The organism is Otoolea muris (assembly GCF_943193115.1).
Taxonomy (GTDB): domain Bacteria; phylum Bacillota; class Clostridia; order Lachnospirales; family Lachnospiraceae; genus Otoolea; species Otoolea muris.
Genome location: NZ_CALPCY010000032.1, coordinates 1 through 56905 on the forward strand (window position 1 = coordinate 1; position 56905 = coordinate 56905).

Here is a 56905-nt window from a genome sequence, read left to right on the forward strand (position 1 = left end):
CGGATATCCTGCGCATCAGGATCGGATGAACCGGGGACGGCGAAACACTCGCCAGCGAATCCCACTGGTTGTCTGCGATCTCCTCGATGCTTTCTGTCAGGTGGAATGCCTCCCGGTACGGCTGGGTCGGCTGTAAAAGCATGAGATAATCATAGGTATGTCCCATCTCCTTCAGCCGTCCCACCGTATAAACCAGGCTGTCAATCGTCCGGGAGGTATCCCGGGCCAGGCCATCCGGGCGCAGGAAAGGAATCCACGCGCCGTACGCCTCTGCGATCTCTGCGATCCGGGGCGAATCGGTCGATACCACAGTATCATCGATGTAGGCACAATTCCTGGCCGCTAAAACGGAATGCGCGACGAGCGGAATCCCGCATAACGGCAGAATATTTTTGTCCGGGAGCCCCTTGCTTCCCCCTCTGGCCGGAATGACCGCCAGAATGCGTTTATCCTGATACATATGCTTTTCATCCTCCTGAATTTGCTCTCCTTACTGCGCTGATTTCTTTGCAGCATATTTTAAAATATAAAACTCCTCTGTATTTTATAGCTTATAAAAAACAGAATTGTATCGATCATCATTTTAACCATAACTTCTGAAATGAACGGTAAAACCTTAACTCCCCACATGACCAACAGCGCGCTTGCAATCATTTGAAAAAACACCAGAACAAAATATTTTCCTGAAGATACCTTTATTCTCTTCTTACTGGCAAAGACAAATTTATAATTAATTAAATAATTATATACAGCGGAAAATATCCTTGCCATAACGGTTGAAACACCAATATGGAGCATCCCTTTTTCAGAATGAAACAAGTTACAAAACCATACAAACAACAATAAATCCAACACACTTGATGAAAGCGATGAGATAATATATCTGGTAAAAATTCTTCCAAAAATTCTGTATATCTTTATGGAATCCCTGATCGGGTCAAAATGCGTCTTATGATTTTCTTTTGAATCATAAATTGTCTGTATTGGTATTTCATCTATCTTCACTATGCCCTGTGTCTCAATCAACATATTCGTTTCAAATTCAAACCGCTCTCCCGGCACATTCATCAATTTCTCCATAAATTGTTTTGGAATGCCTCTCAGCCCTGTCTGTGTATCAGATACCTTTACATTGCATAAAAAACCGCACACCTTTCTTGTCAGTTCATTTCCAAATCTGCTTTTCCATGGAATATCCCTGTTAAGGAATTTACGGCAGCCAAGAATTAATCTTTCCGGCGCATTGTATAAAGCATCCATGCATCTTTGAATATCTTCCCATGTATGCTGGCCATCTGAATCAGCAGTTATAACTCCGATTGCTTCCGGATAATAATGCAATACGAAATTAAACGCATTTTTTAGCGCTCTCCCCTTTCCAAGATTTACTGCATGTGTTAAAATCGTGCAATCCAATTTATGTACAATATCGAATAAATGTTTATATTTCTCTCCGCTTCCATCGTCTACTATAATGATGATCCCGCTAAAGCTTTTCCGAATCTTTTCAATTAATAATATCAGGCGTTCATCCGGCTCATATGATGGTATTACAATGGGGATTATCTTTTCATTCATAGCCCTGTCCCCCATCAATGACATAATTCCATTATTCCGGTCGCCTTGTCAATTCTATATAGGCATCCCTCCTGAATATCGCCTTTGTTCTCAAACAGATCCGCATACGTTTCTATAAAATACTCATTTAAATGATACAGCGCCAGATAATCATAGTTTTCCAATAAAATCCTCTTAAAATCCGAAACACTAATATCCTTTGACCAAATATCTCCTTCATAAAATGGAGGGCCAAAGCTCCATGTGCGATCCTCAACAAAAACATTCGCAGGTCGTGCATTAAACTTGGTGATCCACCACTGCATCCCATTGGTTTCCTGCGCAACAAAATATATAGTATCACTTCCATCGCAGGTCTTCCGAATCAGATCAGAGAATGGCTGCCAGTTTGCCCTCCATTCAATAGAGCGTTTTACTCTTTTTCGAGCCAGCAAATCACCCGTATAGTTCATTGGTGTAATCAGCAGCACAATTGCAACAATACTAATTGATGAATATAAAAATATCTTTCCATCTTCATTGTGAATTATATATAGCATCCCCCATATAATAACAATCCAAAGAGTATTATATGGCATTGAGATATAACGTTCATAAGAAGCAAGGCCAACGGCCTGCCCTTCCGGGAAATTAGTAATATAGGCAATGCCCATTCCATAGATATAAGTCAATACCTGAATCATTAAAACGATTATGGCATATTTCCTGGCTTTCACATTCCTGACATTTCCTTTATCCGGCGACTGTTTTTTCAAGTAAAAATATATCCATATACATATAATCAGCGCTATACAAAAAAGAACAAAATATGATGTCTCCGTATTGCCTAAAGGGATTCTGTTTTCAAAAAATGCATTTTTAAAATTATCTACGGACTCCTGTCTGTATGTATTATCCCCTCCAGAAAAGAACAGTTTTGTATAATTCGCAAGATCCATTTTTGCGGCAAAAACTCTGCCTGTACCGTCCTTTTTAAGTTTATAATTCCATAATTGTTTTGAAATCAGCGTGCAAAAAAGCGGAACAAATATATAGTAAAATTGTGAAACAGGCACTCTTTTCCGTCTATTTTCACAGATGCCTTGATTATCTCCGAGAAAGATATCATACTTTATAATAATCTCATCAAAAATATAAGCAATTGAAATAAATACTGCAAATAATAATCCTGCATCTTTGGCTAAGACCAAAGAAATACAATCCAATACAATATATGCGTGATAAAGGAAGCCTTTATTTCTGCGGAATAGAATATTGGCAAACCCACAGCCCGAAAGGATTCCAACAAATGGATCGATATATGTTATGGAATAAAACTCGCTGCAGAAAAAAAGTGGCGTAAGCCATACAATTATAGTTATGACTATCATTTCCCGCCATTGTTTTAGAGTCACTTCAGAAAATAATGGCAGAAACATTGCTAATGCAAATATCTGGTACGAAAAATAGTTTCTCCATTCACTAAAGGGCCTGGCAGGGTATATAAGTAAATGGAGCTTCTGGAACAAATATTGCATCAGAGCCATAATTGGGGGATACGATCGAAATTGCGAATGTGATTCTGCATTTGTCACAAAGGTATCCAAATATGTCATTGCTTTCACACAATCCATCCAATGTGTAAATTCATCCCATGAATCGGCCATCTTTCCATAATCAATATAAACCAGTAATGGAATTAAAAATAAAAGGATAATTGTTCCAGGCGTGAATAATTGCCTAATACCCCCCCCCGGCTTCTGAGTATATAAAGCAAAGAATACAAATACATACAAAATGCGATCATAATAATAGCAATCATTCCAGTCTTTAATCTGTCAAAAAGCCCGAATGCGAATAAAAGCAGCGGGATTGACATACAGGCTACAGGAAAGCTGTCCTCAATTTTTTTGTTAAATACAACCTTTCCCCAAACTGCCCCCGAAAACAATATTGCAATAAATAGAATCGTAGATATCATCTCGTCACCTCTCTTTTGCATCATCACAATTGCTCAGGCAAAACCCCTTCTATCCGCATATTTCATCAATTAAATCTACATATTCTTTCAGCATTTGATCAAGGCAGAATTTTTGAAGAAATACTTTCCTTGATCTCATGCCCATTATTTTCAATTCATCTTTTCTTCTATTCAGTTCCTCTATCGCCTTTATAAGTTTTTTCATTCCCGGCTGTATGAGGAGCCCATTTTCCTCTATTAATTCTGAACACCCGCCAACATCTGTAGTCAATATCGGAAGCCCGCATTCAAGAGCTTCCTGAGCGGCTATGGGCAGTCCTTCATCATAACTGTTTGACACATATAAATTACAATTTTTCATATATTCCTTCACATTCTCTTTACTACCTGCCAAAGTCACCTGAGCCTCCAGCTTTTTTTCCCTGATAAATTTTTGGCACTCATTAAAGCCATCTCCCCCTCCAATTACCGTATAGTGGATAGATGAATCCTTAATCTTTGCCAGTGCTTTAATAACACCAATCTGATTTTTTCTTTTTGATACAGTGCCAACGGTAAGCATCTCCAGATGTTTTCCATCACATTCTGACACGATCTTCTCATCCTTGTGACCAATATAAATCGTTCTTGTTTTATCTTTTAATGATGGATGTTTCTTCAGAAATTCCTTTTCTGCAACATGAGAAACAAAAATAATACGTTTCACTTTATTAAGCAATCTCTGTTCTGATCTTATCATTTTTATGGCTTCAGGGCTTCTTCTGAATTTCGGATACCGCTCAAACAACATTTTGAGTGTTTCCCCATTATTATGCATCATAAATACGGTATTTTGTTCTAATGGAAACCTTTCAAAAAAATAAGACATCGTAAAAAAATCGTTAAATAAAAATACGGTTCTGCTGCAATCTGTATCAGAATGCGATGCTGTATATTGATCTACGGTTCTCTTTGCATGATTCAAAATTGACAGTTTAATTAAAAGAGCCGTTCCAGGAACCGTAAACAGCAAGAGCTTCTTAATTAATCGTTTTACCGCAAAAATGATACTCTTTCGATACACGATCTCCTCTTTAAATGCAGCACTGTTTGAATAAATATCAAGATCCACCTGATTCTTATTAAAAAATACTTTATTATCCTCAAACTGTTTTATAAACTTTGCAGAACCATTTAATCCATGAATGTTCTGAAATGAAAAAACTACTAATTTTTTCAACATCCTTTTCTCATATCCTTTTTAAAAAATTTGTCCTGGATAAAATATTTTTGAATTCCTCTCTCTTCCGATAAAGCAAATAATAATTAAGGCTTACAGCAACCAAAATGAACATGCCCTTTAAAATCCAGTTAAACCAATTATCTGCATTAATCACGAGTGAAAGCAAATATATTTCACACATTATTATAATGTTAAATATTATATTTTTAAAATAACTAATAAAATAGTATATAGATGATCTTCCGAAATAGTTGCTGTATAATAGCTTGGGCTCATACCAAAAATATGTAAATAAACGACATAGAATTGATGCAATAATAACCCCGGACACTCCCATCATCTTACCCAGGATAATTGACAATATTACATTAAGGCCTGCTGCAATCAGCATTATATACTTCGTTTTCATATACAATCCACTCGCCTCCCGAAATGTCCATAGAGGCTGAAATGATGTGCCCAGATACAGATCCCATGCTACAGCCGACATTACTAAACCCTCTAATACATACTGCTCTCCCAGCCAAAGTTTGATAAAATCCTGGGCAAGGAATAAAAAGCCGATCAATGTCACAGAAGATAAATAATAGCTGATCACCTGTATCTCCCTGAAAACCTCATATCTTCGCTCATATGATCCATTCACAATCAGATTTCCAATCCCGGCAGTAAATGAGCCAAAAACAATTGATATAATAACGCTTATATTGGTACTGATAATTAAATAATTCGTATAATAGGCAAGAATTACTGTCCCGCATATACTGGATATACATATACTGTCTATGGAATTCATAAACGTTCCTGATATCTTGTATAAAAATACGGATTTAAAATTGTTATATATCTCTTTTTTATACTCGCCCTTTATCCTGCTCTTTGTTTTGATAAAAGGATATATTTCATCGGCCTTTCTGGAAATCCATATATTATTTACCAATACAAATATTAATTGAATAATAAGATAAACCGTATAGTTTTTAGTCATAATCACCAAAAGAATCTGTAATAAAGTCTTAATGATATTGGTAATCAGAGCGACATTATTTACAATATGATTTTTTTGATCCGCTGTTATAATCGTTGCTTTATAGACAAACAAATAAGATACCGTTGTCTGCAAAAGAAACAGAATATAATAGATTTCCAGGTGTCGTATATCGTGATCCAAATGGACGATATCATTAAGAAACGGGATAAGGCTTAACCCAATGACAAAAATCACTGCTGCAACTATATTATAAATTTTCTTATAAATGTGAATCAGCGCTGAAATTTCCTCACAATTGTTTTCTGCCAGCGGCCTGTACAGACTATATCCCATTGCAATTCCAAACCCAAGATCTGCCAGCGATAATATGGACAGGATATTAGAAAATAAGCTGCTGATTCCCAGATATTCAATACCGATATAAGTAATAAAAATTTTGCGGCTGATAAAAACAAGGATCAGTGAAATCAGTTTGTTTCCCATCCCGCTAAAAAGGTTCTTAATTGAATTTAATGTGCGGCTATTATCCATTTTGTATCACTGCCTGAATTTCTTTCACAAGTTTCTCTTTTTGCTTTTGTAAAAAAATGTTGCTTATCTTTAATTCTCTTCCATTTTTTTCCAGATGGCTTAGGTTTTTAAATAGAAATGCCCTCTTATCTACAGGATAAAATTCCACGGGTATCCCAAATTGGAGCGCTATTACCGTCGCGTGTACCAAATCTGTATAAACTTTACGCGCGTTCGCGTATAATGATATATAATCATAAGGTGAATCCGAAATCATCAGATGGTTTCTCATCTTTCCCAGATGAAAATCATATTGAAAGTGATCCGGGCGAATGATCGTTGTATCCCAATTTGCATCCTTATAGCCTGCAGGTTCTTTTGAGCGGTTAAACGTTACAATATCATAATCCTTCTTCGCCATCCCCTTTAAATTTCCAACTGCATCTGTTACCCAAAAACCACAATCCAGTCCGTTAATACAGTTAAAATTGTCCTTATAAGAATGGAATGTCTCTTCATCTCTCGTCATGATCAAATAAGGTTTTACCTGTTTTAAATATTTTGTAAAAATTTCAACCTCTTTCCTGTCATAATGAAGGCCGCCCAGTCCCAAAAAAATCACTTTCATTCCCTGCTTTGCAAGCTCCATGACGGCATTGGAAGCGCTCGTTTTTAAAAAAGCTTCACAGGCAAACATGCCGGACAGGATAAGGTATTCGGTATCATACAAACTAAATAAATCCATTGCTTTACAACTGTATTTATTTTTAAACCATCCTGGAAAAAACTGTTTTACATACAAGCCTTTTATGCTCTTTATATTCTTATTTTTTTCAATATACCACTCAGTCATATCAGTCGCAAAGACCATCCTGACAGGGCTTCCAAATATCTGTTTAATAAGTACATGCGAGCCCAAATCAATAAAAGCTTCCCCAACATTCGTAAACCAGCAATTATTGAAATACATGACCGTAGCTGTCTTCTGACTTAAATCCGCAGGCATCTCCATCTCCCCTAAGATAATCCACTTTATAGTAACAACATGATATTCAATCTATTTAAGATTCTCCATCTTTCGTTTCCAATCATACGCATCAAGAAAATATTTGACAGCCCAGCTAATTTCCTCGTCCGGGAAATAGTACGGGCGATATCGCCCCGGGAGATATTTCTGTATTTTATTTGTCGGATAGCTGCCGTACCAGCCTCCCGATTCATTTTGAAGAGCGCATGCATAGCCAAATGTCTTATCACCGCGCTCCTTGTCTCCCAGCTTGTACCATACAAGCGCTAACTGAAAACAGCCTGTTGAGCATGTCCAGGGCACATTATTTAAACCAGTTATCATTCCGTCCGTATGCTGTTCCTGTTCCATCTTTTTCATGGATTCTTTTACAATATCTATTTCTCCGACATCCCACAACCCCTCCATAACATAGGCATAGAAATGTGACAGCATATTAAAATTCACAATCCGTTCTCTATGATGTGTGATATAATATCGGATGATCTTCCTGGATTTTTCGATGTAATCTTCTCTCTCAAAGAGCTTCCCTGCGTCCAATAACGGTGAAATACAGTATAAATGGATCATTTCAGAGCAAAAGGAATCACGTCCCCATGAACTTTTATCCGGTGTTGTTAATTGCCCCGTCTCTATCACATTGCCCAAAATCCAATCGCAGCCTTTTATTATATTCTCCTCCACTGACGGCATATATCTGTAAATCGCGATAAGCCCCTTAAGAATCTGCGCGCTGTCAAATACATATGGAGCTTTATCATCAGAATCATACCACGAACCATCCTCTTTTTGAATTGACACAAGCCATTTGGCATATTGGCTGGCCAAATCTTCTTTTTTCCAATTTAAAAGAGTAGGAATGTAATATCCTGTCACTTCCGGATATGATATGGTCTTTTTCGATGTTACGCATATCCCGGCTCCACTGTTTGTATGTGAATCGATCCATTTAAAAGCTAATTCTAGTGTTTTCTGATAATCCATCATTTTTCCTCTTCCTGGTTAATCCATTTCATTTAGTGAACAAACCCCATTTTTCCGTTTACTAAACGTTTTTTCATATCTTCCTTTTTTTCTGTCCGGACACCTTCTCTTATGGTATATTCATCCCCAAAAATCACATCGCCGGAAATCTTTGACCTCATCTCATTTATGTAGACATCTGTCTGCTTAAGCAGCCTTGCAGGATTTCCGGCTGCTACCATGTTATCCGGTATACTTTTTGTCACCACAGAACCGGCTCCAACAATAACATTGTTCCCGATATGCACTCCGGGCAGTATGACTGATCTTGCGCCAATAAAAACATTGTCGCCTATCATAACCTTTGAAATTTTCGTATAATCTAAATATCTCTTTGTACTTGCATCATGAGCCAGGACATACACCCCCCCCCGCAAGAGTTACATCATTCCCAATTTCAATCAGCCAACAATGTGGAGGATCCAGAAACACTCCCGGCTGTATATTACAATTCTCTCCTATCTTTAAACCAGAATTAATAAGCCCCATCCATTCCCTTTCTCTGATTCTATTTATAAAAAATCGATATATTTTTCCTGAAAAGCTCATATCATTCCTCCACAAACTATATCTTCCTACTTCGTAAATATCCATGCTGAAAACAGGCCATCTCTTTTATGATCCATTTCATATTCAATATTTTCCTTTATTTCTAAATCACATCCCATTTCCTCCGACAAGCGTATCATCTGAGTATCTTCAAACCACTGTTCTCCATCTGCCAGCCGTAGTTTTCCTAATAACTTTACATTTTTATCAATTACAATAAGTTTACCACCTTTTTTCACAATTCTAATCAGCTCATTTAACGCGTTACTTACATGATAGCAATGCTCAAGTGTTTCACATGTATAAACACAATCAAACATATTATCTGGATATGGCATATCTGTCAGCGATCCATATTTCCATTTAATACCCTCAAAATTTTTATGTTTCCGATTTACATCCGATATGTCACAAGCATTTAGATCAACAGTCGGAAACGCATGCTTTAAGTGAAAAAGGTATCGTCCCTTTCCAGCTCCGGCATCCAAAATTCTGATACCGCCCTCTGCAGAATTGCAGATTCTATGAATGATTTCTTTTATCACAAGAAGCCTTCCATCATCCTCTCCCATAGAATCAAGAAACGTTGGAGAAAACCTTTTCATATCTGTTCTGTTTTTATATGTCAGAGCGTCCAGAAACTCTTTCACACTCTCTTTTTGCTCTGTTCTGGGTGCAAAAAGGAAACGTAAGCCCTGCGTTTCCCGGTTTGAAATATTCCATAAGCCATTTTTATTTTGTAATCCACATACAAAACAAAATATTTCTTTCCCTTTCTCATATTCTTCACATAAATATAATAGCCTGAACAAAATAAACATTTCTGAAGGCAGCAATTTGTTCTTTGAAAACCGTATTTTCAACAGCTTTTTCCTAAAACCCTTTACAAAAGTATTACTTTCTTCCCCACTTTGCAACAGAACATTCCCCAAACGTAAAAGCAAATATATGTCATCCGGATATGTTTCAATACAATCCAATATTTTTTTCTTTATACTTTCATAGCCTTCCTCTATTTTTTCTTCTGTTTTTTTATCAATAATATCCATTTTTCTCAAATACATGTATGTTTCCAGTACATCTATTAACTCTTTTCCATCTATATCCTCTGATTTAATTTCATTTATTAACTTAGACAGTTCTCTGACAACTACTTCTATAGCATAATTGTATTTTCCAGAACATACATTTAAACGTTTTACCCCCCCCCTAGCTTAGCCATCATTTCAATACGATTAACTGTATTATTCACACTCCGGAAAAAATCCTGTTTTTCTAATAAACGGTCTATTATCTGGCCCGCCTCTCTCTTATATCCCCAGTCAAGTAATACCGAAAGCATCGAACACCAAAATGGTAAATCATCAACACCATTAAATTCCTTGATTTTATTTTGCAGCCAGCTATCACATTTTATAAAAACATTCAAATAATTAAACTTTTTCATATTCTTTTCCTTTTAAGCATTTCTATTATTTTTTTATCTATATAACAGTTTAGTCTTGCAGCTTTTCCCACTCTGTTATATTCCTCACGATCCCTTTCCTTCAGTAATTTCAAAGTCTCCTTTAATTTTTGACGTTCTCCATTCAAGTAATATTGTTCCGCAAGTTGTACCCTGATTTTATTTTTATCCGCATCTTTCACATTATAGTTCGCCAGGTATGACTCTAATAGTCTGATTCTTCTTAACCTTATATCCTCCTGCCTTGTCCCGGTCAGGCTATTATTATGTACCCTGTATTGATAAAGCTTATCCGGTATAAATTTCATTTTATATTGAACAGCAATTCTCATCCAATATTCATAGTCTTCAACTAAAAAAAAGGATGTATCATATCCCCCTAATACATCATATATTTCTCTTTTATACAGAAAGCAGGCGCCAATGGAATTTGAATACCAAATATCTTCGCCCAGATGATCGGTTATATCAATCATTTCTCCATTTTCATCAATATATTCCATACCAGAATAAACAAAATCCGCTCCATCTGATATATTTTTCATCAAAATGGCAAGAGCATCTCTCTTCAATATGTTATCATCAGAAGTCCATGTTAAAAACTGGCCTGTGCTGTTTTTAAAGCCCTCATTCAGAGATGCAGGAAGTTTCATGTTTACTTCATTATTAATTATACGGATCCTGGAATCCTGATGTGAATATCCCCGAACAATTTCAGAAGTTTGATCCGTTGAGCAATCATTCACAACAATCAATTCTAAATCCTGATAAGATTGTCCTAAAATACTTTCGATCGCTTTTGACAAAAATTTCTCACCGTTATAAACTGGCAAAATAACCGATACCATTGTTTCAACACCGCCTAACTTTCATATATCTTTAACAACCTCTTAATACATTGCTGTAAGTCATATCTTTTATAGTCAATATCAGCAATGCGTCTATGTATGCTGATAATTTTTCTTGCCCAATATACAGCATCCCTATCAAGACTAATTTTTTCTGTTTTATTACTAATGATCGCATCATCTGTAATATTGTCTGATATGACGCAATCCAATCCGGCCGCCTGAGCCTCTATTAATGCTACAGGTATGCCTTCAAATAAAGATGGCATTAAAAATACATTTATTACTTTTAACAGCTCTGGAATATCACTTCTCACTCCTGCAAATATTACTTTTTCCTGTATGTTATATTTTTCTGCCTTGCGCCGTATATCGCCCTCTAAGGAGCCTGTTCCTATCAGAAGCAGAACCGCGTCATCCTTTTTTTTCACAACCTCCCTAAAAATATCCAGCATAAATACATGATTTTTAGCAGATTCAAATCTACCAATATTCCCAATGACAAACTTATCTTTAATTTGCAGCTCTTTTTTTACTTCTCCTGGTTTTGCATCCTTAAATTTATCTATATCAATTCCATTGCGAACTATATAAATGTTTTTCTTACCAAATATCGTCGCAAGATTCTTATAATGTTTTTCACTCAGGGCAATGATTCTCATATTATGCTTATCATGAAGCCATCGGGCAAATAATAAATTAACCTTAGAATGAAACACAATTTTACTTTCATTATGCGCCGTAAAAATCAGTTTTGTATCCCATCTTCTCCAGGGCATCCATACAAATGCTCTGAATAACTCCGAATGAATATGAAAAATATCAGGGCGCAATTTATCTAAAACTTTATACAAAACTATCATAGACTTTATCTGGCGTTCAAAACGCAGAGCCATACCATTCCGTTTATTGCGTAATTGGTACAGCTCTCCTATATAAATTGTTTTTATATGGTTCTCCTTAAGTTCTTTCTCAAAAATGGAATTTGTTTTTGGCGTATAAACAATTACTATTACCTCATGGCCTGACTTTTGGAGAGCATAAGCATACTTCTTTACTATATCCTGCGCTCCGCCTATTTCCATTCTTAAAATAAACTCCGCTATTTTCATTAATACCCTCCAAAGTATATATTGATGATCGGACAATCTCTGATTCTACAAAAATATTTCATATGGAAGATACATATTTCCGGCTGAATGGTAAACGGAATTATACAGGGTTGCCAATGATAATGCCGAAAAAATAATATAATAGATTATATTTAACACCCTTTTTCTCTTTCCACTAACCATCTCACAGAAAACAAACATCTGGCATGAATACAGATAAGCAGAGCCTCTGGTACTCATAATTGGCATAAAAGAAAAAATAATCATCTCTATAAGAGATATATAATATGCGTTTATATATAACCATGTATTTTCTGAAATCTCTCTAGCCCCAGCAATTATTCCCGCATCTCCAAAACAAAGCTTTGGATGTTTAAACGCTTCTAAAAACAGCAACAGAATTAAAATCCGTTTTATATATGGGGCTAATCTCAAAACAAAGCCTTCACTTTGTGAAAAATACACATCAAGCTTATGTGAAATATACGCATTATTTAAAATATCTGATATTATCTTTAACAATGTCGGTATATTTCCCAAAAGCGCAACCATAAAGCTGAATAGTAATACCATATAATATGTTCTTCGTGTAAACTCTCTGTTCCCTACAAAATATAATGGTATCGCCATTACCGCGGTGATATGGAACATCATCGCAATCCCCATATACATCATAAATTTTAATAAGTTCCGCTTTCTGATGGACGGAAAAGAAAGATAAATAATTGCGATCGCCAGCCCTTCTCTCATGATCCCCATATCATAAAATACAAAAACAGAGGAAAAATAAAACAGCAATAAAGCATATTTGTTTTTTATACCAAGTTCATTTGAACTGTACACTTTAATGCCGGCTCCGGCAATTGCTGTAAGCATCAGCAGGCACTGAAAGTTCGGAGCCAGAAGATTTAACAAGGCATATCCATATTCGACATTATAAAGCCCAAAGCTGTCTAATACCGAAATCAGGTTTTCCCATATTTGCCCATGGATTCTCTCATATACCAGCGTATCCAAACCGATAGCGCTGTCGCGGGCGCCGGCAAAAAGAATGATTCCCATTAATAAAATTGCAAAGGGCAGATATCCCCGTTTTACCTGACAGCGCTCATTACATAAAACCTCTGCCAGCCCAAAAAGAAATAGTATAAAAAAAATTATTAAATAGATCATTTTCTTTCCTAAAGCTTAAAAGCCTAATTGCCTTATAATATCGTAACGGTTTTGTTCATATATCTTCCTGATATAAGCAGGTTTCCTGATTTCAGATAATCCCCAGTATCGATCAATATATCTGTATTGCTGTTCATAGCTGCATTGTGTTTCCATTGAAAAATATTTCATCAATTCTTTTTCATACCGGGCAATATAGGAAGTCTTTCCTGTTACCTCTTCAGGGATATCAACAATGATGTCTTTTTTCAGGTAAAAAGAGTATCCTATCGAAGATGAAAGGGATGTATATATTATCTTATCTGACAATTGAAGAATCGATTTCAGCCTTTTCACAAACAACGGATCCAATTTAAATCCGGCTGTAACGAGCTTAAACCGCGCCCTGTCAACTGACTTAATCAGCTCTTTCGTTAAATCCTTCCAAAACACACATACCATAACTGTATCAACGGAATCCCCTGATCTCTTTAAATACTTCTCCAAAATACATTCCATATCAAAATTTACATTAGCGTATTCTGTAGAATGCGGCAAAAACAGCAATACGGTTTTACCAAGCTTCTTTTTTATTTCATCCTCCTCGGTTTTAGAATATATGGGATCTGCATAGTGGATATACGGACCAATATAATAAGCCTTTTTATGGTTCTTAATACGCTTCCATCCCTGTGCCTTATACCTTCCCTGAAAGATATAAGAATGTCTTATATTATAGCGTTCCCTGTCATATCGCTGCCCATAAGAAATGCCATGCTCCAGCAGTGGAAAATAAAACATTTGTCCTGCCGGAATTCCTGCATATGCCATGATCTGTTCAGCATACCCGTACAACGTATTTTCACTGAATGCACGTTTAAATGTATAGGAGGTTCCGTATAAGCCCGCTGGCACCCCTTTCATCTTTTCTACAAATTCATCTACAGCAAAAACAGATTTGATATTACCTAATTCTGATACAAACTGCTGCATTTCCCTATTGTAAGTTCTGCCAATCATCTTTCTTATAAAATCATCCACATACCAGTTTGTCTGAAGGATATTCCTCATTTGTGTATATCCAATCATATTAATACCTTTCCAATCCAGTTCACGCGATTCTCTGCAGTTCTTATATCATGGTTCCCATAGAAGAAAACATCCCGCTGAAAATGTTCATCGCCTTTTCTTTAAAAACTCCTTCTGTCAATTTATCTTCAAAAAATGCCCTTGCATTTCTTCTATAGGCTGCATTCTCCGTCAATACATAATAGCTGCCATTTTCTTTTCCTAATATCTGGTCATTATAATTTATTCCTATTCTATATTTTTTCACGGCCTCCCATGTATCTCCCCGGATATTATTAATAACAGGGAGGCCAAATTCCAAATAATCTACGCTCTTCATTGTCAGACCCACGCAAACCGACGCCTTCATAATATTCAATCCATAATGGCAGGAATCAAAAATCTTCTGTTTTTGGTGCCGATCATATAATTTTCCATGAAAGAAAACCTCCGCACCGGCGGCTATGGCCTCTCGTATAAGAATTTCTCTTCTTTCCCCATCTCCAATTATATGGAGAATAACAGGCCGTATAATCGCGCATTTTTTTACTATATCTGCAATTGTTTTAATATCAATAATGTTATTAATTGAACCTAAATAACATAAAGCAAATCTATCCTCGGGTAAATGCAATTCGGAGATATAGGGGATTAACGGCCTTGCCAGATACAATGTCTGAACGGTTCTTTCTTTCAATACATGTCTAAGTACATGCTTATATAAATTGCATTCTGTCACAATGCAATCAGCATTGCCCAAGTTTTTGTCTCTCAGAAACTTCCAGCAGTTAAGCGGCCACCATCTCTCTGCATTTTTTACCGGCAATGTTTCCGGCCAGAGATCGATTATATCAAATACCATTTTAATATCCGGATGCCGCCTTTTTAACTTAGATGCATCCTTCACAAGTGTATTCGGAGGAATAAACACCCATAGCAAATCAATCTGTTCTGCATGAATCTCTATAAACTGAAATAAATCCGTACTTAGCTGTATATGACTGTGCAGTCTTTTTAGAGATACATTTTTCACATATGGCTCAGCAGAGAAAAATATATACCCGGCCTTTTGCTCGATCCTTCTGCTCTTTTCTATATGACGATAATCAGACGTTAAAATCCTGACATTATTTCCACTCTCTGAAAATACTTTATACAGCAACTCAGCCCTATGCTCATATGTGTCAAAGCAGTTTATAATACATACATTCATTTTGCTTATCCCTCTGTCTCTATAATAGATTCTCTAAGATCATAAAGCTGATATTCCAAACCCGTATATGCAGAAAGCTTGTGACTGTAGACACAGTTTCCAAACGCCTTATTGATTAAGAGCCCCACCCTTCCGGGAAGATAAGAACCCATTATTACCGCCGGAGTAAGAAGTTTTGATGTATAAACGGGCTTGTGAACCGTAATGCCGATTTCCCTGACGAGCTGGCCTGTGTTGGCATATTCTCTGTTTTGTGGAAAAAATATACCGCCATCACCCGATAAAATAAGCTGGCACAAAAATTCACTAAGGTTATCTATATAAAGAATTGACCGATTGTTGTTTACCACGGGAAAGATTGATATTCTTTTCGCTATTCTCGCCAACGCCGGATAATTCCCCTTACTTCCCTTTCCATAAATCATCGGCGCGCGCAGGACCGCAACATGAAACACATTGCTTCCCAATTCCCTCACCCCTTTATCCGCCCGCCATTTGGAATCTCCGTAAAAATTAGCTGGCCCCGGAACCGTATGCTCATCAATCACCCTTTTCTTCCCGTACCGTCCCGCTTCCCCGTACACGATCATCGAGCTCATAAACACAAACTGCTTAACGCCCGATTCCTTTGCTTTCCTCGCCGCTTCAACAGCCAGGTCTGTATTTACCGCATAATACCTCCTCTTTACCTCTTCCGAAACCCGGCCGACATCCGCGTGTGCGATCCCCGCCACATGGAACACTGTGTCATACGAAGAAAAATCAAACTTCCTCCAGTCATCCCCCGTAACATCGAGTGCGTCGATCTGAAAATTTCCGCCGTAATGTTCCCTGGCATACGCTTCAAAGCGATTCCCGATATAGCTGTCCGCTCCCGTAATCAAAACGCGGCGAAACTCATGTCCGTCTATATGAAAGCTCTTCAAATACCCATAATCGTCAAATCCCGCTTCCTCTGCTGTGACAGTCGAAATCATCATATCCGCTGCCTTATCTAACCTTCCCGTCCCCCCTTCCACCACGCCGTCGCCCCTCAGCACGCCTGCAATAGTGCCAAAAAAACACCGCGCATCCACACAGATTCCGCTTATGCTGCCCCCATGCAGCCGCTTCGTATATTCCCCGTCCAGCCGCGCCTTCTCCGCAATCTCCAGCTCATCCCGCCCATTGATCTGCGCCAGCCCCGTAAGCCCCGGCATGATATCATTCGCCCCATACCGCTCCCTCTCTTCCACCAGATCCTCCTGATTCCACAGCGCCGGCCTAGGGCCAATGATGCTCATCCGCCCCCTGAAAATATCCCAGATCTGCGGCAGCTCATCCAGCGAATACTTTCTCAGAACCTTCCCGACTCTAGTAATATACTTCTCAGGATGCTCCAACTGATGGGTCGGGACATCATGCGGCGCGGACATTTTCATCGTCCTGAATTTATGGATCGTAATGATTGTCTTCCCTTTTCCGATGCGCCTCTGTGTAAACATCACGCTTCCCGGATCATCTATCACGATGGCAAGGGAAATCAGCCCGAAAAGCGGGGCCAGCGCGATCAGTCCCAGAAAGGACAGCGCCGTGTCGATTCCCCGCTTCCCTATCCGCTCATAAAAGGACGCCTTTCTCCCCATATTGTTTCTCCCGCCACGTCTTTTGCCGATCGCACACAGGATAGCAACCCCTGCGGCAAGCAGCCCCGCGCCGATCCATCGTTTCCCGTGTCCCAACGTATTTTTACACATATTTCCCATATTCTGATCCGCTCTGAACATACACCCCAACACCTCTCTGCAGCCCATTTCCTGCCAAAATCCAACAAAAAAGAGCCCGATTCCTCAGACTCCTATTACGATCCGGCTTTCCGCCCTCTCTCCCCCACCATCTCAATCCCCAGCCGCAGCTCCACATCATTCCCCATAAACGGAATCCGCACCGTGACCTCGCGCTTGTGAAGGTTATACCGCACAATCCGCCCCTCCTGGTTTTTCAGCGGCCCGTCGAGAATGACGACCTCCCGATCCCGGCCCGCCTCCGGTCCCACAACGATCCTGGAGATCCGCGTCACATGGCGCTTATCCCCAATCCCCTGGATCATCTCCTCCTCCTCAGAGGAAAGCGGATAGAAAAACGTCTCCTCCCGCAGAAGCTTCGTCATCCTCTCCACGGCCTTAAGCCGGAGAAACAGTTCCCCCGGCGCCTCCGTCACGGCAAAGACATAGCCCGGAAACAGGATCTCCTCCACCTGGCGCCATATGCCTTTGAACTTTTTTTTTCTCTCTTTCCGGGGAATAAAGCATTCCGTCAAAATGTCCCGCGGAATCCGTTTCTGCATCAGGCGCGCCGTCCCTTCCTCCTGCCCGCCCGACACCTGTATGACATACCACATGAAGCCCGCCTCCTGCCTGCCGCTGCATTTTTCATCCATCCGCGACTCCCGCGGAAATAAAAAAAGCCGCTCCCACACAGCAGGCATACCGGAGTCCGGCTTATCCCAATTTTGGGTAAGCTTCGCCATCACACAGAAAAACGGGTAAAAAACCTCTTTCTGTGAAATACGGTTCCGATATGACCATATAAGCGCGACTCCATGTGCCAATGCTTCATCTCATCCACTTATAATATTGTGCGGGAACAGCCTCTCTGTCTGAAACTGTCCGTTATATTTTGTCTTTTTCCTTAATGAACGTTTTTGATTATAACATCATTTTATACCTCCGTCAACTCATCGGGGCGAAATCTTCTGGGAATAAATGTGAAAGACTTTCTTAATCTTCGGATCATGCGCTGCCGCTCTCCTGTTTCCCGGCTGCTTTTTCAGGAATATGTTCTCTGGATTGGATCGGATGTTTACCCATTATCGGCCGCCCTGTGCTTTTTCATCGCGCCCGCGCGTTAAAGCGCTCCCCTCTCTGGCGCAAATTCCGGCGTAAATGTAATAATGCATCATTAAGAAATAATAAAATCTGTCGAAATATTTCACAATATTTATTTGTCAAAATCCGCAGAATAATTATTTTTTTGTCGCCTGAACGTTATATTTAAATTGTTACAATCATTTTTATACTCGTTTTTTCATCATGAATCACATTTAGGTGTATTTCATGATGCCAGCGGCTAAAGATCTTTTGAGCCTGGTATCATTTCATTTTCTGCTAAAGGGGGTATCTTCATGGATTATTTTAACGACTGGAACTCACAGTACAACATTAATGCCAGGAATGACAAAGAACAATGGCTTCATTTACAGCACCTGTTTAAAAAGGCAGACAATCAGTTTTCAGACAGGTTTGGCCAGCCGGACGAGCCGGACCCGCTGTCTGACAAAAACAATTCCTCTTCAAATAGCAGTGATAAAAAACCTGCCGACAGGATATTTCTTAACATTCTTGAAGATCTGGAACAAAACTGGAACTCGTATCAGAAATCAGAGGATTTGAGGAAGCTGGCCCATCTGGTAAAGGGCAACATTCTTTTACGCAGAGGACAGGTTCTCGGAGAATATTTTTTTAATCCCCTGGGCTGTTATCAGCAGGCGCTTATACTGCTGGAACAGAGCTTTGAACCTGAAAAACGCGATTTCCTGAATCTGATGGTACAGCTTAACCTTGGAAAATATTTCCGCAATATCGGAAAATATGGCCAGAGGAGCGATTACAGGAGGGCAAAAGACGAATTTAAATCGGTTAAGGCAAAACTGTGCGCCCGGGAAACAGGAAAGGAAACCTTTGCCCTGTGGGAAACGCATCTGTGGCTCGAAGCCTCCGTCAATATCGGCAGGGCAGAGCGCTATTTATACCAGTTGAAGAAAGCAAAAATCACCTTCTGGACGATCGTAAAAATATTGACGTCGGTTTACGAGGATCCGGACCATGCCTGGGAGTATCAGCTTAAAAAACATAAACATGTGTTAGCGCAGATGGAATCCGTGCATTTTGATCCGGGCACAATTCCGGAACTGACGGTAGATTCCGGCCTTTACACAGAATACATGACCCAGGCCCTGGTACAGTTGGGAATCGCATATCAGAAAAGCCGCGATTATGAATTGGCGCAGGAGCTCAGCAAAGTTGTTTTGAATATAGACAGTGCAAATATTGATGCGGCCAATAATTTAGGCGTCTGCCTGCGCAAGATAGCCATGCAGGCCGACGCAGATATTCGTATTCCGGAAAAATTTACAACGTCAGAAAATGGACTATGCTTCCTTGATATGTCGTATGGGGAGATATTTGTCAAATTGAAAGAGGGGCACAACCGTTTTGCTACGCTGCATACGCTGAAATGCAGCCTCCACGAACCCCTGCTGGACGGGAGAAAAATTGAGGAGGAATTTAAAAAGCTTCTTAAGAATAACCCTTATGATCAGGAGGTGCGCCTGCTGCAGGGCCTGTTCTATCAACGGTGTGGGAAATGGGACGAATCGCATGAAATATTCCGCGGTCTTTATAAGCAGTCCCCGTACATATTAAAGGGAACCATCGGCCTGAAAGCCTATTATAACATGGCGTTGAACCTGATTTGTCAGGAACAGTTTTATGAGGCGAAGAACTATCTGGAAAAAATACTGGCTGAATATACGGAGCCCAATACCGAACCGGACGCGCCCTCTGATACCATGCCGGCACAGCCGGACATATGGCTGGAGGATCTGCCGGAAGGCGATTTGCTGTCGGAAATTGATTTGGGCTGGTGCCTGCTGAATCTTGGCTACTATAAGGAGGCGCAGGCCTGCTATGAAACAATCCTCCGTAAGTATGAGCGGATGCTTTCCCGGCTGGGAAGGGATAATATAAAGAAAATCAGAAATAATCTTGGCGAATGCTACCTGCGCACAAATAATATCGAACAGGCAAAGGAGCAGTTTAAGCTGGTTCTCTGCTTAAATGAAGCCGACGCTGTCGCCAACCGCTATCTGGCATACTGCCACATGGCCGGGGGGAAGGCCCAGCAGTCCGCTGGGGCTCTGACAGAGGCCCGGAAATATTTTGAGAAATCCGACGCTGCGTCTCCCTATAATGTCCACACCTACTCCGGATGGCTTGCGGCTATGATTTCGCTTTTGGAGCTGAAAAACTGGAACGATAAAGAACTGATTTCCAACATCGAAAATAAGCTGAGATATTCCACCGGCGTCTGTTCCATAAAGGCATGCGCTAATCTGGCCCGCTTTATTAAAGAAGTGGATAAAAGAGAGCGCGCCTGCGCTTCCTTCCGGAATGAAACGCTGACGGCGGATACAGACGAACGGATCAAAATGCTCTACCGCTCTTTTGCCAGGATCCGGCTGGGTGAGCGCGAGGAAGGCTACAGCCTCTTCCGCCATTTTTTAGACACGGATATATTCCGCTGGCTCAGCGCGGAGGACAGAGGAAAAATACTCGCGGTTTTATTCCCTGTCTACGAAACGATCATGCAGATAAAAGAATTATGCCGCTATGTTTCCGGGGATGACAGTGAAGCGGCGGTATCCCCTGTCCATTACACAAAAATACACACATTGAAAAAGCTGCTGGAAACGACCGGCGCCGGCACGCCCAAGCTGCGTCTGTGGAACACGGTTTACATGAACGACTCCTTTGAGGGGGAGTGTTTTATAGAAATGATGAAGGCTCTGCGCAAGGGCGACGATGCCGCCAAACAGCTCCGGACTTATTTCCCCTATCTGGAAAATTCCTCCAAAAAGGATTCGATGGAGTCGATCAATGAAAATATCTATGTTGGCAGTTTTTCCGGGCAGGCGGATCAGATACATATGTGGATTCCGTATGCCGATGACGCAAAGGGCTGCTCTGTCATATTCGGGGATGATTTTTTTGACGTCCGAAAAGGCGGCGGAACCCTGACCGAGGTTTCCGATTACTCTGATAACGACTATCCGCTGTACCGGATCCAGTATGTAAATACAGACCTCTGGAAGATGAAGGAGACGGCTGGCAGCAGCGAAACGCTTCCATCCGGGATCGGAGAAATTTTAGAGCATATGAAAGGCATATGGCGCTTTCTGGACGAAATGGACTGCTGTCTGTCCGAGACCGGCCAAAAATATATACACAAAAATATTCAATGGGATAAGGCGGCCAAAACCGTCCGGAGCTTTGTAGCGGACTGCCTGAATGAAATCCGTTTCCTGTTTAAAAGTGACGAATACAGCTACGAGGATGAGGTGCGCATGATCCGAAGCTCCTATACACCCAAAATTGAAGAACAGATTTTCCAGATTCCGAGGCTTTATGTCGAAGTGGAGCGCGATATACAGATCAAAGAGGTAAAACTCGGCTCCAAGATCAGTCCGTCCGATGCCAACGAAATCTCTTCCTGGCTGAAAAAAACAGGAAGAGTAGATGTCGTCAGCCGGTCCAATAAGCATTATAAATAACTCCCGGCAACGCATGCAAAGCATGAACCGCTGCCCGCCGCCACAGGAAAATATCCGGTTTCTCTCAAAAATTCCGTGACTTTACATATTTATTATGCTATAATACACGTATCAAATAAAGGAGGTATACCAAACATTGAGCAACAATGATAACGAACTGCTGCTTGCCATATCCGGCATGATGGAGCAAATGCTGGATCAAAAGCTAAAGGCGGCGCTGCAGCCCGTTCACGAAGACATAGGGCAGTTAAAGGAGGATGTCCGGCAGTTAAAGACGGAAAACCGTCAGTCTGGTGAACAGTTGCTGCAGCTCAGAGGAGATGTAACACAACTAAATCAAAAGGTTGATCTGTTAGGGCAAAAAGTCGATAATATTGAGTCAAAAGTCGATAATATTGAGCAAAAGGCTGATCAGTTAGAGCTCAAAGTCGATAACCTGGAACAAAAATTCGATCAGTTAGAGCTCAAAGTCGATAACCTGGAGCAAAAAGCTGATCAGTTAGAGCTCAAAGTCGATAACCTGGAGCAAAAATTCAATCAGTTAGAGCTCAAAGTCGATGACCTGGAGCAAAAATTTGATCAGTTAGAGCTCAAAGTCGATAACCTGGAGCAAAAATTTGATCAGTTAGAGCTCAAAGTCGATAACCTGGAGCAAAAATTTGATCAGTTGGAGCTCAAAGTCGACAGCTTAGGCCAAAAAGTTGGACAGTTAAAGCTGACAACCGAACAATTACGTGAAGAGATTGAACAATTAAACCTGCGTGCTGCAAACCTTGAGATGACCATTGAGAATGAGACAAACCATAACATCCAGCTTCTGGCGGAGAATCATGGGAACCTGATCGACAAGCTCAACCAGGCAATCAAGGTAAATGACAAAACCCTCATCTGGGAGGTGCAGCTTTCCAGCTTAAGGCTGAGGATTGACAAGCTCGAACAGGAGATCGCGAACCTGAAAAAGGATGCGGCTCCTCCTGTCCCGTTAAGGGCATTTTAAACCATCAGCAGTTCTTGTAACTTTTACATCATTGAAAGGCTTGTGCTACATATTTGGTATATTTATTTGGAGAGGAATTTGAGAGAGGCGGAGGGCTGTCTGCGGCATGCTGCAGACAGCCCTCATTCTTTTAAAAAAACCCGTACAGAATCATATTTTATCAGTTGAATATTTCCCCAGTTACATATTTTCCCTGGTTCCAAGGTTCCCGGGCCGACTTCCGCGCAACCGTCTACTCCCTCTCCCGCTTCAAGGCAACCTCTCCCTGTCTCTTATAGATGGAATCTGCGTCAATGCATCCCCTGACGCCTGACAGGGGGTACACGTTGGTATGCCTGCCGATCACGGTTCCGGGATTTAAAACGGAACCGCAGCCGATCTCCACCTCGTCTCCGATGAATGCGCCCGCCTTCTTCCTGCCGGTCTCGATCTCTCCGTCCTCTGCGTGGATATGGACCAGGAGCTTATCGGATTTTACGTTGGAGGTAATGGATCCGGCGCCCATATGGGCCTTGTAGCCTAAGATGGAGTCGCCGACATAGTTGTAATGCGGAACCTGCACCTTATCGAACAGAATCACGTTTTTCAGCTCTGTGGAATTGCCCACAACCGCGCCCGCGCCGACGAGCGCGCTGCCCCGGACAAAGGCACAGTGACGGATTTCCGCATTCTTTCCCACGATAAGCGGACCGTTCAAAAAGGCGGTTGGAAATACGTTGGCCGTCTTGTGGATCCAGATGTTTTCCCCTCTTTTTTCATACTCGTTTTCATCGAGGCTGTTTCCCAGTTCAATGATAAAATCGCTGATCCCCTGCAGCGCTTCCCACGGATACGTAAACTGCGACAGGTAATCTGCCGCCAGCGTATGCGTCAGATCGTAAAGCTCTGTGATTTTTGTCTGCTCTTTATTCATAATGCTTCACATCTCCTTTCGGTTGCTTTGCCCCGCTCTTTTCTTTTTTTCCGGCCGGATAATTGGCCGCCACTGCGCGGAATGCCGGCAGCAGGCTGGCCTGGCCGGCGTTGTGGATCGCGTTATACGTCCGCCCCGCGACAAAACGTTCGAGCTTCTGCATATATTCCTCTGAGGTAATGCTTCCCTCGGCCACGTACGTCAATCCCTTTTCCCAGCTCGCGGTCAGCTCGGGATTTAAAAGCTGCTTCATGGAACAGAGGACGACCTCATAGATCAGCTCGCCCAGAAAGGTCGGGGTGATGGCCTGGGTCTTGCCGTTTAAGGCCATATATTGGATGTTGACAAGCTTTTTCAGGATTTCCGCACGGGTCGCGCTGGTCCCGATGCCGCTTCCCTTGATCTGGGCCCGCAGCTCCTCATCTTCGATGAGCTGCCCGGCGTTTTCCATAGCGAGTATCATCGAGCCGGATGTGTAGCGCCTGGGCGGGGATGTCTCCCCCTCTTTCACCGCCAGACCCGAAAGAGGCAGGACCGCCCCCTTTTTCAGGCTCTCCAAAAACGCGATCAGCTCCGGCCTGGCATTTCCCGGATCATCAGACGCCTCCTCCCCGGGACCGCTCTGAAGAACCGCCCCGAAGCTGTCCTGGCGCAGCTTCGCGGACTCCATTTTGGAACTCTCCTGCCCCGCCCCGCCCGCCATCCCTTCTCTTTTCTCCTGCCCCGCCCGCCCTGCCGGCGCGGATACCTTCAGATAGCCGGGTTCCTTGAGGACTTTTAAGCTGGCAAAGAAATGCTCTCCCCCTGTCGCGATTTCAACCGCATATTTGCGGTAAACGGCCGGCGGGTAAAAGATGCTTAAGAAACGGCGCACGATGACCTGGTAGATACTGGCGTTTAAGCCGGAGACGCCCTGCAGCGCGCCTAAGCCCTGCCCGGTAGGAATGATGGCGTAATGATCCGTGATCTGTTTGTCATTAACATATCTTGTTTTGGAAATGCCCTTCCACGCGCCGGATTCCAGGGCCTCCTTCGCATACGCGCCGGTTGGGGAATAGGCGAGCAGGCCGGTTAAATTTTTCTTAATCTCCTTTGCCACCGCGGTGGAGAGCACTCTCGCGTCGGTTCGCGGGTAGGTCACCAGCTTCTTTTCGTACAGCTCCTGCACGGCCTTCAGCGTCTGATCCGGGCTGATTTTGAACATTTTGGAGCAGTCGTTCTGCAGCTCCGCCAGGTTGTAGAGAAGCGGCGCGTTCTTTGTCTCCTTTTTCTTTTCCACGGACACGGCGACGCCGGACGGCTCCGTTATGGAGGCGATGAGCGCCTCTGCGTCCTTTCGCTCTTTGAAGCCGTTGTCCTTATAAAGGCACGGATGGCCGTGATAACGCGAGCCGGGAACCGCGCGCCATTCCGCCTCAAGGAGCGCCTCCTGTTCTCCAAACGCGCCGACCACGCGGTAAAACGGGGTTTTTATGAAGCTGCGGATCTCCCGCTCCCGCTGCACCACCATGCCCAGCACGCAGGTCATGACCCGGCCCACGGAGATCACCGTGCGCCCGCTTTTCATAAAGCCGGATACGGACGGGCCGTATTTTAAGGTCAGGGCCCTGGAAAAGTTGATTCCCATCAGGTAGTCCTCCCGGGCGCGCAGGTAGGCGGATGAGGCGAGATTGTCATATTCCGCCAAATCCTTTGCCTCGCGGATGCCCCGCAGGATCTCCTCCTCTGTCTGAGAATCGATCCACACGCGCTTCTGCGTTTTCCCCCTGACCCCGGCCATCTGGGCCACCAGGCGGTAGATATATTCACCCTCGCGCCCGGAGTCGGTACACACATAGATGGTATCCACATCCCCGCGGTTTAAAAGGCCGCTCACGATCTGGAACTGCTTCTTAACGCCCTCAATGACCTGGTATTTGTACTCCTTTGGCAGAAAGGGCAGCGTTTCAAGGCTCCACCTCTTATATTTTATATCGTAAGCCTCGGGATAGCTCATGGTGATCAGATGCCCCACGCACCATGTCACAACCGCGTCCGCGGATTCGATATACCCGTCGCCTGAACGGCCGGACACCTTGAGCGCCGAGGCGAACTCGCGGGCTACGCTTGGTTTTTCTGCAATAAATAATGATTTTGCCATTTATATTTCTCCGTCTTTTACGGCCGCCTGCGGCATGCCTGCGCGGCTTATGGCCGGGGTAGCCGCGGCGGCCGGCTACGGTACTCTATGGCTGCGGCCGCGCTACTATGGCTGTACGCCTGCGCGGCGCTTCAGTCAGCCGGACAGCCGCTGCCGCGTTCTTTTCCCGGGCGGTACTCCGCCAGGATGGCTGCGAAGAACATAAGGGCGCAGCCGGCCAGTATCTTACGCGTCACAGGCTCCTTTAAAAACAGGACTGAAAAGACCAGGCCAAACACGGATTCAAAGGAGAGCAGGATCGACGCCGTCGCCGCGTCTAAGTATTTCTGCCCCACGGTCTGTAAAAGGAAGCACAGCATGCTGCTCGCCAGGCCCAGATAGAGCACCGCCCCCGGCACGCCGGGCTGTGTAAATACGCTTAGGTCGCAGCTCCCCTCCGTGGCCAGGGCCGTTATCCATGACAGCGCCGCGGCTGTGCCCATCTGCATCACCGTAAGCTTGACAGGACTGGTGTTCTCTGTATATTTTTCCAGAAAAATGATATGTACCGCAAAGCAGACGCCGCAGATCAGGGTCAGGAAATCGCCGAAATTTATGGTTAAATCCCCCTTCAGCGACAGGAGCGCCAGGCCGATCACCGCGATCACGGCCGCGGCCAGGTTGTGCCCGGCCGGCCGGATCCGGTTAAACAGCCATTGCAGAAAGGGAACCAGGATCACATAAAGCGTGGTGATAAACGCATTCTTGCTGGCTGTCGTGTACTTAAGCCCATACGTCTGAAAATAATAGCTCACAAACAGGAGCGCGCCCACCAAAAGCCCGCGCCCAAATTCCTGCATGCGCATCGTTTTGATCTGCTTCCAGAATAAAACCGTCATCCCCAGGGCCGCCACGGTAAACCGGTAGGCCAGCAGATAGGAGGGACTGATGACGTCAATGGAGTTTTTCATCACCACAAAGGCGCTGCCCCATATGATCGTCACGGTCAGAAGGCTTACGGAGGCCAGAAGCCTCACAAGGCCGCCTGTTTTCATTATGCTGATTTGTCTCATTTTATGCTATTTTCACTATGATGTTTTGTCTCATCTTAACCCGTCGTCTAAACGGCTTAAACCGTTACGAATTTGTAAACCGTCGTCGTCCTGTATTCGTTTCCTTCCTTTAAGAACGGGGACGGGAATTCCGGGCGGTTGACGGAATCCGGGTGGTACTGCGTCTCAAAGCAATAGCCCTCCCGCTTGTGGTACAGGATCCCGTCCTTGCCGGGAAGCCTGGCCTCCAGGAAATTTCCGGTATAGAACTGGACGCCCGGGAGATCCGTATACACCTCCATCGCGCGGCCGCTCGCTGTATCGCAGGCTTTCGCGCACAGCGAAAATGTTCCGGGCTCATGGTTCAGCACCCAGTTGTGGTCATAGCCGCCGCCGTAGCGGAGCTGATCGTAGTCCGCGTCAATGTCGCGCCCGATCGGTTTCATCTGTGTGAAATCCATAGGCGTCCCCTTCACGGGCCTGATTTCCCCGGTGGGGATCGACTCAGCATCCGCCGCTGTCACAGCGTCCGCGTCGATCCAGACCTCCTGGCCCATGGCGCTGCCGCTCTGATGCCCGGCCATATTAAAATATGCGTGATTGGTCATGTTGGCAACCGTATCCTGATCGCAGATCATGTAATACTGGATTTTCAGCTCATTTTCATCGGTCAGGGTATAGCTCACGCTGATCCTTGCATTCCCCGGATAACCCTGATCGCCGTCCGGGCTCTGCAGGGACAGGCAGAGCTCGCTGACGCCGTCGTCCGTCTCCCGGATCGCCGCGTCCCAGACACGGTTCCTGTAATAGTCTGTCCCGCTGTGGAGGTTGTTTGGCCCGTCATTGGCCGTAAGCCTGCAGAGCGTCCCGTTCAGGGTGAACTGAGCTTTTCCGATGCGGTTGGCATTTCTTCCCACGATCTCCCCCAGATGGCCGCCATTTCCCAGATATGCCTCTACGGTGTCATAGCCGAGCACAACGTCCGCCATGGCCCCTGTTTTGTCCGGCGCCATCATGCTCACCCAGATACCGCCCAGATCAAGAAATGAAGCGGATAAACCGTTCTTATTAATCAGCGTGTACTCATGTACCTCCTGCCCGTTCGGCAGCTCGCCGAATTTCACCTTCTCATACATCTCGCACCTCTCCTTTTTCACATCATTTTGCCTGAATGTATCCCTGCGCCGTTAAAAGCTCGGCGCACAGCAGGGCCCCGCCGGCAGCGCCGCGCAGGGTGTTGTGGGAAAGGCCCACGAATTTCCAGTCATAGACCGTATCCGGCCTTAAACGCCCCACGGAGATTGCCATTCCCTTTTCCGCGTCCACATCCAGCTTTACCTGCGGGCGGTTGTCGTCCTCCAAGTAGCGGATGAACTGCTTCGGCGCGCTCGGAAGCGCAAGCGTCTGGGGAAGGCCCTCAAAACGGTTCAGCGCCTCGATCAGCTCCTCTTTTGACGGAGCTTTCCTGAATTTCACAAATACGGCCGCCGTATGCCCGTCCAGAACCGGAACGCGGATGCACTGGCAGGTGATCACCGGGCTGTCCGCCTTTACAATAACCCCGTCCTTTATCTCGCCCCAGATGCGCAGCGGCTCCTGCTCGCTCTTTTCCTCCTCGCCGCCGATGTAGGGGATAATATTTTCCACCATCTCCGGCCAGTCCTTAAAGGTCTTTCCCGCCCCGGAGATCGCCTGGTACGTTGTGGCCACTACCTCGTACGGCTCAAATTCCTTCCAGGCCGTAAGAACCGGCGCATAGCTCTGTATCGAGCAATTCGGCTTTACGGCCACAAAGCCCCGCTTCGTTCCCAGGCGCTTTTTCTGGAATTCGATGACCTTAAAATGCTCCGGGTTGATCTCCGGGATCACCATCGGGACATCCGGCGTCCAGCGGTGGGCGCTGTTGTTGGAAACGACCGGCGTCTCCGTCTTCGCGTACGCCTCCTCAATGGCCCGGATCTCGTCTTTTGTCATGTCAACGGCGCTGAACACAAAATCCACCCCGGCCGCGACCTTCTCCACCTCATTGACATTCATGACCGTCATGCCTTTTACGGCTTCCGGCATGGGAGACTGCATCTTCCAGCGCCCGCCGACCGCCTCCTCATATGATTTCCCCGCCGAACGCGGGCTGGCCGCCAGCGCCGTGATCTCATACCAGGGATGCCCCGCCAGCAGGGTAATAAAGCGCTGACCAACCATGCCGGTCGCGCCAAGGATACCTACGCGTAATTTTTTTTCCATATTCATTGGTCTTCTCCTCATTGTCGCATTTGATCCGCGCCGCTATAAAAAGCGCGGGTTGTGAATTGTAATTATCCTATACCAATTTGGCGAAAAAATCAATCGTTTCCGGGTGAAAAACGGGGACAGATTTTGATGTCACTGTTCACATGTGTTCACAGAAATCAGCCAAAATCCATGAAAATCGCCTGCGTCGATGGGATTTTTGCTCGCCAGCCCAGGTTATCATACGGTCAGCGTAAGCATTGCGCAGACCTACCTGAACCAATGTCATTTAGTTAAGCTATTGCAATTTATCTCAACGTAAGGTGTAACCCAAATTTCTTCAATTTTTTTAAAAATTCCCATAAAGGACTTGACACACAGGCAATAATGTGCGGCCGCTCTCGTTATGAATCCTATTTTTATACGTAACGAGAGCGGCCCTTGTAGTTAGACAAAAGGTTTTTTTCTTACTTTTAACTACAAGGAGGTTCTTCATTTATGACTTGCAATTTCATTAAATCTTCGTTTTTGTCCGCCGTATCCATTACTTCGTCCGTGATTTCAGAGTTTACCCATCGCCCTGACTCTGATCTGACACGCTCCAGGAAGCTTCCTGCTGAAAAATTAATCACTTTCCTGGTTTCCCAGGGCTCCTCCTCTACCAGAATTGAACTCCTGGATTTCTTTGATCTGGACCCACACATGCCTTCTGCCTCCGCGCTCAACCAGCAGCGGGACAAACTCCTGCCGGAAGCCTTGGAACTGGTTTTCCGCCATTTCAATCATTTCCTCCTCCTTCTTCCCCAGCAACCCTCCGGCTACCGCTTCCTTGCCGCCGATGGCTCCTCCTTTACCTTCTTCAGCAAGCCCCGCTGGGCCTCTGAGGAGTTCTTTGTTTCAGAAGGTCATTCCGCCAAAGGCTTCTACAGCATGCACCTGAATGCTCTTTATGACCTCTCCCTCCATACTTATTCCGATGCCCTCATTCAGCCCGTACATAAGAAAGATGAATTCCAGGCCTTCTGTACTATGGTTGACCGGCAGGAGAGCCTTCCCGATACCAAAAACATCTTTATCGGGGACAGGGGATACTGTTCCTATAATAATATGGCCCATGTTCTGGCAAAAGGGCAGTTTTTTCTTTTCCGCACCAAGGACATCCACTCAAAAGGACTCGTGGGAAACTTTGACTTCCCTCAGGAAGACTCCTTTGATATCACGGTAAACGTCACCCTTACTCGCAGCCATTCCTCAAAAATCATGATCAAGGACGGCTGGTACCGGCGGTTTGTGGACCAGGACGCTTCCTTTGATTTCCTTGAGTATGGTTCTAAAAATACCTATGATTTATCCTTGCGTATTGTAAGGTTTCCTTTAGACGATGGCTCTTTTGAATGCCTCGTGACCAATCTCCCCATGCAGGAATTCCCACCGGAACGGATCAAAGCGGTTTATTTTTCCCGCTGGGGTATCGAGTCCTCTTTTCGCAAACTCAAATATACCATCGGATTAAGCAACTTCCATGCTTATAAGCCCGAATTCATCAAGCAAGAAATTTGGGCAAAATTGATCGCGTATAATTTGACGGAAGCTTTTATCCGACAGATGGTGCTCGAACAGGGGGAGACCAAATATGAATACAGGGTAAATTTTACGAGGGCTGCGCATATTTGTAGGGCCTTTCTACGTCCACACACGAAGAAAGGCCTATTAGAGGTGGCTTCCCTGCTCCTGAAGGAATTGGTTCCCTTAAGGGATGAACGGCAGTATCCCAGACTGAAAACCGCCCATTTCCGAAGGCCTCGGTATTTTACTTATCGGGCCGCATAAAACAGTTCCGCCAGTGTCTATCATACCCTTTTTTGAGGCAGATGTAAATCTGTCTATTGGTCATGCCACAAATTTCCCGGCAATGCGCTTTGATCCACCTTTAGCTACATTTATGTTGCTAATTATAGCGGAGACAGCAGAATTTCTCGTGTGAAATCAAGATCGAATCATAATAGTTCTTGTTCTTTTATTTTAACTAAATGACATTGCTACCTGAACAGTAACATTTTGATTTACTTTTGTCACCGCCGTAGCCGCATTACTTAGCTGCCTTTCTTCTCCAAGCTTACACAATCATATATCGCCTTTCCCAATTTAAGGATATAATTCCGTATATCAATTACATCCTCGGGGTCAATATCCTGTCTCTTAGAATAAATATCCGTATAATCCCCTTCATGTACGATTTGATTTCTTCTTATTACAATATTTTTTAAATATGTTACGCAATCATTCCTGTTTAACGCCATCAAGCCTGAAATCCTTCCCCATTTATCATTCTCATTCCAAATATAGGATAATGCGTCAGCAACTTTCCCTGGTTCCTGAAAAGCCAGAAAGCCGTGCTTTAATATGATCTTTTGTTCCAGAATTGAAACGGCATTTATATTGTCCGCCATATCTACATATGTCTGTATATCGATTTGAAATGTACTGTACTTCGGCGTCCGCAATCTTTTTCCCATAAAAATTTCCAACATGCCGACTCTGACCAAATCATGAATCAATTTGTCGAAAGCGGATATACACTGAACCCATTGCCATCGTAATAAGTCACTGGTATCAACTGGCGCTGTCACAGACGTATTGAAATAATTATATAAAACTTCCACATTCTCTGTATCTTTTACAAGAGTAAAAAATCTTTTGTATGAACTCAACATTTAAATTAACTCCATTATAACGTTAGCAATTTTATCGTATGTTTCATCAAAAATCTTTCTCTTTTTTTCCATACTGTCAAATGCATTTCCGGTAGTACCCATGTCCGCCTTTGTTAGTGCAAAAACTGGCAGCATCGAGTCATTTGCCTTTTGTATCAATGCGCCAAACTCCGCTATTTCGCCTAAGCACCTGTCAGCGATTAATCCCTCTTCCATTAAACTTCCAATATCAAAAACCATATCATATTTTTTTAATTCTTCAGAAAACTCAGTCTCGATATACTTTTTAATTTCTGATATTTTTCCAGTATATGGACGAGCTGCTTTATGATTTCTTAAATAAAATCTTTGTATCAGCACACCAATAAATTTCATATCACATACTGGTAACGGGTATGATGATTCCCTAAACAATTCCCTTGCCTGTAAGGCCCATTTCTTCCATTTCGGAAGCGTCATTTTCAACGTTTTTAATGCCATTACCGAAAAAGGATCCGGATTTGTAGGAACGATAAATGCGTCTGCATAAATAAAAAATGTCTGATTCATAGCGCTTAAACCCGGATTCATATCTATAAATACATAATCTATTTCATATTTTTTACAACACTTTTGTATTAATTCATAAAAGGCTCCCGGGAGATTCTGTAATGTTACAATTGCATTATTACTGTTTAAAGCAAGGCTTAAAGAAGAATCATATTCTGATAAATTCATATGTCCGGGAATGATAAAAAGATTTTCGTTTTTAATATGGCTGGGACACTCTATTGCTGCTATAGGCTGCGGCCTGCCCGCAAATGCCATACTGACCGCATCCTTTATATTCAAATTTTTTGTCAAATCATTCTCATAATACTCATCAAATTTTTCACCCAAAAACATTCCCGTAAGATTACATTGGGGATCTCCGTCTACAAGCAAAACATTTTTATTATGCTGTGTTAATTTCCATGCAATATGAAATGTCGTTGTTGTTTTGCTCACACCGCCTTTGTGGTTAAATAATTCAATAATTTTTGCCATACCCAGTCTCCTTAAATTCATCAGGCATCCTATATAATTCCGTGTGTAATCGGGCAGGGGAAGATACATCTTTCCCTGCCCGCCGCACAGCCCGCATGCCGCCAGGGCAGCAAACTTTCCTTTGCGGGCCTGTGCATAAAACAATCCCGAAAATACCTTTTTCAGTATTTCCGGAATTATATAGTAACAGTTCAGACGGCGGGGAATCTGGCGGAAATTTGGGCTTATAAGCAAGCTTAACGCCTAAATTTCCGCCAGATTCCCCATCAGATGGACATCCGATGCTTCTTGTCCGGCGTAAACGGGCAAGAAGATTCCCCGTCTGAACTATTACATTCTATATTACCCAGGATCAAAACGACTACTTTGCTTTGCCGTCTGCATAGCAGTCATTTATAGGAAACGTCATAAATGTTTTCTTTATGACGTTTCCTGCGCCGATTTTTGCTGCATGTAAACGCAGAACTACCATACAAAAATCGTGCGCATCCCCCGGAGGGTTTATAGTAAAAGGCAACTATTTTTGTCGTTTACTATAGATATTCTTACGCCACATATTTCGCCGCCAAATCCTTCACGCCGTCCGGATTTGCCTTCTTCCAGCCGGCATAGTCCATTCCGCTTGCCGCAACGGTCTTTCCAAGCTCTACAAGGAACTCCGGGATCTGTGTCTCAAGGATGGTCCCGAGTTCGCCCCCCATCGCTTCCTCTCCCTGTATATCGCAGCCTCCCACATACAGCATGAACGCGGACTGGGGCTTTTTATCCACTATCTTCGCCGCCCCGCGGAAACCGATCAGGCCGGTCTGATGGGTCCCGCATGAGGACGGGCAGCCGGAGATATGGATCTGCGGCAAAGCGCCGTCCGGGAGCGCGGCAGCGCGCACGGCCTCTACGCAGGCCGCCAGAAGCGCCTGGGAATCCCTCGCTCCGATCTGGCAGATGCTGGCGCCGATACAGCTTACAGACGTCTCAAACAGGGAAGCGGCGCTGTCCTCTGTGATTTCCAGAACCTTTTTGGCCTCGTCCCCGGTAAGGTTAATAATATACGCCGTCTCATCCGGGGCCAGGCGCATTTCCACGTCCTCCATGCCCTGGACGGCATCGCTTAAGGCGCAGAGATTCTTAAGCGCCGGCTGGCCCCCGATGGGATGCCAGATCACGGCGTAAAGCCCCGGCTGCTTCTGCTCTATGACACGCGGGCCGCTCACAGCGCTCCCGTCGCCCTGCTTTGCCGCCTGCCCGGCGGATACATGAATCTTCAGATCCTCCCCGCCTTCAAACGCCTCCTTAAGCTTTTCCCCGTATGCTTCCTTATACTTCTCCGGGCTTCCCAGAATCTCCTGCATATAGCGGGTGCGGGCCCGGCCGCGGTTTTCGTAGTCGCCGTAAGCGATAAAGGTCAGCCACATGGCCTTGATATAATAGCAGATATCCTCCGGCAGGGCAGCCTCCGCCACCTTCACGCCAAAGCGCGGGTTGTTCCCCAGCCCTCCGGCGCTGTAGACGTCAAACTTCCCGTCCTCCCTGGCCACAAAGCCCAGGTCGCGGTAGGTCGCATGTGTTAAATTCTTCGGCGAATTGGAAAATCCCACCTTAAGCTTGCGGGGCATCTTTTTTGCCTTTATAAAATTCATCAGATAGTCCCCGGCCGCCTCGGCCCACGGGAGAACATCAAAATATTCATCCTTCTCAACACCTGACAGGGGCGAGCACATCACATTTCTCGGATAATCCCCGCCTCCGCCCATGGTCACAATCCCCGCATCCAGCGCCTGCTCCATGATCCCACAGACCGCCTCCGGCCCCAGATCGTGGAACTGAATCGTCTGGCACGTCGTAAAATGCACCCTCGCAACCTCATAGCGCCGTATAGAATCCGCCGCAAAGCGAAGCCGTTCCTTCGTCACCCGGCCGGCCGTCATGCGCAGGCGCAGCATACTCGCCTTGCCCCCCTTCTGCGCATAGCTTCCGTAAAAACCCGAAAAGCCCTTATAAGCCCCCTTATCGAGCTCGCCGGCATAAAACGCCTCTGTCTTTTCTTTGAATTCCGGAAGATCCTTCTTCCAGCTCTGCGGATCAATTGTCTGCATCTGAAATACCTCCTTTTCGATAAATTCTATTCCATTTCCTGCTCCGGGCGTCCCCCTCAGCAAACATCCCTCCGCCTTACAAAAACACCGGCAAAATCCTCTGCTCCGCCACAGACACCAGCCCCAGATCCGACATCTTCACATCCGGGATCACCGGAAGCGCCAGCGCAACAATCCGCAGAAGCGGATTCTCCGGGGCCGTAATCCCCAGCGACCGCTCTGTCTCCTTCATCCTGGCCGCCTCCTCTGTGAGCGTTTCCGCGTCCAGCTTTGTCATCAGGCCGCCCACCTCCAGGCGCAGGGTGTGGAGCACCGCTCCGTCCTTTACAGCCGTCATGCCGCCGCCCTGCCGGATAAGCTCCCTGGCGGCGGCAAGCGCATCCTCCGGCTGATGGTATACGATCGTCAGGTTATGCGAGTCATGCGAAACCGTGGAGGCCACCGCGCCCTCCAAAAGCCCGAAATTCTTTACAATCCCCAGGGCCTTTGTGCCTTTGCCGTGACGGTTTAACACGGCCACAAAGGCCATGCCCTCCGAAAGCTCCAGACGGCCGTCCCGGACAGGAAGCTTGGCCTGTGTAAGCCTTGTAAGGCTCGCGGTAAGGCTTTCATATTCCATGATATTTACCCGCGCGCACCCTTCTCTGACAGGCGGCGCGAGGATGAAGTCCTCCAGTGAAACCCCGGAAAGCTTCATGGAATTCCTCTCCTCCAGCTCATACGGCTTATCCTCAATGGGCGCGGTCAGGCGGCCGTTTTCGGCGACGAGCCTCCCGCCGTAAAAGACCGCGTCCATCCACAAGGTGCGGATATCCTCTGTGAGCGCCATGTCCGCCGCATAGCCGGGCGCGATGGCCCCCAGGCGGGAAACCCCGATCTCACGCGCGGTGTTGATGGTCGCGCTTTTGATGGCCAGAACCGGATCCATGCCGCATTCGATCGCCCGGCGCGCCACGGCATTTAAATGGCCGGTGTGCAGGAGATCGTCGCTTTCGCGGTCATCGCTGCACAGCGTCAGGGTGTCAAAGAAACGGATATCCTTTACGCCGTTCCAGATCGCTTCCACATTTTTCGTGATCGAACTCTCTCTGGCATCGACATACATGCCGGCGCGCAGCTTTCTAAGCGCTTCGTCCCCGGCCGTCGTCTCATGGCAGGTGTTCGGCCCGCCGCACAGATAGGCGGAGAGCTGCCTTCCGCAAAGCCCAGGCGCATGCCCCTGCAGATACAGGCCGCACTCGGACGCTGCCTCAATGATCTCCATCATCCGCGCGTCCCCGTTCATCACGCCGTAGAAATCCATGACCTCCGCAAGCCCCACGGCCCTCTCCAAAGCGGCCAGCTCGCGGATCTCGGCAGCCGAAAAGCTGGCTCCCGCATTCTCGCAGCCCGGAACGGCCGGCACACAGCTCGGGATGTCCACGAGCTGGCGCATGGGCAGATCCGACGCGCTGTCATGCATATACCGCACGGCCTCCGCGCCGAATACATTGGCCAGCTCGTGCGGGTCATGGATGATGGTCGTGGTTCCGTGGGGAATCGCGACTTTGGCGAAATTGCGCGGCGTCATCATCGAGCTTTCGATGTGCATATGGGAATCAATCAGCCCCGGAATCAGGTAACGCCCCTGTCCGTCATAGACGTTGTCCGCCTTATACGGACCGTCCAGGACCTCTGTCTCTACATGGGAAATAAACCCGTCCTTCACATAGACCACAGCCGGATATATCTCACCGGTAAATACATTGACCACCCGGCAGTTAGTTACCGCCAGATCCGCGTTTATCTCTCCCAGGGCGGCCTTTAGAAGCTCCCTCTTATTCCTTGGTTCAATCTTAATCACGTATTCCTCTCCTTATCAGCCTTCTGTAATTATCCCCGATCGCCTGAATCAGGGCCTCCCGCTCCATGCCGCGCAGGCGGCAGATATGATCAATGACATAAGAGATATAGCTCGGTTCATTGTCCTGTCCCTGCATGGGGGCCGGCGTGAGCGACGGGGCGTCGGTTTCCACCAGAATCCGGTTAAGCGGCGCTTCTTTTACGGCTTTCTGCGTTGATACATCATCCAGCTCAAAGGTAATATTCCCGGAAAAGGACAGATACATCCCCATATCCAGAAAATCGCCCATCGCCTCATAACCGCCGCTGTAGCAGTGCATGATTCCCGGCGTTTTCAGATAGGTTCTCATACAGGCCTTTGTGTCCTCCGTTGCCAGGCGCATATGGATGATCACCGGCTTTCCAACCTCCCCCGCCAGGCGCATCTGGCGGATAAACGCCTCCCTCTGAAGCTTTCCGGGAACCGTTGTCTCATAGGGGAAATAATCCATCCCGATCTCTCCCACCGCCTTTACCTGCGGCTCCCTCACAAGCCGCTCAAGCCGGCTCCAGTCCGCTTCCGTTACTTTTAAAAGATCGTTGGGGTAAAAACCGCACGCGACGTCAAACATCGGATCGCGGGCGGCGATTTCAATGGCCCGTTCGGCCTCCTCCACTTCGGTGCAGACAATCATGATCCGCTCCACACCGGCTTTTTTTGCCCTTTCTATGACCGCGTCCCATCTGGGAAACAGGAGTTTTCCGCAGATGTGCGCATGGCTGTCAATGATCCCCTGCAATGAACGCCTCCTTCTTAAAAAATGTTATAGTAAACGACAAAATAATTTGTCGTTTACTACGGGGGATGCGCACGATTTTGCAAAGGTAGATGCTGCGTTTCACACAGCGCAAAATCGGCGCAGTGAACGCCAAAAACAAAAATTTTTGTCGTTCACTATACAACTGTACGAAATACCTTTTAAACAGCGCGCAGGATAGCGCCGCGCGAAAATGGGGCCGCAGAACGCCTTTCCCGCCTTCGTCCCCATCCTCTGCGCATGCCGCCGCACAGGGATCTCCCTGCGCGCCGCGCCGTTTTCTTTCTCTTACTCGTTTACAATCGCCTTAATCTCATCGGCCGTCAGATCAGCCGCGGCAGAAACAACAATCTCGCCGCTCTGGATCTTTGCCAGAATCTCTTCCACTTTTGCCACATTTTCCTCGCCGATGCTCTTTGTCAGGTTTTCATTAAACACGATCCCGACCGCGTCATCCTCCAGGCCGAAGGTTGCCGTGCTCCCAAAGGGTACGGAGGACGGATCCTTCACGTAATCGGAGCAAATCTTAAATAACGCGTTGTCCAGGCGCTTTAAGCTGGAGGTGATGACAGACGGCTGCAGGTTCGAGCCCTCCAGCGCCAGATACTGGTCGCTGTCCACGCCGATGGCCATCACGCCGTCCTTCTCCGCGGCCGCCTCGATCACGCCGTTGCCAGCGCCGCCCGCTACCTGGAAAACGATATCCGCGCCCTCGGAAATCTGGGCGTTCGTCAGATCCTTGGCCTTTGCGGTATCCATGAAATCGCCGACAAAAGCGGTTAAAATCTTGATCTCCGGATCCACGTACTTCGCGCCCTCGGCATAGCCTACCATGAAATTATTGATGGTTGTGCTCTCCGTGCCGCCCACAAAGCCGATGGTCTTGTCCGTGTTGGCCGCATTCTCCCCGGTCGTGTAGTAAGCCGCAACCGCGCCGGCCAGAAAGCCTGACTGGTTGGAGTCAAACAGCACGGTCAGCACATTGCTCAGATCGCCGACGCTGTAATCCACATCCTGATCGAAAAGGATGAATTTCGTATCCGGGTATTCCTGCGGGATGGTCTCAAAGTTCTCCTTATTCTGGAAACCGGTGCCCACGATGATATCCGCGCCGCTGTCCGCCGCGTCATAGAAGGCCGCCTGCCATTTGGTCGTGTCGTCTCCCATCTCGACTACATTGATCTCAAACCGATCGCCCATCTCCTCCTGGATCCGCACGGTCCCCTCATAAGCCGACTGCTGGAATGACAAATCATTCTTCCGGCCGATGCACAGGGTCAGCTTGAGCTTTTCGCCGTCCGCGGCGGCGGCTTCCCCGCCGTTTTCCGCCTCCCCTTTCTCCGGAGCCGGATTTGCCGCCTCATCCTGGGCCTTTGTCTCTGCCGGGGCATCCGAACCGCCGCCGCAGGCGGTCATGGAAACGGCCATGGCGGCCGTAAGGGCAATGGCTGCTGCTTTTCTGATTGATTTTTTCATAAATCCTCCTTGAACATAAAGACTGGCAGCCGTGAAGGCAATGCCTCCAGGGCTGCGGTATATATATCAGGGGCGTCCTGCAGATGGCTGCTGTCCATATTCCTGCCGGGCTGTATACAGCAGCGCCCGCTGCTGCTACATGAACGATCACACCCTCTTTGCGCTGCGCAAAGGCTGCAGGAACGCCCGTTGATATCTGCTTGTTATGACAGTGAATCCTCTCCCTGGCGCTTCACCTTGTAATAGAAGCTGAACAGCACATAGAACACGATGATGGACGCATACGGAACCATGGTAATGAGGTATGGATCCACGTTGTTGTTCTGCAGATAGATGGATATGCCGCTCCCAAAGCCGTAGAGGACGGAGCTGACCATGCCCATCAGCGCGTTGCCGGCCGCCATGGCGTTCGTGGCCAGGGCGATATAGCCGCGCCCGGCCACCATGCCGGAGGTAAAGCGGTTGACATAGCCCATGGAAAGGTACATGCCGCCAAGGGAAGCTAAAAGGCCGCTCAGAAGCATAGCCTGGTAGCGGATCTTCTCCACATTGATTCCCACTGAGCGGGCGGCCTCCTCCGATTCGCCCACGGCCCGGATGTGGATGCCAAAGGCTGTTTTATTCAGCACAATGAATAGTAAAATTGTAACAATAAATGCCACATAAGTCAAACAGTTATGTCCTGAGACGATATCCCCAATCCCCGGGATCGCCTTAAGCACCGGAATATCAAATGCCGGAAACGCCGCGGAGGCCAGGGAATTGCTGGCATTTTTGTCTCCTGTGATGGAATACAGGCAAAAGACCGAGCCGCCGCTGGCCGCCAGGTTAAGCGCCACGCCGGACACCACCCGGTTCGCCTTTAAATGCTGCACAAAATACGCCAAAAGCATGGTAAAGGCCGTCCCCGCCGCAAGGCCGCAGAGCGCCCCGGCGAAAAGGCTGCCTGTAAAGCCGCTCCCCAGGACGCCGCAGAGCGCGGCGACGGTCATCGCCCCCTCAAGCCCAAGGTTGAGCATGCCGGACCGGCTCGCGATCAGGGCCGCCATGGTGGCAAACAGCACCGGCGTCGTACAGCGGAGCGTGGTAAACCAGAAATCAAGATTTGTCAGAAAGCTCATGTTCCCCCTCCTTTACGCTTCCACTGCCTCAGCCGCCTGATTCTGCAGCGCCTCTTTTTCCTCTTTGTTCTTCTTGAGCCGGTACAGGAACCGCTCGGATGCGATCAGCATGATCATGATGCCCTGTATGATGGATACAATCTCCGAATCGACATCGCCTCCCCTTGACATCACGAGCGCGCCGATCCGGATATACGAAATAAAGAAGGCCGATACCGGGATCATAAGCGGCTTCGTCCCTGCCAGAAGGTTGATGAGGATACCGTCCCACACGTACGTCTGGGCTGTGATCCACTGGAATTTCTTATACATGCCGATCATCTCCACGCCGCCGCCCAAACCGGCCAGCATGCCGCCGATGAGCTGGGAGCCCAGCACCACGCCGCCGATCCGGATGCCCGCATAGCGGGCAAAATTTTCGTTCGCGCCGGTAATCTGCAGCGCGCGCCCGAATTTCGACTTATCCATCAGGATCCACATGAAAACCACGGCGGCCAGCATGATGAAAAGGCCGAAATGCGTGTTCGTGCCCTTCAGGAGCTTTCCAAGGCTGGCCGTCGGCGCAAAGCCGATGGAAAACGAGCCGTTGGAGGCGTCCAGGAAACAGTTGCGGATCAGCCAGTACCCGAAGTTGAAGAAGATATAGTTCATCATCAGGGAAATCACCAGCTCATTGGCCCCGGTCTTTTTCTTAATCAGGACCGGGATCACGCCGATGACGCCGCCCACCGCCGTCGCGGCCGCGAGGATGACGATCTGATGGAGGATATTCGGCATCGGGCAGGCGATCGCAAGGCTGGCGGCCACGACGCCCGCAAAGTAAAAGGAGCTGTCCGCCACCATGGAAAACAGGCCGCTCTTGTGCATGACATTGATGGCCAGCCCGCAGAAAACCAGCGGGATCATGGTTTCTATGACATTGAAAAAGTTCCGTTTGGTTGAAAACGGCCCCAGCAAAAACTTGTGCAGGGCCGTGGCCGGATCGTCGGCTACGGCAAAGATGATGACCGCCGCGATGACCAGGGAAATCAGGATGGAGGCCGTTACGCGGATGACGCCGTACCAGTCAAATCGTTTTTTCTTATTCATCTTACGCCTCCTCAAGGATCTCTTTGGGATCGTGTTTTAAGCCCAGCATATAAAGGCCCAGCTCCTCTTCCGTCACATTCGGGACATCGGACAAAACGCCCGCGACCCGCCCCTGATGGAACACGATGATCCGATCGCTTAGAGCCTTTAATTCCGCCAGATCCGCGCTGACGAGGATCAGGGACTTTTTCTCCTCCCGCATATCCAGGATCTTTTTGTGGATAAATTCCATGGCGCCCACATCCACGCCGCGGGTGGGCTGGTTTAACACGATCACATCCGCCCCGGCCGTGAACTCCCGCGCGACAATGGCCTTCTGGATATTGCCGCCGGACAGGCTCCTGATGCTGATATCAAGGCTCGCGGTCTTGACCTTAAAGTCCCGCACGCACGAGGCACAGTATTCCTCAATGGCCGTGGTATCAAGGATCGCCTTTTTCGAGAGCCTTGTAAGGCTTGCGGCGATCAGGTTGTCGCGCACGCTCATCTCCGGCGCGCTGCCGTCCAGATGCCGGTCCTCCGGCACATGGGAAATGCCGAGCGCCCGGTTTTCGGCAATGCTCTTTTCACAGAGGTTCTGCCCCTTATAGAGCACGGAGCCGCTCTCCGCCTTCCGGTTCCCGGTCAGGATCTCCATGGCCTCCTTCTGGCCGTTGCCCTCGATGCCGGCGATGCCGAGCACCTCCCCCTCGCGCAGGGAAAAGTTTAAGTCGTCCACCTTCTTTGAGCCGAATTTGTCCGTATAATTTAAATGTTCCACGCGCAGGATGCGCCCGCCGAACTCCTTTTTCGTCTTCTCGTATTCGAGTTTTACATCGCGGCCTACCATGAGCCTCGATATCTCCTCCGGCGTCACATCCGCTGCATCGCAGGTCTTTATGGAACGCCCGTCCTTTAAGACCGTTAAGCGGTCGCAGAGATATTTCACCTCGTGCAGCTTGTGCGAGATGAAGAGGATGGTATAGCCCTCTTTTTTCAGGTTCAGAAGCTGCTCGAACAGCTCCTCTGTCTCCTGCGGCGCCAGAACCGCCGTGGGCTCGTCCAGAATGATGATACTGGCCCCGCGGTACATAGTTTTTAAGATCTCCAGCTTCTGTTTCATCCCGATCGAGATGTCGCGCACCCGTTTCCCCGCGTCCACATGGAGGTTGTATTTTTTTGAAATGGCCTCCGTCTCCTCGATCGCCTTTTTCTTATCCAGGAACAGGCCCTTTTTCTTCTCGATCCCCAGGACCAGGTTTTCCGCCACGGTCAGGGACGGCGCCAGCATCATGTGCTGATGCACCATCCCGATCCCGTGCGCGATCGCGTCCTTGCTGGAGCTGAAATGTACCTCCTTGCCGTGAAGGAACACCTTCCCGCTGGTGATCTCCTCGATTCCAAACAGCATCTTCATCAGGGTGGACTTTCCGGCGCCGTTTTCCCCCACCAGGGCGTGGATCTCGCCCCGGTTGACGCTGAAATTGATATTATAATTGGCGAGAACTCCGCCCGGATAGATTTTTGTCAGATCCTCGACCCGTAAAATTTCCTCTGCCATCGTTATCCCCTTTTTGCATGATCCCCTGTCAGGCCAGTTCCAGGGCCACTTCCATCATGTTCGTAAACGTGGTCTGGCGTTCCTCGGCCGTCGTGGCTTCCCCGGTCACGGCCGAATCCGATATGGTCAGGATGCACAGCGCATTGACGCCCGCATAGGCGGCGTTGCTGTACAGCGCGGCGGCCTCCATCTCCACAGCCAGGACGCCCATCTGATCCCAGGTGACGCCCATGGGCGGGATGGACGGATTGTAGAACATGTCAGAGCTTAAGATATTGCCCACATGGTAGGCGAGCCCCTTATCCCCCGCCGCGCGGACCGCCTTTTCCAGAAGCTCAAAGCTGCAGATGCAGGAATAATCGCCCGGCAGCCTGAACTGCTTTACATAATTGGACGTGGTGCATGCGCCCATGCCAAACACCATGTCACGCACCTTCACCTCCGGGCGCATCGCGCCCGCGGTCCCGACGCGGATTAAATTTTTGCACCCGTAGAAATGGATCAGTTCATAGGAATAGATGCCGATCGACGGACATCCCATCCCGGTTCCCATGACGGAAACACGTTTTCCCTTATAGGTTCCCGTATAGCCGAACATATTCCTGGTAGCGTTAAACTGAACCGGATCAGTCAGAAAATGCTCCGCGATGTACTGCGCGCGCAGCGGATCGCCCGGCAGCAGGATCGTCTCCGCGATCTCGCCCTCTTTTGCCGCGATGTGGGGGGTTGGAATGTTGTTTGACATAATCGTCCTCCTTTAAAAATGTATGCTTGAGAACTGTCTCAAAATAAATTCGCAATTAATTTCGGGACAGATCCTTACTATCGGGCAGGGGGAACGTCCCCCGTGTGCTGCATCAGCGGCCGCTGTCCTGACGCAGCCAGCGCTTTAAGTAATAGGCCTTCCGCTCTGCGAAATCCCCGTTTCTGACCTGCAAATCCGGGTTGGCCAGAAGCTCGCAGACCGTTCCGAGCACGACCTGCGCGGTGCGGATATAGGCGTTTTCTTCATCTGCGATCGCAAAATCGCCGCTGTGGATCCGGCCCTTTACGCCGGAGAAGCCAAACTGTACCGTGGGGAGCAGATAACCCAGATCGCCCACGTCGCCCGAGGCCCCGGAAACGACGTTTCGCACGATCGCATCGTCCCCGCAGAGCTTTTTCATCTGCCGCAGCACGACGGTGTTTAACGCATCCGACTGCTTCAGCGGCATGTAGCCCGTCTCGTTCCCGATCGCGCATTCCAGTCCCAAAGCCTTTGCACAGTGGATTGCGCACCGGTCGAACTTCTCTCCCGCCTCCAGGAGCTGATCCAGGGTATTGGCCCGGATGTAGCTCTCGAGAACCGCCCGGTCCGGAATGATATTCACGCCGCCGCTTACAGAGGTGAGAACCGGGTGCAGCGAAAGCCCTGCCTCCTTCGGGAACTGATCCTTCATATAAGCAATGGCGTCCATGCACAGGCTGGCCCCGTGCAGCGCGTTGCGGCCCAGATGCGGAGCCGCGCCGGAATGGGCGGCCTGTCCGGTGAAGACGGCCCGCTTTACCATAAAGCCCGCGAGGGCTGAACCCACGTCAAAGAGCGTGCCGCTGTCCCCGTTTATGTGCATGGAGATCACGCAGTCGATATCGTCAAACACGCCGTCCGCGATCAGGTTCTGCTTGCCGGACAGATAGCGGATCTTTCCCTCCCTCACCAGCTCTTTCCTGTACTCTAAGTCGATAAACTCCTCTGCCGGGGCGGCGATAAAGCTGACCGTCCCGCCCAGCCTGTCCACAAGGCCGCTTTCCTTTAACATCTTCATCACGCCGGCCAGCACGGCGGTCTGGACGCTGTGCCCGCAGGAGTGGATCGCAAGCTCTCTGTCCCCGGTTTTAATAAGAAGGGCGTCCATATCCGCCACCAGGGCGATGTGATAGCCGTCCCCGCTCCCGAGATCAGCCCGCAGCCCGGTGAGAGCAAGGCCGTTTTGGACCGGGATTCCGTTTCGGAATAAAAAAGAAGTGAGAATCTCGTTTGATTTCACTTCCCTGAAGCCAGGTTCAGGGAAGCGAAATAATTCGCGCCCCAGACGCACAATCTCCTCCCGGTTCCTCCCGATACATGCTTTTATGTCCTCTGAATAGTCGAATCTCTCCATCATCACTGCCCTCCGCCGGCATGCCGCTCTTTCCGGTCGCGGCTCTTTGATTTTAATAATAATTTATCACATTGGCGGATCAATGTCAAATAATTTAGGAGCTGTCAAGAAAAATCCTGCGCGCTTTGCACAAGTTCTTTATTGACAGTTTTTAAAGCGCGGTTAGGGGGTGAATTTGGAATCAGCGAGGGTGATTAGCTGGATAAAGCCGGGATGGATGCAGCGGCCGGGGATGGGGATCGAAGGAGACGATGCGGTGGCATCGTTGACTGACGACAACGCGGTAATGATGCAAATAGCGAGTGCTTAGTATATGAGGAATTAAAAAACGGCGTACTAGAGCGTGATGGGTCAGATGATGATTGCATGTGCAATCATTAATGGCCTTAGGGCGGCGTTATCCGCCGCCCTTTTTATTATAGCTTTATCATATCACTTTGGCGGGATGAAGTCAATGCATATTCCAGACGGATTTCTGAAATGACTTCTAAAAATGATTTTGATCCGGGTTGCGGCTTTCTTCTGCCCGCGCCATCATATCAACTGATGCTTCCGGAACGCGTGGTAAATCCCATCCTCCCGCACGGACGGGCACACGTCGTCGGCCAGGCGCTTGAGCGCTTCGCTGCCGTTTCCCATACAGATCGACAGCCCGGCTGTCTCAAGCATCTCTTTATCGTTCATGCTGTCGCCAATCGCCACGGAGGCATTGAGCGGGACGCCAAGGTATTCGCACACGCGTTTTACCGCCCGTCCTTTGTCAAACTGGCGGTTGACGATTTCTGCGCCTGTAAATCCATTCCTGTTTTCTTCCTGTATACAGAGGTCAAAGTCAGCGGCCAGGAGCTCTCCGGCCTCTGTGAAGGCTTCTTTCGAGGGGCTCATGACAACGATCTTATACACGGGCTGGCCCCGGTATTCCCGCATGGGGCGGATATGTAAGGATTCCTCGAGCTGCTCCCTCCAGCGGAGCAAGTCGCTGTAGCCTGCCTGCGAGGCATGGGCGCGAAGGTACTCTTTAAAGCCCTCGTCCGTATAGGAGCCGTCCATGCACTCTACCGTGCAGTAGATTCCTCTCTCTCTTAAGATCCGCATGGCGCGTTCCTGCTGCTTCCCGGTCATGGGACAGTCGTAGAGGATCGCCCTTCCGAACTCGATATAGCCGCCAGAGCTCGCCACGACTCCGTCAAATCCGTAATTTAAAAGCGGGAGGAGCATGTCATAGTTCCTCCCGGTACACAGGAATACGCAGTGTCCGCGCTCCCTGGCCCGGCGGACCGCTTCCGCCGCCGATTCGGGCGGCTCGTTCCTGCCCGGCTCTGTGAGCGTCCCGTCGATGTCCAGAAAGATGATTCTGCGTTCCATTTACACCCTCTCTGCACGCCGGTCTTCATTGCAGTGAAACGCCATGAACGCATCAGCCAACGGCAGCTCGTCGGAATCACACCGGAGCTCCTGCGGCTGTGTTAAGTCAAGTGAAAATACGCCCAGTATGGAGCGCGGGTCAACGACTCTTTTTCCGGAACCGATTTCAAAATTCGCTTCCACCCTGTTCACCACATTTACAAAATGCTTCACCTGCTCCACATCATTGAATTTTACATACATTTTCTGCATAACCTGATTTCCTTCCTTTCTTTATTTTAATCTGCGGACGCCTCCTTTTTCCGGCGTTTCATTTTTACATCTATGTTCGTTTTGTGATATCGATTTCAGTTCTGAGGGAATGATATACCAGATTCAGAGATTTGTAAATAGGCATTTTGTATAATATTTCTTCATTTTTTTGGATAAACTGACGAAATTGTCCGAAACAGCGTCACAGTTCAGAGATTATCTGAACTGTGACAGAACAGCCGCGGCGTCTCCTATACGCGCGCTTTGCTCCCTTTCCCATCCCGCTTTCCGATCTTGAGGCGGTTTAAATGCACGGTTTTTTCTTTATAGACCGCAGTCTGATCCCCGTCCGGGCCAAGGAGGTAGACCGCGCCCAGCTCATCCCCCTCTTCTAAGCGGATGCCGCGCACGCCTCTGGAGTTTTTCTTAAGGACCGAAATCTCCTCCAGCGGAAAGCGTAAGAATACGCCGCCCGCGGTCTGCAGGACAATGTCGTTTTTGCCTCCCGCCGGCTGGATACTGAGGAGCTGATCGCCCTCCTGGAGCCTGGTGGCGGCCACGGTCCGGTTGTTTGTCTCGAATTCTGTTCCGGGTACGAGCTTTACCATGGCCTCCCGGGTGGCAAACAGCAGCGTTTCTTTCAAGAGCGCCGCGCGGTTTATGACATACACCGGGTGCTCTTTCGTCCCGTCAAATTTGCTTAAATTGTCAATCGGCGTGCCTTTGTCGCGAAGCTTCCCGCAGGGGATGTCCGATACCTTGACCTGGTGCAGGGCCCCGGTGTCGGTGAACAGGCAGATCTTATCGTCGCTTAGGCAGGGGATGACGCACGCATGCTCTGCCTCCACGCTTTCGCGGTTGCGCTCGTAGACGGCCCGGTCGAGGAGACGGCTGTAGCCGAAGCGATCCATGACAAAGACCGCCTCGCGGACCTCCTGCGGCGTTTCCACATACACGGCTTCGGACCCGTCCTCGATCTGCGTCCGCCTTGGGGCGGCGAACTCGGCTCTGATTGCCTGGAGATCCTGTTTGATCACCGCGTCCATAAAGCTCTTTCCTGAAAGGATTTTCTCGTATTCCTTTATCTTTTTGAGCGTTTCCTTATACTCCTTTTCAAGGGCCAGGATTTCCAGGCCGATCAGCTTGTAAAGGCGCATCTCCAGGATGGCTGACGCCTGTTTTTCCGTAAAATGAAGGGCTTTGGCGTCTTCCTCAAAGCCCGGCGCGCGGAAGCGGATCCGGGATATGTCGCCGTTCATGAGGCAGGCTTTGGCGTCCTTTAGGTTTTTCGCGCCGCGCAGGATGGCGATGATTAAGTCAATGCAGTCGCAGGCTGCGATCAGGCCCTCGCGGATCTCCTTCTTTTCCAGCTCCTTTTCCAGAAGGACTTTGTATTTCCTCGTATTGTTCTCATACTGAAATTCCAGGTAATTGGCGAGGATCCCTGTGAGGCTTAAGGTTTCCGGCCGGCCTTTTACGATGGCCAGCATGTTGACGCCGAACGTGTCCTCCAGCTTGGTTTTTTTGTAGAGGATATTTTTGATTTTGTCAATATCCGCATCTTTTTTGAGCTCCAGGACGATGCGGATTCCCTCTTTGTTTGACTGGTTGGAAATGTCGACCACATCCGGGAGCTTTTTGGTCTCCACCAGCTCGGCGATGTCCGTCAGGCATTTATTGATGCCCGCCCCGATCATGGTGTAGGGGATCTCGGAGATGACGAGCTTGTCGCGGTCCGCCCGGCGCTTTCCGAGCTCCACCTCCATCTTTGCCCGCAGCTTTATTTTACCGCTCCCTGTCTCGTAGATGGCGGGAAGCTCACTCTGGTTGGCGATAATGCCGCCTGTGGGGAAATCGGGGCCTTTTAAGATGCCCAGAAGCTCCGGCGCGCCAAGGCGCGGATTGTCGATGTAGGCGATAACGGTGTCAATGACCTCGCCCAAGTTGTGGGGCGGGATGCTGGTGCTCATGCCCACCGCGATGCCCTCGGAGCCGTTGACGAGGAGGTTCGGGATCCGCACCGGGAGCACCTCGGGCTCGTGTTCCGTCTCGTCGTAGTTGGGGACAAAACGCACGGTCTTGTCCAGATCCTTTAAATACACCTCTTCGGCGAATTTCTTAAGCCTGGCCTCGGTGTAGCGCATGGCCGCGGCCCCGTCCCCCTCAATGGAGCCGAAATTGCCGTGCCCGTCCACCAGCGCCATTCCTTTTTTGAATTCCTGGGACAGCACGACCAGGGTTTCATAGATGGAGCTGTCGCCGTGGGGGTGGTATTTACCCATGGTATCTCCCACGATACGCGCCGACTTCCTGTGCGGCTTGTCGTGGCCTAAGCGCAGCTCGCTCATATCGTACAGCACGCGCCGCTGCACCGGCTTTAGGCCGTCCCGGGCGTCCGGGATGGCGCGGGCCGTGATCACGCTCATGGAGTAATTCATGTAGCTGCGCTGCATTTCCTCTGAGTATTCGGTTGTTATAATTCGTTCTGCCATATCCTTCCTCTCCTGCCGCTCCTCATTCAGGCGTCAATCTCCGCCTCGTCCGCGTGCTCATAGATGAAACGGCGTCTTGGCGGCACGTCGCTGCCCATCAGCATCTCCGTGATCTCAGAGGCCATCCTCGCGTCCTCGATCTCCACCCGCTTTAACACCCGGTTTTCCGGGTTTAAGGTCGTCTCCCAGAGCTGCTCCGCGTCCATTTCCCCAAGGCCCTTAAAGCGCTGGAGGGTAAATTCGCCTCTGTGGCTCTTGCGGTAGCGCTCCAGGGCCTTTTCATCGTATAAGTATTCCTCCTCACCCTTTTTGGGGATCACCTTGTAGAGCGGCGGCATGGCGATGTAGACATGGCCGTTGGTGATGAGCTCCGGCATGAAGCGGTACAAAAAGGTCAGAAGCAGCGTGTCGATATGGCTTCCGTCCACGTCCGCATCGGTCATGAGCACGATCTTGTGGTAGCGCAGACGGGAGATGTCGAAATCGTTTCCGTACCCCTCGGAAAAGCCGCAGCCAAAGGCGTTGATCATGGTCTTTATCTCCGCGTTGGCCAGCACCTTGTCCATAGACGCCTTTTCTACATTTAAAATCTTTCCCCGGATGGGCAGGATGGCCTGGTAGCGGCGGTTGCGCCCCATCTTGGCCGAGCCGCCGGCCGAGTCGCCCTCGACGATAAAGATCTCGCACTTTTCGGCCTCGCGGCTCTCGCAGTTCGCGAGCTTTCCGTTGCTGTCAAAGGAAAACCTCGATTTGGACAGCATGTTCGTCTTTGCCTTTTCCTCCGCCCGCCGGATTTTCGCCGATTTCTCCGCGCAGGCGATGATGGCCTTCAGCACTTCGAGGTTGCGGTCAAAATAGAGGGAGAGCTCGTCTCCGCTGACATTCGTCACCGCCTTTGTGCAGTCCGCGCTGGCGAGCTTGGTCTTGGTCTGGCCCTCAAAAATCGGATCCGGGTGCTTGACGGCGATCACGGCCGTCATGCCGTTGCGCGTGTCCGCGCCGGTGAAATTGCTGTCCTTTTCCTTAAGGATACCCAGCTCCCGGGCATAGCCGTTGATCATGGTCGTGAAGCGCGTCTTAAAGCCCGCCAGGTGCGTCCCGCCCTCCTGGGTGAAGATATTGTTGCAGAAGCCCAGCACATTTTCCTCAAAGGCGTCCACGAACTGGAACGCGGCCTCCACCTCGATCTGCTCTGACACGCCTTTAAAATAGATCGGGTCGTGGATCGGCGTTTTCGCGCTGTTTAACTCCCGCACATAGGCCACGATCCCCTCCGGCTCCGCGAACGCCTCCTGCTCCTCCTCGCCGGGCCGCTTATTTTCATAGTAGATTGTCAGTCCGGGGTTTAAATACGCCGTCTCGTGCAGGCGGCTTTTCAGCCACTCCGCCTTAAACCGCGTTTTTTCAAAGATCTCCGGATCCGGGAGGAAATTGATCCTCGTCCCCCGCTCCTTTGTCCGGCCCGTCACCGGCAGAAGGCCTTCGCTAAGCGGCACGACGGGGATGCCGCGCTCGTAGGCGTCATGGTGGATCTTTCCGTTTTTATAGATTTCAATGTCCAGGCGCTCTGACAGGGCGTTGACCACCGAAGAGCCCACCCCGTGCAGGCCCCCGCTCGTCTTGTAGGAATTGTTGTCAAACTTGCCCCCGGCATGAAGCGTACTTAAGACAATCCGCTCCGCCGAGACGCCCTTTTTATGCATTTCCACCGGAATTCCCCGGCCGTTATCCTTTACCGTACAGGAGCCGTCCGCCTCGAGCGTGACCCATATGAGGCTGCATTCCCCGGCCAGATGTTCGTCCACCGAGTTGTCTACAATCTCATAGATCAGATGGTTTAAGCCCTTGGTCCCCACGCCTCCTATGTACATGCCGGGCCGCTTGCGGACCGCCTCCAGCCCTTCCAGGACAGTGATACTGTCCGCATCATACTGTGTTTTTTCCATAAAATGACTCCTGTTCCTTCAAATCCCTGCGGCCCGCCAAAAGGGCCGGGCTGCAGATTCCCCTGCGCGGGCCTGTGCATAAAAAGACGGAGACTGCCTGTGTAATATGTACCGTGCAAATCTCCATCCGCTTTTTCCGCGCAGCTTGCCTGTGCGGATAATTATTACATAAAATTTTGGTTTTGGCAAGTCGGTTTTCCTTTGAGGGAAGCTAAGAGGAAGGAAGGGGTTACTGTTCACACACCAGCCAATGCGAGGTGTTTTTTGTGAGTGCAGCGCAGCGAAAGTCACGGAAAACCCGAGGGCAGCGGCGCCAAACCGCGTTTTTTGCGGTTTGTGTGCATCGCGAAGCGTGTTACTGGGCACAGCCCGGCAGGGGTGTGAACAGTAACAGGAAGAAAAACGCCCGCTTGCTATTGTCACAGCAGATAGTTGTTATCTTTATCCGCTACCTGCAGGGATGCCAGCGTATATGTTGCATATCCCTCAGTGACAAGCGGCTCCTGCCTGCACAGGGCCTCGGCCTCCTCGTAGCTTGTTGTTTTGAAAATAACCATGCCGGCTACGCCGGGGCAGCCTTTTAGCGGACCGCAGAGCAGGATTTTTTCCGCTTCATCTAAATGCTTTAAGTTCTCTACGTGTCTTGTAATGACTGCTTTTGTAACCTTGTTGTACGTTTTTCCCTTTTTTATGGTCATGACATATAACCATTTTTCCATGCTGTTACCTCCGTTTTTGTATAAATGTACTCTCGGAGTCTCTCCGCCCCTGATTTTGTGAGTACATTGTGAATGAAACGCCCTGTCCGCCTTGCGGCGCTCTTTTTGCTGCAAATTTAAGATAACATATGGAATGCGACATATAGCTGTCGTATTTCATATGCATTTTTGATTTATCTGAAAACTTCTCCCTGAAGAACGTCTCATTTTTGAGTAGAAGGGGGATGTAACTGACAAGGATCTCCATTCGCCTCTTTGCATAGCCGTGATATTCCCTGAATTTTTCTTCTGTATTGATTCCGGTCTCCGAAGTCACAAACTTTGTTTACCGTGGATCGCAGTATGTTCTTTCGGGCCGGCCAGTTCGCCTTGTCCTGCGATTCATCTTTCGGAACCGGATACGCATAATCCCATCCTCTGTGTGTATAATTCCTGTGATTTCCATAAAATATGCCTGTCAAATCAAACTCCGCCAGTTTTGGCAGATGTCTGGCCTTCTTACTTTTCAAAAAATTTAATTTTTCTTCCCCATTGCCCCCGGACTGGTCAATGGCCAGATAAGAGGCGTATTCGAGCATCATAATTTTGTTCTTTATCTCTTCCTACTGCAATGTTATATAGTCCTCTCTGCCGAAGAGAACCTGTTCCAGGTAAGCGTCATGTTCGTTTACGTCATATGCAAGGGAAACTGCTGGCAAAGATGAACATAGGATGGCAACTGTGAGAAACGCCGCGGCGATCTGTTCATCATTTTGTTATCCTCTCAAATCCGACGCCGTTAAATACGCCCAGCTTCTTTGTTCCGATTACGTTATATAAAAATTCGATCGTCTCATCCGGATATTCTGCTGCCGGCGTAACTTCGATCCGGATATGCATGCCGTCTGCATAATTGATTTTTTTAGCCGTATCACTTGTATAGACAGCCATAAAATCCGTATACGCATCCCCCTCTTTTCTCGTCACTTCATCGATGTTCCAATTATCCATGACGGTCTGCCCTTCTGCTTCCTTCACCGTCACTTTCAGGAGGGAATGCTCAGACACATATACCGCCGGAAGAGAAAACTTCTTTCCGTCAAAATCAGCCGTGATATCTTCTGCCGCTACAGAGGCTGTTCCCGCTGTGAACCAAAATTTCTCATCCAGCGGACGTACCATGAAAAGAGGCTCCCCGTTTTCATGAAGAATGCTGCCTATCCTCTTTTTCTCATCTTCTCCTATATCCAGCCTGTCCGCCAGCGCAAACAGCAGCTCGCAGTTTAAATACAGCACCTCGCTAACAGGGGGCAATGCCGTTTTTCGTTCGGCCTTTAACATCTTGTTATACTGTTTTATTTCTTCCTTCTCTCGTTTTGTGGCGCCCTTCGGTGCCTCTATTTCAACCACATCTGAAAGATACGCCGCATTTCGTTCCCTCTGTCCGTCAACCAGATAATTGACATTATCGAATGCGATTTTATATGCCTTTTCTTCATACTCCGGCTGGTTGGTCTGCGCATAAAGGTCAAGATAAACTTCAGCGGCAAAATAACGGAGAGCCCAGTCCGTATGATCCGTATGCTCAAGAATCGCATTTACATACTTCTCTGCTTTTTCTGCATACTCATCTGTTTCATATATTTCTCTGGCGGCGGAAATGCCTATTGTAAGTATTTTGGCGTACTCATAATCCTTTCTGAAAATGCGCGTGGAAATCGCTTCATATTCCTCGATTGCGTCCAGGCACTTTTTGTACTCCCCGGATTCAAAATAGCCCTCTGCCAATGCGAGCCAATATGGGCCAAATGCCCTGTACGTATTGATCTCGGATTCAAAGAACGCAATTCTCCGGGCGGCGGAATTATGTTTCCACTTTATGAAAGCATCCACTGATTGTTCATTCAGCGCGTAATCTCCTGATAAATCATCGCCTCTTACCATTTCCAGCATATACGTAAATGCCTGCATACGGCTGGTATGTAATTCATCAGCCTCTTCATCCTCCAGCTCCCAACCGTCCTGCAGATACTCCATATCGGTTTTCTGTGTGTAAGCCGTATAGCTTGCATAAGAATCCACGGCCATGTAAACGACAGCCGCAGCGCTCTTAAGCCAGTTGCCGGACTGCACATCATTCAAAACACTCAAGGGACTTTGTATTACCTGCCTCATAGCCTGGGCGCGGTTTTGTTCATAGATGTATTCCAAGCGTTCACGCTTCACCGCAATCATTCGGTATCGTTCGAGTGTATCAAGTATGTTCGCCAAATGGGCCTGCGTTTTCATGTCCACGGCATTTGGATAGATGTTATTTAGAAGTAAATTATATACGCCCTCCAGATACAGCCTGCTCCCTTTGGAATCATTAATTTCCTTTGTTAAGACTGTCAGATAATTCAACATATTCAGGGAGTTTCTCTGTTCATCTGTCATTCCATTCTTATGTTCCTCTTTCGCTTCTTCTGCAACGATCCTTTCCCGTTCGGAAGATTCATTAGGAAAGCTCTCTTTTGATTCATCTGTTGATGAAGTTTCAGAAGACGGCGTTGTCTCAGGAGGAGAACTAGTACAGCATAAATTAAGTTCCTGATACATTCGTTTTCAGCAAGGCTTGATTTATCAACATTTATGGCTGTTCTCATGAGTCAGAAACTTATTATTCGCTGTACTAGTAGATGAGCTTTTCTGAAGCGGTTCGTTTTGCCAATCTGCTACAGAATCCGCCGTATTTATTTTATTTCTGTTTTGTATATTTCATTTTCCGAAATATTGCTTTCATTTGAATTTACTGAAGACGCCGCTTGTTCATTATGGCATCCGGTAATGGCTGACATTGCTATCACACCCGCCAGCAATGCACAAACCGGTCTGTGAATTGATTCTCTCATACCCGTTTACCCCTTCTTTTGTTCCTTACTGTTTTACATTCTTTTATTCCGCCGCTTCCCTGGCCCAACCGGAAGATACGCTTTAAAAGCTGCCTTTCCTTTTTACAAGTCAAACATATTCATGTCAAATAAAATGTCATTGGGGAAGCACAGATTATGTTTTTTAGAAAATGAATCTGCAAACTATCTATAAATAATGTATTAATTTTAGCATATATGAATTTATATGTCTATTTCTCCTTTTCCAAAATATAGACTCTCGGAATCTTTAAGCCTTTATTTATGCGGCTTCTGAGAGTCCTTTTTTATTTTTTCTCCACCTTTTTTTCAAAAAGCACTTGACAAATGCCTAAAAAAATGCGGCGCTTCGCGCCTCTTAATTAACAAGGCATATCCTTTCGGCACTGCCGGAACAGACTTTTTGATTTGGAGGTGTGTTTCTTTGAAACCCATTAACATTGGCGGGCATTCCGCCTATCAGAACCGCGTTCTGACTCAGCTTCGTAAATATTATCCTAACGCTGTAAATTCTTTATCTGATTCCTCCTGGCAGATCCTTGAGAAATTCCGGTCTCTTGATCTGTCGGAAGTGGATACCCTTATGCAGGACCGTTATTCCGTCTTTGGACCTGAACCAAGACTCCCTTCCGATATGCTCCGGGCTCTTCTTGTTTCTGTCGAATTCAAAATAACTTCCTACACCAGATTTGCTGCTGACCTCAAAGAGAATCCTCTTCATGCCATTATTTCCGGCTTTACTGTGGGCAGCGCTCCTGGTGTTGGTACTTTCTATGACTTTCACAAACGACTTTGGATGTCCGATCATAAAAATCTTTCCAATGCCCTTCACCCGCCTAAAGAAAAGCCTCTTAAGCCAAAAGGCAAAGAGCAAAAGGCTTCTCCTGTTGAAAAAGTGACGGTCGGGGATTTATTCCGCAGGTTTGAGGAATCTCCTCCTTCTGGCATGGCTCCCTGCGCAAGGCTGTGGGATATCTTCCATACCTTTTTTCTTCAGGCTTCTGTTGACCAAAATCTTATATCTCTTAAAGAACTGGCTCCGGCTGGCGATGGAACCCCTGTTTACACCGCTGCCCAGGAACGTAAAACACGTACTTGTGACTGTTGGAAAAATGGCATCCATGATTGCAAATGTGACCGCATCTGTCACCAGCCGGACTGCGGCATTGGCTGGGATCCCCACCGTAACCGCTTTTACTTTGGATATGACTTATACATGCTGACGGCATCTGACTCCGAAAAGGACCTTCCCGTTTTTCCATTTTTAGGTCCTGCTTCCAGGCACGACTCCCATGGTTTCTTATATAACTGGTTTTCCATGAAGCAGATGCTTCCCCAGGCCGTCGTCAAAAAGCTCCTTCTCGACTCGGCACATGACGCAATGCCCTTTTATGATTACTGCAGAACCCATGATATTACCCCTTTTATAGACCTTAACTGGAAATGCGGAAGGCCTCCTGTTTATAAGGATGATATCACCATAGGCAGGGATGGGGTCCCTTTATGTCCCAAAGGCTTTCCTATGAAACAAGCTGCAGTCGAGCCTAAAAAAGGACGAATCAAATACCGCTGTCCCAAAATCACTTCCAAAGGCGGCGCGCCGCATTGCGCTTGTGATACTCCTTGTTCCGATGCCAAATATGGCAGAAACGTACATCTTGTTTTAAAAGACAACCCAAGACTATTCAATGACCCGCCACGTGGCAGTGCAGAATGGAAATTGGAATACAATGCAAGGACATCTGCTGAGCGTTGTAACAAACGTGAGAAAATAGACTATAAATTAGAAGACGGCAGATACCGCTCGTCTATGATGTGGTACTGCCGCCTGTTTTCCATCATGATGTGCCAACATCTTGATGCCTGGACTTTGCCAAAGACTTCCCCGCTAAAAGATCTCTTTGGGCAAGCCGCTTAATTCCATAAGCAATACCATTATAAACCATATTTGACGCATGGTCTATTAAAGTTCGTCATTTTTTCATCATCTATTACTTGTCATATCC

Annotated in this window: 44 protein-coding genes; 4 read left to right on the forward strand and 40 right to left on the reverse strand. The window is 47.5% G+C overall.

Features of this window, described 5'->3' with window-relative positions; translation table 11 throughout:
• The 17 genes from NFS31_RS17145 to loaP all read right to left on the reverse strand — a co-directional run.
• Nucleotides 1-460, reverse strand: a 460-nt coding sequence (locus NFS31_RS17145; RefSeq protein ID WP_251497663.1) for an acylneuraminate cytidylyltransferase family protein, incomplete at its 3' end; no start/stop codon positions are given.
• 59 nt (nt 461-519) lie between these two features.
• On the reverse strand, nt 520-1578 hold the full coding sequence (locus tag NFS31_RS17150; RefSeq protein WP_251497666.1) for a glycosyltransferase: 1059 nt from the start codon (nt 1576-1578) through the stop codon (nt 520-522).
• Between the two features lie 14 nt (nt 1579-1592).
• Nucleotides 1593-3353 carry a hypothetical protein gene (locus tag NFS31_RS17155; protein ID WP_251497669.1) on the reverse strand — a complete coding sequence of 587 codons (1761 nt, stop codon included), beginning with the start codon at nt 3351-3353 and terminating at the stop codon, nt 1593-1595.
• 234 nt (nt 3354-3587) lie between these two features.
• Nucleotides 3588-4760, reverse strand: coding sequence for a glycosyltransferase family 4 protein (locus NFS31_RS17160; RefSeq protein WP_251497672.1), 1173 nt, complete (start codon nt 4758-4760; stop codon nt 3588-3590).
• 7 nt (nt 4761-4767) lie between these two features.
• The gene (locus tag NFS31_RS17165) at nt 4768-6282 is read right to left on the reverse strand and encodes a lipopolysaccharide biosynthesis protein (protein WP_251497675.1); all 1515 of its coding nucleotides are present in this window, start codon (nt 6280-6282) and stop codon (nt 4768-4770) included.
• Nucleotides 6275-7267 carry a polysaccharide pyruvyl transferase family protein gene (locus NFS31_RS17170; RefSeq protein WP_251497677.1) on the reverse strand — a complete coding sequence of 331 codons (993 nt, stop codon included), beginning with the start codon at nt 7265-7267 and terminating at the stop codon, nt 6275-6277. The genes NFS31_RS17165 and NFS31_RS17170 overlap by 8 nt, the downstream gene beginning before the upstream one ends.
• Nucleotides 7268-7318: 51 nt before the next feature.
• Nucleotides 7319-8275 (reverse strand): prenyltransferase/squalene oxidase repeat-containing protein, encoded by a 957-nt coding sequence (locus tag NFS31_RS17175; RefSeq protein WP_251497679.1) that lies wholly within the window; start codon nt 8273-8275, stop codon nt 7319-7321.
• A gap of 29 nt (nt 8276-8304) precedes the next feature.
• Nucleotides 8305-8676 carry a DapH/DapD/GlmU-related protein gene (locus NFS31_RS27140; protein WP_331482730.1) on the reverse strand — a complete coding sequence of 124 codons (372 nt, stop codon included), beginning with the start codon at nt 8674-8676 and terminating at the stop codon, nt 8305-8307.
• A gap of 210 nt (nt 8677-8886) precedes the next feature.
• Nucleotides 8887-9924 (reverse strand): class I SAM-dependent methyltransferase, encoded by a 1038-nt coding sequence (locus NFS31_RS17185; RefSeq protein ID WP_251497681.1) that lies wholly within the window; start codon nt 9922-9924, stop codon nt 8887-8889.
• Nucleotides 9925-10058: 134 nt separating this feature from the next.
• On the reverse strand, nt 10059-10307 hold the full coding sequence (locus tag NFS31_RS17190; protein ID WP_251497683.1) for a hypothetical protein: 249 nt from the start codon (nt 10305-10307) through the stop codon (nt 10059-10061).
• Complete coding sequence (locus NFS31_RS17195) at nt 10304-11173, reverse strand: glycosyltransferase family 2 protein (RefSeq protein ID WP_251497685.1); 870 nt, start codon at nt 11171-11173, stop codon at nt 10304-10306. The genes NFS31_RS17190 and NFS31_RS17195 overlap by 4 nt, the downstream gene beginning before the upstream one ends.
• 14 nt (nt 11174-11187) lie before the next feature.
• Nucleotides 11188-12285, reverse strand: a complete 1098-nt coding sequence (locus NFS31_RS17200) for a glycosyltransferase (protein ID WP_251497687.1) — start codon at nt 12283-12285, stop codon at nt 11188-11190.
• A 45-nt stretch (nt 12286-12330) separates the two neighbouring features.
• Complete coding sequence (locus NFS31_RS17205) at nt 12331-13458, reverse strand: EpsG family protein (protein WP_251497689.1); 1128 nt, start codon at nt 13456-13458, stop codon at nt 12331-12333.
• A gap of 15 nt (nt 13459-13473) precedes the next feature.
• A complete protein-coding gene (locus NFS31_RS17210; RefSeq protein ID WP_251497692.1) occupies nt 13474-14526 on the reverse strand; it encodes a hypothetical protein in 1053 nt (350 codons plus the stop codon).
• Between the two features lie 43 nt (nt 14527-14569).
• Nucleotides 14570-15718 (reverse strand): glycosyltransferase family protein, encoded by a 1149-nt coding sequence (locus tag NFS31_RS17215; RefSeq protein WP_251497695.1) that lies wholly within the window; start codon nt 15716-15718, stop codon nt 14570-14572.
• A gap of 5 nt (nt 15719-15723) precedes the next feature.
• On the reverse strand, nt 15724-17484 hold the full coding sequence (locus NFS31_RS17220) for a sugar transferase (RefSeq protein ID WP_251497701.1): 1761 nt from the start codon (nt 17482-17484) through the stop codon (nt 15724-15726).
• A gap of 74 nt (nt 17485-17558) precedes the next feature.
• Nucleotides 17559-18137 (reverse strand): antiterminator LoaP, encoded by a 579-nt coding sequence (gene loaP, locus NFS31_RS17225; RefSeq protein WP_251497705.1) that lies wholly within the window; start codon nt 18135-18137, stop codon nt 17559-17561.
• 744 nt (nt 18138-18881) lie between these two features.
• Between loaP and NFS31_RS17230 the strand changes: the two genes are divergently transcribed.
• A complete protein-coding gene (locus NFS31_RS17230; RefSeq protein ID WP_251497710.1) occupies nt 18882-22088 on the forward strand; it encodes a tetratricopeptide repeat protein in 3207 nt (1068 codons plus the stop codon).
• A gap of 136 nt (nt 22089-22224) precedes the next feature.
• Nucleotides 22225-23085, forward strand: a complete 861-nt coding sequence (locus NFS31_RS17235; protein ID WP_251497715.1) for a coiled-coil domain-containing protein — start codon at nt 22225-22227, stop codon at nt 23083-23085.
• Between the two features lie 232 nt (nt 23086-23317).
• On the opposite strand, the gene NFS31_RS17240 is transcribed toward NFS31_RS17235, so the two are convergent.
• The 5 genes from NFS31_RS17240 to asd all read right to left on the reverse strand — a co-directional run bounded on the left by NFS31_RS17240 (nt 23318) and on the right by asd (nt 29413).
• Nucleotides 23318-23998, reverse strand: coding sequence for an acyltransferase (locus tag NFS31_RS17240; protein WP_160227206.1), 681 nt, complete (start codon nt 23996-23998; stop codon nt 23318-23320).
• Complete coding sequence (locus NFS31_RS17245; protein ID WP_251497720.1) at nt 23991-26138, reverse strand: DNA topoisomerase; 2148 nt, start codon at nt 26136-26138, stop codon at nt 23991-23993. Before NFS31_RS17245 ends, NFS31_RS17240 begins: the two co-directional genes overlap by 8 nt.
• A gap of 131 nt (nt 26139-26269) precedes the next feature.
• A complete protein-coding gene (locus NFS31_RS17250; protein WP_251497724.1) occupies nt 26270-27172 on the reverse strand; it encodes a DMT family transporter in 903 nt (300 codons plus the stop codon).
• A gap of 74 nt (nt 27173-27246) precedes the next feature.
• Nucleotides 27247-28305, reverse strand: a complete 1059-nt coding sequence (locus NFS31_RS17255) for an aldose epimerase family protein (protein WP_251497728.1) — start codon at nt 28303-28305, stop codon at nt 27247-27249.
• Between the two features lie 22 nt (nt 28306-28327).
• Nucleotides 28328-29413, reverse strand: coding sequence for an aspartate-semialdehyde dehydrogenase (asd, locus tag NFS31_RS17260; protein ID WP_251497731.1), 1086 nt, complete (start codon nt 29411-29413; stop codon nt 28328-28330).
• Nucleotides 29414-29896: 483 nt separating this feature from the next.
• On the opposite strand from asd, the gene NFS31_RS17265 reads away from it, so the two are divergent.
• On the forward strand, nt 29897-31228 hold the full coding sequence (locus tag NFS31_RS17265) for an IS4 family transposase (protein ID WP_251497735.1): 1332 nt from the start codon (nt 29897-29899) through the stop codon (nt 31226-31228).
• 263 nt (nt 31229-31491) lie between these two features.
• Here the strand turns inward: NFS31_RS17265 and NFS31_RS17270 are convergent, their stop codons facing one another.
• The 18 genes from NFS31_RS17270 to NFS31_RS17355 all read right to left on the reverse strand — a co-directional run bounded on the left by NFS31_RS17270 (nt 31492) and on the right by NFS31_RS17355 (nt 54881).
• On the reverse strand, nt 31492-32112 hold the full coding sequence (locus NFS31_RS17270; protein WP_251497738.1) for a HEPN domain-containing protein: 621 nt from the start codon (nt 32110-32112) through the stop codon (nt 31492-31494).
• The gene (locus NFS31_RS17275; protein ID WP_251497741.1) at nt 32113-33138 is read right to left on the reverse strand and encodes a ParA family protein; all 1026 of its coding nucleotides are present in this window, start codon (nt 33136-33138) and stop codon (nt 32113-32115) included.
• Between the two features lie 545 nt (nt 33139-33683).
• Nucleotides 33684-35231 carry a nitrite/sulfite reductase gene (locus NFS31_RS17280; RefSeq protein ID WP_251497743.1) on the reverse strand — a complete coding sequence of 516 codons (1548 nt, stop codon included), beginning with the start codon at nt 35229-35231 and terminating at the stop codon, nt 33684-33686.
• Nucleotides 35232-35307: 76 nt separating this feature from the next.
• Complete coding sequence (locus NFS31_RS17285) at nt 35308-37074, reverse strand: adenine deaminase (RefSeq protein WP_251497745.1); 1767 nt, start codon at nt 37072-37074, stop codon at nt 35308-35310.
• Nucleotides 37067-37852 (reverse strand): TatD family hydrolase, encoded by a 786-nt coding sequence (locus NFS31_RS17290; protein ID WP_251497747.1) that lies wholly within the window; start codon nt 37850-37852, stop codon nt 37067-37069. The genes NFS31_RS17285 and NFS31_RS17290 overlap by 8 nt, the downstream gene beginning before the upstream one ends.
• Nucleotides 37853-38158: 306 nt before the next feature.
• Nucleotides 38159-39346 carry a BMP family lipoprotein gene (locus tag NFS31_RS17295; RefSeq protein WP_251497749.1) on the reverse strand — a complete coding sequence of 396 codons (1188 nt, stop codon included), beginning with the start codon at nt 39344-39346 and terminating at the stop codon, nt 38159-38161.
• Between the two features lie 203 nt (nt 39347-39549).
• Nucleotides 39550-40467 carry an ABC transporter permease gene (locus tag NFS31_RS17300; protein WP_251497751.1) on the reverse strand — a complete coding sequence of 306 codons (918 nt, stop codon included), beginning with the start codon at nt 40465-40467 and terminating at the stop codon, nt 39550-39552.
• A 12-nt stretch (nt 40468-40479) separates the two neighbouring features.
• A complete protein-coding gene (locus tag NFS31_RS17305) occupies nt 40480-41556 on the reverse strand; it encodes an ABC transporter permease (RefSeq protein WP_251497753.1) in 1077 nt (358 codons plus the stop codon).
• Nucleotide 41557: 1 nt separating this feature from the next.
• Nucleotides 41558-43096 (reverse strand): ABC transporter ATP-binding protein, encoded by a 1539-nt coding sequence (locus NFS31_RS17310; RefSeq protein ID WP_251497756.1) that lies wholly within the window; start codon nt 43094-43096, stop codon nt 41558-41560.
• A 28-nt stretch (nt 43097-43124) separates the two neighbouring features.
• Entirely contained in the window at nt 43125-43841 is a 717-nt protein-coding gene (gene deoD, locus NFS31_RS17315) for a purine-nucleoside phosphorylase (RefSeq protein WP_331482732.1), read from the reverse strand.
• 112 nt (nt 43842-43953) lie between these two features.
• Nucleotides 43954-45240 (reverse strand): amidohydrolase, encoded by a 1287-nt coding sequence (locus NFS31_RS17320; RefSeq protein ID WP_251497759.1) that lies wholly within the window; start codon nt 45238-45240, stop codon nt 43954-43956.
• A gap of 531 nt (nt 45241-45771) precedes the next feature.
• Complete coding sequence (locus tag NFS31_RS17325; RefSeq protein WP_251497762.1) at nt 45772-46602, reverse strand: HAD family hydrolase; 831 nt, start codon at nt 46600-46602, stop codon at nt 45772-45774.
• Nucleotides 46603-46854, reverse strand: a complete 252-nt coding sequence (locus NFS31_RS17330; RefSeq protein ID WP_251497765.1) for an HPr family phosphocarrier protein — start codon at nt 46852-46854, stop codon at nt 46603-46605. It lies immediately after the preceding gene.
• 251 nt (nt 46855-47105) lie between these two features.
• Nucleotides 47106-49346, reverse strand: a complete 2241-nt coding sequence (locus NFS31_RS17335) for a DNA gyrase/topoisomerase IV subunit A (RefSeq protein WP_251497768.1) — start codon at nt 49344-49346, stop codon at nt 47106-47108.
• A gap of 26 nt (nt 49347-49372) precedes the next feature.
• Nucleotides 49373-51292: a DNA gyrase/topoisomerase IV subunit B gene (locus NFS31_RS17340; RefSeq protein ID WP_251497771.1), complete on the reverse strand. Its 1920-nt coding sequence runs from the start codon at nt 51290-51292 to the stop codon at nt 49373-49375.
• Nucleotides 51293-51711: 419 nt separating this feature from the next.
• On the reverse strand, nt 51712-52011 hold the full coding sequence (locus tag NFS31_RS17345) for a YciI family protein (RefSeq protein ID WP_251497774.1): 300 nt from the start codon (nt 52009-52011) through the stop codon (nt 51712-51714).
• Nucleotides 52012-52758: 747 nt separating this feature from the next.
• Nucleotides 52759-54426 (reverse strand): hypothetical protein, encoded by a 1668-nt coding sequence (locus tag NFS31_RS17350; protein WP_251497777.1) that lies wholly within the window; start codon nt 54424-54426, stop codon nt 52759-52761.
• Between the two features lie 296 nt (nt 54427-54722).
• Entirely contained in the window at nt 54723-54881 is a 159-nt protein-coding gene (locus NFS31_RS17355; RefSeq protein WP_251497780.1) for a hypothetical protein, read from the reverse strand.
• A gap of 442 nt (nt 54882-55323) precedes the next feature.
• On the opposite strand from NFS31_RS17355, the gene NFS31_RS17360 reads away from it, so the two are divergent.
• Nucleotides 55324-56817, forward strand: coding sequence for a hypothetical protein (locus NFS31_RS17360; RefSeq protein WP_251497783.1), 1494 nt, complete (start codon nt 55324-55326; stop codon nt 56815-56817).
• The last annotated feature ends 88 nt before the right edge of the window (nt 56818-56905 follow it).

Bases quoted from the DNA above. Each gene is read 5' to 3' on its own strand.
- NFS31_RS17150 (WP_251497666.1), bottom strand. From the start codon at position 1,578: ATGAATGAAAAGATAATCCCCATTGTAATACCATCATATGAGCCGGAT.
- NFS31_RS17160 (WP_251497672.1), bottom strand. From the start codon at position 4,760: ATGTTGAAAAAATTAGTAGTTTTTTCATTTCAGAACATTCATGGATTA.
- NFS31_RS17165 (WP_251497675.1), bottom strand. From the start codon at position 6,282: ATGGATAATAGCCGCACATTAAATTCAATTAAGAACCTTTTTAGCGGG.
- NFS31_RS17170 (WP_251497677.1), bottom strand. From the start codon at position 7,267: ATGCCTGCGGATTTAAGTCAGAAGACAGCTACGGTCATGTATTTCAAT.
- NFS31_RS17175 (WP_251497679.1), bottom strand. From the start codon at position 8,275: ATGATGGATTATCAGAAAACACTAGAATTAGCTTTTAAATGGATCGAT.
- NFS31_RS17185 (WP_251497681.1), bottom strand. From the start codon at position 9,924: ATGTATTTGAGAAAAATGGATATTATTGATAAAAAAACAGAAGAAAAA.
- NFS31_RS17190 (WP_251497683.1), bottom strand. From the start codon at position 10,307: ATGAAAAAGTTTAATTATTTGAATGTTTTTATAAAATGTGATAGCTGG.
- NFS31_RS17195 (WP_251497685.1), bottom strand. From the start codon at position 11,173: ATGGTATCGGTTATTTTGCCAGTTTATAACGGTGAGAAATTTTTGTCA.
- NFS31_RS17200 (WP_251497687.1), bottom strand. From the start codon at position 12,285: ATGAAAATAGCGGAGTTTATTTTAAGAATGGAAATAGGCGGAGCGCAG.
- NFS31_RS17205 (WP_251497689.1), bottom strand. From the start codon at position 13,458: ATGATCTATTTAATAATTTTTTTTATACTATTTCTTTTTGGGCTGGCA.
- NFS31_RS17210 (WP_251497692.1), bottom strand. From the start codon at position 14,526: ATGATTGGATATACACAAATGAGGAATATCCTTCAGACAAACTGGTAT.
- NFS31_RS17215 (WP_251497695.1), bottom strand. From the start codon at position 15,718: ATGAATGTATGTATTATAAACTGCTTTGACACATATGAGCATAGGGCT.
- NFS31_RS17220 (WP_251497701.1), bottom strand. From the start codon at position 17,484: ATGTTCAGAGCGGATCAGAATATGGGAAATATGTGTAAAAATACGTTG.
- loaP (WP_251497705.1), bottom strand. From the start codon at position 18,137: ATGGATGAAAAATGCAGCGGCAGGCAGGAGGCGGGCTTCATGTGGTAT.
- NFS31_RS17230 (WP_251497710.1), top strand. From the start codon at position 18,882: ATGGATTATTTTAACGACTGGAACTCACAGTACAACATTAATGCCAGG.
- NFS31_RS17240 (WP_160227206.1), bottom strand. From the start codon at position 23,998: ATGAATAAAGAGCAGACAAAAATCACAGAGCTTTACGATCTGACGCAT.
- NFS31_RS17245 (WP_251497720.1), bottom strand. From the start codon at position 26,138: ATGGCAAAATCATTATTTATTGCAGAAAAACCAAGCGTAGCCCGCGAG.
- NFS31_RS17250 (WP_251497724.1), bottom strand. From the start codon at position 27,172: ATGAAAACAGGCGGCCTTGTGAGGCTTCTGGCCTCCGTAAGCCTTCTG.
- NFS31_RS17255 (WP_251497728.1), bottom strand. From the start codon at position 28,305: ATGTATGAGAAGGTGAAATTCGGCGAGCTGCCGAACGGGCAGGAGGTA.
- asd (WP_251497731.1), bottom strand. From the start codon at position 29,413: ATGGAAAAAAAATTACGCGTAGGTATCCTTGGCGCGACCGGCATGGTT.
- NFS31_RS17265 (WP_251497735.1), top strand. From the start codon at position 29,897: ATGACTTGCAATTTCATTAAATCTTCGTTTTTGTCCGCCGTATCCATT.
- NFS31_RS17270 (WP_251497738.1), bottom strand. From the start codon at position 32,112: ATGTTGAGTTCATACAAAAGATTTTTTACTCTTGTAAAAGATACAGAG.
- NFS31_RS17275 (WP_251497741.1), bottom strand. From the start codon at position 33,138: ATGGCAAAAATTATTGAATTATTTAACCACAAAGGCGGTGTGAGCAAA.
- NFS31_RS17280 (WP_251497743.1), bottom strand. From the start codon at position 35,231: ATGCAGACAATTGATCCGCAGAGCTGGAAGAAGGATCTTCCGGAATTC.
- NFS31_RS17295 (WP_251497749.1), bottom strand. From the start codon at position 39,346: ATGAAAAAATCAATCAGAAAAGCAGCAGCCATTGCCCTTACGGCCGCC.
- NFS31_RS17300 (WP_251497751.1), bottom strand. From the start codon at position 40,467: ATGAGCTTTCTGACAAATCTTGATTTCTGGTTTACCACGCTCCGCTGT.
- NFS31_RS17305 (WP_251497753.1), bottom strand. From the start codon at position 41,556: ATGAATAAGAAAAAACGATTTGACTGGTACGGCGTCATCCGCGTAACG.
- NFS31_RS17310 (WP_251497756.1), bottom strand. From the start codon at position 43,096: ATGGCAGAGGAAATTTTACGGGTCGAGGATCTGACAAAAATCTATCCG.
- deoD (WP_331482732.1), bottom strand. From the start codon at position 43,841: ATGTCAAACAACATTCCAACCCCCCACATCGCGGCAAAAGAGGGCGAG.
- NFS31_RS17320 (WP_251497759.1), bottom strand. From the start codon at position 45,240: ATGATGGAGAGATTCGACTATTCAGAGGACATAAAAGCATGTATCGGG.
- NFS31_RS17325 (WP_251497762.1), bottom strand. From the start codon at position 46,602: ATGGAACGCAGAATCATCTTTCTGGACATCGACGGGACGCTCACAGAG.
- NFS31_RS17330 (WP_251497765.1), bottom strand. From the start codon at position 46,854: ATGCAGAAAATGTATGTAAAATTCAATGATGTGGAGCAGGTGAAGCAT.
- NFS31_RS17335 (WP_251497768.1), bottom strand. From the start codon at position 49,346: ATGGCAGAACGAATTATAACAACCGAATACTCAGAGGAAATGCAGCGC.
- NFS31_RS17340 (WP_251497771.1), bottom strand. From the start codon at position 51,292: ATGGAAAAAACACAGTATGATGCGGACAGTATCACTGTCCTGGAAGGG.
- NFS31_RS17345 (WP_251497774.1), bottom strand. From the start codon at position 52,011: ATGGAAAAATGGTTATATGTCATGACCATAAAAAAGGGAAAAACGTAC.
- NFS31_RS17350 (WP_251497777.1), bottom strand. From the start codon at position 54,426: ATGACAGATGAACAGAGAAACTCCCTGAATATGTTGAATTATCTGACA.
- NFS31_RS17355 (WP_251497780.1), bottom strand. From the start codon at position 54,881: ATGAGAGAATCAATTCACAGACCGGTTTGTGCATTGCTGGCGGGTGTG.